The organism is Pseudomonas sp. PDM21 (assembly GCF_014852505.2).
Lineage (GTDB): Bacteria > Pseudomonadota > Gammaproteobacteria > Pseudomonadales > Pseudomonadaceae > Pseudomonas.
In genome coordinates this window covers 4091954-4149211 of record NZ_CM181223.1, presented here as the reverse complement: position 1 = coordinate 4149211, position 57258 = coordinate 4091954, and the positions used below count along the sequence as shown (strand labels likewise).

Here is a 57258-nt window from a genome sequence, read left to right as displayed (position 1 = left end):
CACCTCCAACCACCGCCCGTACACCTACCCGGACGGCCGCATCGACATTCCCTCCGGCGAGGGCCGCGAGGGTGCGGTGAAGTACACCGACTACGCCATCGGCCAGTTCCTCAAGGCGGCGAAGGGCAAGCCCTGGTTCGACAACACCCTGTTTGTGTTCGTCGCCGACCACACCGCAGGCAGCGCCGGCAAGGAAGACCTGCCGGTGGCGAACTACCAGATCCCGCTGTTCATCTATGCGCCCAAGCTGCTGCCGACCGGTGAGCGCGGCGAGCTGGCGAGCCAGCTGGACCTGGCGCCGAGCCTGCTGTCGATCCTCAACCTGAGCTACACCTCGACCTTCTACGGGCGCGACCTGATGGTGCCGAACGCGCTGCCGCCGCGTGTGGTGATCGGCAACTACCAGCACCTGGGCCTGTTCGACGGCCAGGACCTGGCGATCCTCAGCCCGCGCGGCGAACTGCGCCGGCACAACCAGGCGCTGGGCGCGAGCACGGAAGTGCCGGCGAAGACCGACGATCCGCTGGTGGATCGGGCGATCAGCTACTACCAGTCGGCGAGCTACGGCTTCACCCATCACCTGCTGGACTGGAAACCGGCGGCGGGGCAGTAAGCCCCCAGCTGGCAGGTATCGCGCCATGCGATACCTGCCAGCGCGAAATACGCCACTTGCCGGCGCGGCGCTTGGGTATAAGTCGCCCATGCGCTACCGACGTCTGGACCTCAACCTGCTGGTCGCCCTGGATGTGCTGCTCGAAGAGGGCAGCGTCAGCCGGGCGGCGCAGCGTCTCAACCTCGGCCAGTCGGCGACCAGCGCCGCGCTGGGCCGCCTGCGCGAACATTTCCAGGACCCGCTGCTGGTGCCTCTGGGCCGGGGCCTGGAGCTGACCGCGCTGGCACGTCAGCTGGCGCCGAAGGTGCGCGAGGTGCTGAGCCTGGCCGGGGAGGTGGTGGAGACATCCACTGCCTTCGACCCTGCACGCTGTGATCGGCGGTTCACCCTGGTGGCTTCGGACTATGTGGCGGCGACCCTGCTGCCGGCGGTCAGCCGTGAACTGGCGCGCCGGGCCCCGGCTGCCTCGCTGGTGCTGCGTGACCTGCCGCTGCCGCGCGACGGTGATGTGGTGGCCGAGGCGCTGGAGTACCGGCGCAGCGACCTGGTGATAGTCCCGCAGCGGCGGATCAACCCGCGTTACCCCCATGAGGCGCTGCTCAGCGATGAGCTGTGCTGCATCGTCTGCTCTCATTCGGCGCACGATGAGCTGCTGAGCCTCGGCGGTTATTGCGCAGCCGAGCACGTGGTGCGCGAGTTCACCGATGGCCAGAACCTGTCGCTGGATACCCAGCATCTGCGCGAGATCGGTATCGAGCGGCGGGTCGCAGTGGCGGTGCAGAGCTTTGCCCTGATGGCCGAATTCGTCGTCGGCACGCCGCGAATCGCCACGCTGTTCCGCCGCCAGGCCGAGTCGCTGGCGCGGCGTTATCCGCTGCGCGTGTTGCCGGCGCCCATGGAGTTCCCGGCGGCGGCGCAGGTGCTGCAATGGCACCCGCAGCAGGCGTTCGATCCTGCACTGGCCTGGCTCCGCCAGGTGCTGGCGGAGCAGGCCGCGCTGCTCGATCAGGATTGAGTATCGCCCGTCTCGCCGTGCAGCCCGAGTTCCGCAATGGCCAGTAGGGCGCAGCGCTCGTCGTTGTCCGAGGTATCGCCGCTGACGCCGATGGCGCCCAGCAGCCGGCCTTCGTCATCGCGCAGGAGAATGCCGCCGGCCACCGGGATCACCTCGCCGCCAGTGAGGCTGTTGATCGCATCGAAGAACGCCGGCATGGCCTGGGCGCGGCGTGCCAGTTCGCGGCCGCCGAAGCCCATGCCCAGGCAGCCGCGCGCCTTGCCGGTGGCGATCTGCGGACGGAGGAAGCTGGCCTGCTCGTCGCGCAGCACGGCCAGCGGGTGACCGGCCGCATCCAGCACGGCGGCGGCCAGCGGGCGCACGCCCTCGGCGCGGGCGTGACGCAGGGTGACAGCGGCCAGGCGCGTGGCCAGTTCGAAGTCGAGATGGGTCATGTTCACTGGCTCCATTTGCCCAACTGGGCGACCCGGTCGCGGGTGTAGAGATCGGTCCACTTCAGCGAGTTGAAGTCCGACACCTGCTTGGGGTTGTAGGGGGTGCGTTGCAGGCGTACCGGCTCGCCGGCCTTGTACACGGCCTGCAGTCGGTTGCGGTCCTGAAGGATGCGGATGTCCTCCAGTGGCGAGCCGTCGAGGATCAGCAGGTCGGCCTGCTTGCCCGGCTCCAGGGTGCCCAGGGTTTCGCCGCGGGGCATCAGGCGCGAGCCGACATTGGTGGCGGCATAGAGCGCTTCGGCGGGGGTGAAGTCCAGCCGGCGCACCAGCAGTTCCAGTTCGCGGGCGTGCCATTCGCCATAGGGCGTCACGGCGAAACCGCTGTCGCTGCCGCAGGCGAAGGGAATGCCGGCGGCCTTGGCGCGCTTGAGCACCGGGGTGCCCAGTTCCAGGGTACGCGCGCAGTAGCCGGCGTAGCCGGTGGCGATGGCCGGATCGTGGGGCTGGCAGAAGTCCACGGTGTTCTGCGGGAAGGTCATGGTCGGTGCGAGCACGCTGCCGGCTTCGAGCAGCGCCTCGATGCAGGCGTCGTCCATGTAGAAGGCATGGAAGACCAGGTCAACGCCGGCCCTGGCCGCGTACATTACCGCTTCGCGACCGTAGGCGTGGGTCGCCACGCGGCAGCCCAGGCGATGGGCTTCCTCGACCATCTCGCGGGTTTCGTCGGCGGTGAAGGCGGCGATGATCTCGCCATTGGGCCGGCGGTGTGTGCCGTCCATGGCGATCTTGATCAGGTCGACGCCGTCCTTGGCCTGCTTACGGATTTCCGCGATGGCCTCGGTGCGACTGGTGACCAGCGCGGCGGTGAAGTATTCCGGTGCGCCGACGCGGCTGGGGAACCAGTCGTTGAGGCTCTGCCGGTTGGTGATCACGCGGCTGCTGGCGGCGATGCGCGGGCCCTCGAAGAGCCCGGCGTTGACCGTGTTGCGCACGGCGATGCTGAGCTGGCCGCTGTCGCCGGGACAGACCATGGAAGTGACGCCGGCGGCGAGCACGTGCTGGGCGAAGAACAGCCCGCGCAGGGCGCGGAATTCGTCGCTGGTCCAGATATCGATGTCTTCCTCGCTCTGGGCGTTGCCGAAGGCCAGGTGGGTGTGCACGTCGACCAGCCCCGGCATGACGAAGTCGCCGTGGACCTCGCGGTCCCCCGGAGCCGGGCGCGGCGCCTCGGCCGTCGGCCCGACGTGGCGGATCACGCCGTTCTCGATGATCAGTGTCTGTCGCTGGCGCGTTTCCAGGCCGGTGCCATCGAACAGGGTGGAGCAGTGCAGGTGCAGGGCGCCCATGGTCGGACTCTCCTCGTCTTGTTGTTTGCCGGCAGGCTAGGGTGGGCGTGCCGGCCGGCACCATCAGATGCTGTCGATGGGCACCCATCGATGCGGTCGATACCTGGCGCAGGCTGCGTGGTTCTTGGGCTTCAGAGGAGGAAACGGTGCTGTCGGGCGGGTATCGGGAGTGGCGATGCCTGGCATGGCGATCGGCGATTTTTCCTCGGGCGCCGGCGGGGGCGAGGATGCGCCCGCCCATCAACCACCAAGGGAAAATCCCATGAAGGCTATTCGTGATCTGTTGCTGAACCTGGAAGCCGAACGCCAGCGCGCCCTGGTCGAGGAGGACCACACGCGGCTGGACGAACTGTTCGCCGATGAGTTGCTGTACGTGCACACCACCGGGTTGGTGCAGGACAAGGGGCAGTACCTGGACTACGCCCGCCATGCTGTGCGCTACCTGGCGGTGGAGCGTGGCGAGCTGGCGGTTCGTCTGTTCGGCGATGGCCTGGCGCTGATGAGCGGCCCGCAGTGCAACCTGCTGCAGAAGCGTGGCGGCGGCGAGCCGGTGCGTGCCGAGGGTTTTGCCACGCAGCTCTGGGTGAAGGGCGAGGAGGGCTGGCGTATCGCGTCGTTCCATGGCACCCGCGCGCCGGCCTGACCCGGCATTCCCTGTAGGAGCGGGCCATGCCCGCGATCGCGCCCATGGGGCGCTCCTGCAGGGCAGCGAGCAGCAAGAAAACGGCGCCGATGGGCGCCGTGGAGGGCGGGGCCGACACCCCGCGGGAGCAGCGCCGGGTGACCGGCGCAAGGGAGGTCAGGCGGTGTGGCCGCCGAGGGTTTCGGCGATCCAGTCGGCGATGTAGTGACCGGCGTTGATGCTGTTGTCGAAGCTCGAATGCTGCACACCGCCTTCGCGCTCGGTGAAGATCTTCAGCTCGCGTTTCGGGCTGTTCACCAGCTGTTCGTAGGTACGGTGCGCCCACTTCAGCGGAATCTGCGAGTCCTTCTCGCCGTGGGTGACCAGGAAGGGCACGCGGATGCGCTCGAGCACGCCATCCAGGTGCACGTTCTCGGCGATCGTCATGAATTCGTCCATATCCTTCGCGCCCCAGACCCACTGCACGTGCGCCCAGTAGTGCGGCACCGGGAAGTTGCCTTCCTTCTCCAGACGGCGCTTCTGCACGTCGCGCCAGTCGTGGTTGGCGCCCCAGACCACGCCGCAGGCGAAGCGCGGCTCGAAGGCCACCGCGCGCGGGCAGTAGTAGCCGCCCAGGGAGACGCCTTCCAGGCCGATGCGCTTGGGATCGACTTCGGGGTGGGTTTCCAGCCAGTCCACCACGCGGCTGGCCCAGTGTTCGCTGTCGTAGCGCGCAGTCAGGCCATGCAGGCGCAGCGCCTCGCCGGTGCCGGGCTGGTCGATGATCAGCGAGGACACACCGCGCTTGGCGAGCCACGCCGGCAGGCCGACGCGGTATTTCATTTCCTTGGTCGAATCCAGGCCGTTGACCTGCACCAGCAGCGGCGCCGGGCCGTCGACGCCCTCGGCGCGCACCAGCAGGCCGGAGAGGTGCTTACCCTCATAGGGGATTTCCACCCGCTCGCAGTTTTCCTTCGACAGGTCGATGCCGCGCGCGAAGGTCTCCAGGAACCGCTGGTACAGCGCCTCGCGGCCGGCAGCGCCGTGGGCTTGCAGGCGTTCGCAGGTGAGGTAGTAGGTGGCGGCGCGGTTGTATTTCTCCCCGGCGGAGAGGCGGCGGCCGGCGGCCTCGTCGTCCTCTGCCAGGGCGCAGAGCTTGTCGGCCATCTTCGCCCAGGTCTCGCGGAAGGCCTGGGTACCGGCGGCGTCGGGCTGTTTGGCGGCCTCCTGCAGCGGAGCACACATCTCCTCGATTTCGCCCAGGCGGGCGCCCATCTCGATGGCCAGGTCCACCGAGAGATTCCAGACGTAATTGGTGGGGAAGTAACGGAACATTCTTCTTGTCCTTCTGCGGTCGTTGAGTCCGGCGCCCGGAAACAGCGGCAGGCACGCAGGGCGCGGTTCGAAGGCAAGGTACGCAGGCGGGCAGGGGCGGGGCCAATCGTGAGTGGGGATGCGAGGTATCGTGAAACGCGATGCCCCGGCGCCGTTGCGGCGGCCGGGGTGATAACTGGCGTCAAGCGCTGGCGCGCAGGGCATCCGGTGGCTGGTCGACACTCTGGATGAAGTCGCGGATGCGCTCGCGCAACCAGCGGTGCATGGGGTCGCCCTCCATGCTGCGGTGCCAGAGCATGAACTCGCGCATCACCGGGATCTTCACCGGCGGCGGCAGGATGCGCAGCGGCAGGTAGCGCGCGTACAGCTCGGCCAGGCGACGGTGCATGGTCGCCACGCGCTGGGTGCCCACCAGCAGTTGCGGCAGGGTGTTGAAGTCGTTGGTGATCACTTCCAGGCGGCGATTGAAGCCGTACTGGCTCATGAACCAGTCTTCGATGCTCAAGTGCCGGTTGCGCCCGAAGCCCACCGAGATGTGGCCCATCTGCATGTACTGTTCCAGTGTCAGGACGTCGCCGACCTCGGGGTTGTCGCGCCAGACCACGCAGACGTGATCCTCCTCGAACAGCAACTGCGCCGGATGGCCGTCGATGACGTAGCGCTCGGGCGCGATCATCAGGTCGAGCTCGCCGCGCATCAGCATCTCGGCGGTGTTGTCGCCGGGGCTGAGCATCTCGAAGGTGATGTGCGGCGCCTCCTGGTGGATCTTCTGGATGACCTGGGCGAACAGCACGCTGATCAGGTAGTCCGAGGTCACCAGGCGGAAGTGGCGCTTGCTGCTGGCGGGGTCGAACACCGGCTTGGAGGTGATCGAGGAGCGGATGGTCAGCAGCACTTCGCGCACCGGCACGGCCAGCTCCAGGGCATAGGGCGTGGGCTGCATCTTGCGCCCGACCTGCACCAGCAGTTCGTCCTCGAAGAAGGTGCGCAGGCGCCCCAGCACGCCGCTGGTGGCCGACTGGGTCATGTGCAGGCGTTCGGCGGCACGGGTGATGTTCTGCTCTTCGAGCAGTACATCCAGCGCCACCAGGAGGTTCAGGTCCAGGTGGTGAAAACGCATGGCGATGGCTCACGGTTCTTGTAGTTATTTTCGCGATACCTTCGGGCCGCATTGCCGATACGTCAATAGCACTCTGCCTTCCCTGCGCGGCTAACGCCCTGCGTCATGGGCCGCGCTGCAGGTATCGCGATTGCCGATGCCTCGCATCCCCACACGCGATTGGTCAGGGCGCCGGGCAAGCCATCAACCTGCGCTCCAGTCGAGCGGCCGACGAGCCGCGGCGACCCACCACCGGCGACCCCCTGCCCGGCGCCGAACATAATTTCAATGGAGTGGTAGCCATGAACATTCTTGGACTCGACGCGCTGGTATTCGGCGTCGACGATATCCAGGCCTGTGCCGATTGCCTGCGTGACTACGGCCTCACGGCCGCCCAACTGGATGCCGACGGCGGCCGTTTCGAGGCGCTGGACGGCACCGCGATCATCATCCGCCGGGGTGACGATCCGAGCCTGCCGCCGGCGCTCGGGCCAACCCCGTCGCTGCGTGAAACCCTCTACGGCGTGGCGTCCACCGCAGACCTGGAAGCCATCGCCGACGAACTGGGGCGTGACCGCGAGGTGCGCCGCGACGAGAACGGCGCGCTGCACAGCGTCGACGACCTGGGCTTCGCCATCGCCTTCCAGGTTTCCTGGCGCCGCACCTTCGAAGCGCCGGCCGATCTGACCAACGCCCCCGGCAGCGCGCCGCAGCGCCCGCTCAACCAGCTGGGCATCACCCCGGACATGCCGGCGCAGCCGCGCACCCTGTCCCACGTCGTCTACTTCGTGCCCGACGCGGCCAAGGGCGAAGCCTTCTACCGCGACCGCCTGGGCTTCGTCACCACTGACAGCTTCGTCGGCGTCGGCCCCTTCATGCGCACCGCCGGCATGGACGACCACCACTGCCTGTTCATGATCCAGACCCCGCCGCACATGCAGGGCTGCGAACACTTCACCTTCCACATGGGCAGCGGTACCGAAGTGCTGCTGGCCGGCACGCGCTTCCAGCAGAAGGGCTGGACCAGCTTCTGGGGCCCCGGCCGCCACCTGCTGGGCTCCAACTGGTTCTGGTACTTCAACAGCCCGCTGGGTTGCCACATCGAGTACGACGCCGACATGGACAAGCACGACGACGCCTGGGCCGCACGCCAGGCGCCGATGTCGGCGGACAACTCGCAGCTGTTCCTCTTCACCTCGCGGGAGAAATGGGCGCCCGGCGGCCCGCCGCCCAAGCAGGGCTGAGCCGTGGATTGCGTGGCGCTGTGCCGGCTCGACGAGCTGGGCGAGGGGCAGTCGCGCGGCTTCGACCCGCAGGGCAGGGGCGCGGACAGCCTGTTCGCCCTCCGTCACCAAGGTCAGGTGCGCGTGTACCGCAACCTCTGCCCGCACCTGTCGGTGCCGCTGGAGTACCGCAAGGACCGCTTCCTCAGCGCCGATGGCCAGTGGGTCATCTGCTACGCCCACGGCGCGCGCTTCCGCCCGGTGGACGGCGCCTGCGTGCACGGCCCCTGTCGCGGGGAAGTGCTGCCGGCGCTGCAACACCGCGAGGCCGACGGCTGGCTGCTATTGCCGCTGGCGCAACTGGACGCCTGAGGTATCGCGCCGCGCGATAGGTCGCATCCACGGACGCGATTAGTCAAAGCCTGGCCCCGCCGGGAAGCTGTGCCCCGGGCACGCAGAACGGCCGCCGCGCAGAACGTGGCGGACAACAAGAACAAGACGTGAGAGATGCCATGAATACTGTGAGCAATGTGCTGATCGTGGGCGGCGGGATTGGCGGGCTGTGCGCCGCCATCGCCCTGCGCCGCAAGGGAGTCGCGGTCGATCTGGTCGAGCTGAAGACCGAGTGGACGGTCTACGGCGTCGGCATCATCCAGCAGAGCAACGTGGTGCGCGAGATGCACCGCCTTGGCCTGCTCGACGCCTACCTGGATGCGGCCTACGCCTTCGAGGACGTGGCCATCTACACCACGCAGGGCGAGCAGCTGGCGCGCATTCCCGGCCAGCGCCTGGCCGGCCCGCAGTACCCGGCCAACGTCGGCATCTCCCGTCGTGCGCTGCACAAGGTACTGAGCGAGACCGCCATCGAACTGGGCACCCAGGTGCGCCTGGGCACTTCGGTGGAAAGCCTCGAACAGGACGCCAGTGGCGTCGATGTGCTGTTCAGCGACGGCAGCCAGGGCCGCTACGCGCTGGTGGTGGGGGCCGACGGTCTGTTCTCCAGGGTGCGCGGCCTGCTCTTTGGCGATAAGTACCAGCCGCGCTTCACTGGCCAGTCGGTGTGGCGCCACAACTTCCCCCGCGCCGCCGGCATCGATCACCTGGCCAACTACCAGGGACCGTCGGGCAACGCCGGCCTGGTGCCGCTGGCCGACGACCTGATGTACCTCTTCACCACCTCCCACGAGCCGGGCAATCCCTGGATGGACCCGGCCAGCCTGGCTGACGGCCTGCGCCAGCGCCTGGCCGGCTTTGGCGGGCTGATCGGCGAGCTGCGCGAGCAGATCGGCGACAGCAGCGAGGTCGTCTACAAGCCGCTGGAAGCCGTGTTCGTCGATGAACCCTGGTACCGCGGCCGCGTGCTGCTGATCGGCGACGCCGCCCACGCCACCACGCCGCACCTGGGCCAGGGCGCCGGCATGGCCATCGAGGATGCCGTGGTGCTGGCCGAGGAGCTGACCGCTGGCGGCGAGCTGGAAGACCAGCTGCAGCGCTTCATGGGCCGCCGCTTCGAACGCTGCAGGTTCATCAGCGAGATGTCCCTGCTGGCCGGCGAGAAGGAGATCCAGCGCGACCCGTCCTTCGATCGCATCGGCCTGGTCAAGCAGATGCTGGAGGTCACCGCGCGCCCCATCTGATCTCTCCGCCCGGCGCGCCCTGCCTAGATGGCGCGCCATGGCCCGGGTCACCCACAACCGCCAACACCGACGCACAAGAACAAGAAAGAGGAAACCCCGATGTTGACTCGCACGCGTGCAACCGCGCGGCCGCTGCCGCCGCTCAAGCCCATCACCCTGGCGCTCCTTGCGCTGGCCGCCAGCCACGCCCAGGCCTTCGAATTCGACACCGGCAACCCCGACCTGCGGGCGCGCTGGGACAACACCCTGAAGTACAGCGCCGCCTGGCGCACCCAGGATGCCAGCAGCAAGCTCACCGAAGGCCAGACTGCGCTGAACCTGGACGATGGCGACCGCAACTTCGACAAGGGCCTGATCTCCAACCGCCTGGACCTGCTCTCCGAGCTGGATATCACCTATGGCAACGTCGGTGCGCGGGTCAGCGGCGCAGCCTGGTACGACGACGTCTACAACCGCGGCACCGACAACAACGATCCAAGCCGCGCCAACAGCTACTCGGTGGATTACGACGAGTTCACCGACGACACCCGCACCCTCCACGGGCGCAAGGGCGAGCTGCTGGATGCCTTTGTCTTCGGCAAGACCGAGATCGGCGAGATGCCGGTTTCCGGGCGCCTGGGCCGCTACGCCATGCAGTGGGGCGAGAGCCTGTTCTACGGCATGAACGGCATCGCCGGCGGCATGGCGCCGATCGACGTGGTCAAGGGCCTGTCGGTGCCCAATACCCAGTTCAAGGAACTGATCCGCCCGGTGCAGCAGGTCTCCGGCCAGCTGCAGCTGACCCCGGATGTGTCCCTGGGCGCCTACTACCAGTTCGAGTGGGAAGCCAACCGCCTGCCCGCCGCCGGCAGCTACTTCTCCAACGACGACTTCTTCGGCGACGGCGGCGAGCGCATGTTCATCGGCGCGCCGGTGATGCCCGGCGGCCAGCCGCTGGCCTTCTACCGTGGCAACGACAAGGAGGCCAAGGACTCGGGGCAGGGCGGCGTGCAGTTGCGCTGGCGCACCGAGACGGTGGACTGGGGCGTCTACGCCATCCGCTTCCATGACAAGAACCCGCAGCTCAACGTGCGCCCGGACTTCGCCAGCCTCAACCCGGTGACCGGCAAGGCCGGCGAGTTCTACTGGGTCTATCCCGAAGGTATCGAGGCGTTGGGGGCGAGCTTCTCTACCACCCTGGGTAACTTCAACGTGGCGGGCGAGCTGTCCACCCGCTGGAACCAGCCGCTGGCCTCCACCAGCCAGCATGCGCTGGCGGTGGGCGAGGCGATCGACAACGACGACGACCCGGTCTACGCCACCGGCCGTACCTTGCACGCCAACTTCTCCTGGCTGGCGAGCCTGGAGCCGAACTTCGTCGCTGCCGAGTCGAGCTTCCTCGGCGAGATCGCCTGGAACCGGGTGATGAGCGTGAGCCAGAACGCCGATGCGGTCGACCCCAACGCCGACCGCGACGCCACCAGCCTGCGCCTGGTGTTCGAACCGATGTACCGGCAGATCTACCCCGGCCTCGACCTCTCGGTGCCCATCGGCGCGAGCTACACCAACGGCGCCTCCGAGGCGCTGGGCACCGGCTTCGGCACCGACCATGGCGGCGACCTGAACATCGGCCTGAAGGGCAACTACCTCAACACCTGGAGCCTGGGCCTGACCTACACGCACTACTACGGCCCGGAGAACACCTTCCTCGACGCCGACAACCACTACACCTTCGAACAGTCGCTGAAAGACCGCGACTTCATCGCCTTCACCGTCAGCCGCACCTTCTGACCGAGGACTGCCCGATGAAACACAACAAGAAAGTCGTTTCCCTGCTCACCGCTTTGAGTGCCTCCCTGCTGTTTGCCCATGGCGCCTTTGGCGCAGTGTCCACCGAGGAGGCGGGCAAGCTGAAAACCACCCTGACCCCGCTGGGCGGCGAGCGCGCCGGCAACGCCGACGGCAGCATCCCGGCCTGGACCGGCGGCTACACCCAGGTCGACCCGGCCTACAAGGACGGCGGCAAGCGTGGCGATCCCTTCGCCAGCGAAAAGCCGCAGCTGACCATCACCGCGCAGAACATGGCGCAGTACGCCGACAAGCTGACCCCCGGCATCCAGGCGATGCTGAAGAAGTACCCGGACAGCTACCGCCTGGAGGTCTACCCGACCCACCGCAGCGCTGCCGCGCCGCAGTCGGTATACGACGCCACCTTCGCCAATGCCACCAGCGGCAAGCTGGTGGAGGGCCCCGCCGGGCCGATGCCCGAAGGCGCCGCCGGGGGCATTCCGTTCCCGATTCCGGGCAACGGCGTGGAGGCCATCTGGAACCACCTGCTGCGCTGGCGCGGGGCTTCCTGGCACTCGAACTTCAACCAGTACCTGACCACCGCCGACGGCAAGCACGTGCTGACCAACGACTCGCGCGGTGATTTCCAGATGCCCTGGTACCTGCCCGGCGGCAGCGGCGAGAAGGGCGTGTTCTGGTCCATCCGCATGATCAACGACGGCCCGCCGCTGCGCGCCGGCGAGGCCATTACCGGCCTTGAGAACCTCAACGCAGACAAGGCTGCCGTGTGGACCTACCTGCCCGGCCAGCGCCGCGTGCGCCGCCTGCCCAACGCCTGCTGCGATACACCGACGCCGGCCACCGCCGGGGTCATGAGCTTCGACGAGCTGTACGTGTTCAATGGCCGCGTCGACCGCTTCGACTGGAAGCTGGTGGGCAAGAAGGAGATGTACATCCCCTACAACGCCAACAAGGTGTTCACCGCCGCCAGCGCCGAATCGATGCTCGATGCGCACCACCTGAAGTCCGACGCCATCCGCTGGGAACTGCACCGTGTCTGGGTGGTGGAAGCGACGCTCAAGGACGGCCAGCGCCATGTGATGCCGAAGAGCACCTACTACCTGGACGAGGACACCTGGGCCGCCGTGCTCGGCGAGCGCTACGACGCCCGCAACCAGCTGGCCAAGGTGGTCTGGACCTCGCCGGTGGTGATGCCCGACCTGCCCGGCGTGGTGACCCTCACCAACGGCTTCTACGACCTGCTCTCCGGGGCCTGGTTCGCCGGCGACCTGTTCGCTGGCAAGAGCGAGCAGTACCGCATCGTGCCGCCCTACAAGGACTCGGTGTTCACCGCCGACGCCATGGCCGGTGAGGGCGTGCGTTAAGAGGGGTAGGTCGATCACCTGTAGGAGCGGGCCCAGCTCGCGATTGCGGGCACCGCCCGCTCCTGCAGGGAGCTACGTCGCGATCCCGGCTGTACCGATTACAAGAAAAAAGAAAGGTTGCGTGCGATGAAGAAGAGTCTCTCCGCCTGGCTGCTGGCAGCCTGTTGCGCGGTGCCCGCGGCGTTTGCCGGTGGCAGCGTGGATGTCCTGGCGCAGCCCGCCGTGCATGGTCCGCAGGCCCTGCGTGCGGTGCTGCAGGATGTGGCCCGCGCTGGCGAGCGTCTGGTGGCAGTGGGGGAGCGTGGCGTGGTGCTGCTCTCCGACGACAACGGCACTACCTGGCGCCAGGCCACGGCGGTGCCGGTGAGCGCCGGCCTGACTGCCGTACAGTTCATCGATGCGCAGAGTGGCTGGGCCATCGGCCACGCCGGCGTGGTGCTGCACAGCGAGGATGGCGGCGAGCACTGGACCCTGCAACTCGACGGCAAGCGTGGTGCTGTCCTGGAACAGCAGGCCGCCGAGGCTTCCGGAGACGCTGCGCGCGTCGCCGCTGCGCAAAGGTTGGTGGCCGACGGCGCCGACAAACCGCTGCTGGCGCTGAGCTTCGCTGATACCCATCACGGTTTGGTGGTCGGCGCTTACGGCGTGGCGCTGAGCACTGCCGATGGCGGTCGTAGCTGGCAGTCCGAGATGGGCCGGCTGCCGAACCAGCGCGGTCTTCACCTGTACGCCCTGGCACGCGCCGGCAGTGACCTGTACGTCGCTGGCGAGCAAGGCCTGTTGCTGCGTTCGCGCGATGACGGCGCCCACTTCGATGCCCTGCAAAGCCCCTACGACGGCAGCTACTTCGCCGCCGCCGTGCTGCCCGGTGGGCGCCTGCTGGTGGGCGGCCTGCGCGGCACCCTGTTGGCTTCCGACGATGCCGGCGAAAGCTTCCAGCCGCTGGCCAATCCGATTCCCGCATCGCTCAACGGCATCCGCGTCACTGGCGGCCAGCTGCTGCTCGCCAACCAGGCCGGGATGCTGCTGCGCAGCGGCCTGGATGCCTTCGCCGCGCAGCCGCTGCCGGTCTTCGACGGCCTGCCGCTGACCGCTGCCACCAGCGCTGCCGACGGTGCCATCGTCGCCGTCGGCATGGCCGGTGCGCGCCGCCTGGCGCCTTCTTCCCAACCCCTTCGCGCGGACTGAGCCATGCACGCCACGACTTCCCCTGCGCCGTCCAGCGGCCGCCTCGACGACTTCGACAGTGCTTCCGGCTCGCTGCTGGAGCGCGCGCTGTTCAACCACCGCGCCCTGGTCCTGCTGCTGTGCCTGGCGGCGACCCTGCTGCTGGGCTGGCAGGCCACCCGCCTGACGCTCAACGCCAGCTTCGAGAAGATGATTCCGCGCGAGCACCCGTTCATTCACAACTACCTGGAGCACCGCCAGGAGCTGGCCGGGTTGGGCAACGCCGTGCGCATCGCCGTGGCCAACCCGCGCGGCAGCCTCTACGACAAGGACTACCTGCACAGCCTGCAGCAGCTCAACGATGCGGTTTACCTGCTGCCCGGCGTCGACCGTGCGGCGATGAAGTCGCTGTGGACACCCTCGACCCGCTGGACCGGTGTGACCGAGGACGGCCTGGAAGGCGGCCCGGTGATTCCAGACGGCTACGATGGTGGCGTCGCCAAACTCGAAGAACTCAAGCGCAACGTCGAGCGCTCCAACGAGATCGGCCAGCTGGTGGCCTTCGACCAGCGCTCGAGCATCGTCTACGTGCCGCTGCTGGAGAAGACCCCGGACGGTCAGGCGCTGGACTACACGGCCTTCGCCCATGAGCTGGAAAGCCTGCGCGCGCGCTTCCAGGGGCAGGGCGTGGACATCCACATCACCGGCTTCGCCAAGGTGGTGGGCGACCTGATCGACGGCCTGAAGCAGATCCTGCTGTTCTTCGCCGCCGCCATCGCCATCACCGCCGCGGTGCTCTATTGGTACACCCGCTGCGTGCGCAGCACCGCGCTGGTGGTGATCTGCTCGCTGGTCGCGGTGGTCTGGCAACTCGGCCTGCTGCCGCTGCTGGGCTACGAGCTGGACCCATACTCGGTGCTGGTGCCGTTCCTGGTGTTCGCCATCGGCATGAGCCACGGCGCGCAGAAGATGAACGGCATCATGCAGGACATCGGCCGTGGCATGCATCGCCTGGTGGCGGCGCGCTTCACCTTCCGCCGGCTGTTCCTCGCCGGGCTCACCGCGCTGCTGTGCGACGCCGTGGGTTTCGCCGTGCTGATGATCATCCGTATCCAGGTGATCCAGGACCTGGCGGTGATCGCCAGCCTGGGCGTGGCGGTGCTGATCTTCACCAACCTGATCCTGCTGCCGGTGCTGCTCTCTTACGTGGGCGTCAGTGCCCGCGCAGCGCGGCGCAGCCTGCGCGCCGAGGAGGCCGAGGCGAGCGGGGCGGACAAGCACGCCATGTGGCGCTTCCTCGACCTGTTCACCCGTCGCCGCTGGGCCGCCGCGTGCATCGCCGTGGCCGCGCTGATGGCCGCTGGCGGCTATGCCGTGAGCCTGCACCTGAAGGTCGGCGACCTCGACGCCGGCGCTCCCGAGCTGCGCCCGGATTCGCGCTACAACCGTGACAACGCCTTCGTCACCCGGCACTACGGCGCCAGTAGCGACGTCTTCGCGGTGATGGTGCAGACCCCGGCCGGCGCCTGCTCGGCCTACGACACCCTCAAGCGTGTCGATGACCTCGACTGGCAACTGCGCGGCCTGCCGGGCGTGGATTCGACCAACTCGCTGGCGCTGCTCAACCGCCGGGTGCTGGTCGGCCTCTCCGAGGGTAGCCCGAAGTGGTACGAGCTGGTGAACAACCAGGCGACCCTGAACATGGTCACCGCCAACGCCCCGCGCGGGCTGTACAACGACGACTGCAGCCTGCTGACGCTCTACGCCTACCTCACCGACCACAAGGCCGACACCCTGGCGCGGGTGGTCGATAGCGTGCAGGCCTTTGCCCACGACAACGACAGCGAGCAGGCGAAGTTCCTCCTCGCTGCCGGCAGCGCCGGCATCGAAGCAGCCACCAACCAGGTGGTGAAACAGGCCAACCGCGACATGCTCTGGTGGGTCTACGGCGCGGTGATCCTCCTCTGCCTGGTGACCTTCCGCTCCTGGCGCGCGGTGCTTTGCGCAGTGCTGCCGCTGGTGCTCACCTCGATCCTCTGCGAGGCGCTGATGGTGGCGCTGGGCATCGGCGTGAAGGTCGCGACCCTGCCGGTGATCGCCCTGGGCGTGGGCATCGGCGTGGACTACGCGCTCTACGTCATGAGCATCGTGCTGGCACAGCTGCGCCAGGGCGCCAGCCTGTCCGAGGCGTATTACCGCGCGCTGCTGTTCACCGGCAAGGTGGTGATGCTCACCGGCGTGACCCTGGCCATCGGCGTCGGCACCTGGATCTTCTCGCCCATCAAGTTCCAGGCCGACATGGGCGTGCTGCTGGCCTTCATGTTCGTCTGGAACATGGTCGGCGCGCTGATCCTGCTGCCGGCGCTGGCGTATTTCCTCCTGCCGCAGCGCCAGGCACGGGTGGAGGCGCAACCCACCGTGGCGGCGCACCACCTGCAGGAAGTCCACCACGACCGCGACTGCTGCCAGCAGCACGCCGCCACGCCCCTGGCTTGCAGCCAGGCGCGCTGAGTCCACACAACGAAAACAAGAGGACGACCCCATGCCCTGCCTGAAGACCCTGTGGCGCGAGCTGCGCGCCGGCCTGATCCAGTACGGCGCCACCCATTGCCTGCTGGTGGAGGTGCCCCATGAGCGCTGATCGCCGCGCGGGTGGCGCGCAAGCGCTGTTGCTGCTGTTCGGCAGCTGCCTGCCGGTGCTTGGCGCGGTGCTCATCGCGCCGGTGCTGCCACGCATGCAGGCGCACTTTGCCGAGACTCCCGGCGCCGCCGTGCTGGTGCCGGTGGCGCTGACCCTGCCGGCGCTGGTAATCGCCTTCCTCGCGCCGCTGGCCGGGGTGCTGGCCGACCGCGTGGGACGGCGCTCCCTGCTGCTCGCCAGCATGCTGCTGTACAGCCTCTGCGGCGTGCTGCCGCTGTGGCTGGATTCGCTCGGCCTGATCGTCGCCAGCCGCGCCGGCATCGGCCTGGCGGAAGCCGGGATCATGACCTGCTGCACCACGCTGATGGGCGACTACTTCGACGGCCAGCGCCGTGAGCGCCTGTTCGCCCTGCAGATGGTTGCCACCTCGCTGTCCGCCGCGCTGTTCATGGGCCTGGGCGGCGCGCTGGGGGAGAGCAGCTGGCGCACCCCGTTCGTGCTCTATGCCGTGGGCGTGCTGTGCCTGCCGCTGATGGCCGCCTTGCTCTGGGAGCCGCAGGCACACCGCGTCGAGCATGCGCCAACCAGCGCCTCGCGATTCCCCTGGGCGGCGCTGGCGCCGCTGTACCTGCTCACCGGGCTGGCCGGCGTCAGCCTGTTCATCGTGCCGGTGCAGGCGGGCTACCTGCTGCAACTGCTGCACGTCGACGGCCCGCAGCAGATCGGCCTGACCATGGGCGCCAACCAGCTCGGCGTGCTGGCCGGTGCGCTGACCTTCCGTCTGCTCGCCGGGTTGCCGGCGCGTCGCCTGCTGGCGCTGGGCTTCGCTACGGCGGGCCTGGGAGGCTGGCTGATGGCGCTGTCGTCCAGCCATGCTCCCGTGGTCCTCGCCGTGCTGTTGAACGGGTTGGGCGTGGGCCTGCTGCTGCCGACGCTGATCACCCAGGTGATGCAGCAGGTCGGCTTCGACCAGCGCGGTCGCGCCACCGGTGGCTTCACCGCGTCGATCTTCGCCGGCGAATTCGTCAGCCCGTTGCTGGTGCTGGCGCTCACCGGCGGCATCGCCACCCAGCTGCCGCATGCGCTGCTGCTGGTGGCGCTGGCCCAGCTTGCACTGGCTCCGCTGTGCCTGGTGCTGCTGGGGCGGCAGATCAAGGCTCAGGCACTGGCCTGATCACGACAACAAGAACGAGGACATGACCGTGAGCTACTTGCGCAACACCTGGTACGCCGCTGCCTGGGACACCGAGGTCGAGGCCGGGCAACTGTTCCCGCGCACCCTGCTGGACGAGCCCGTGCTGCTCTATCGCGACAGCCAGGGCATCGCCCGGGCCATCGGCAACCGCTGCCCGCATCGCTTCGCACCGCTGCACATGGGTTGCCTGAAGGGCGACGAGGTGCAGTGCGCCTACCACGGCCTGCGCTTCGACAGCAGCGGGGCCTGCACCCACAACCCCCACGGCGACGGTGTCATCCCCCGGGCGGCCAAGGTCAGGGCCTATCCCCTGGTGGAGCGCCACAGCCTGCTGTGGATCTGGATGGGCGAGCCGGCGCTGGCCGATCCGCAGCGTATTCCCGACTTCAGCTGCATGGACGCCGGGCACTGGTTCGTCGGCAAGGGCTACCTGCATGCCAAGGCCAACTACGTGCTGGAAACCGACAACATCATGGACCTCAGCCACGTCGAGTTCCTGCACCCCGCGACCCTCGGCGGCGAAGGTGTGAAGAGCGCGATCACCAGCGTCGAGCAGGAGGGCGACAGCGTCTGGTCGAACCGCCAGACCGTGGCCGAGATCATGCCGGACTTCCTCTACCAGGCGATGAACATCCCCCACGGCACCCCGGTGGACCGCTGGATCGATGTGCGCTGGGACGCCCCCGCCAACATGCTGCTGTACGCCGGCGCGGTGCCCACCGGGCGGCCGCGCAGCGAAGGGGTGAACACCCCGATCCCGCACCTGTTCACGCCGGAAACCGGCAAGACCACCCACTACTGGTTTGCCATGTGCTTCCCCAAAGCCATGGGCCCGATGGGCGAGCAACTGGCCCGCGAACAGGTCGAGGCGATTCGCCGGCCATTCGCCACCGAAGACCTGCCGATGCTCGAAGCGCAACAGGAAATGATGGGCGACGCCGAGTTCTGGTCGCTCAAGCCGGTGCTGCTGGTCGGCGATGCCGGTGCGATCCGTGCCCGTCGCGTGCTCGACCGGCTGATCGCCGAAGAGCGCACGGCTGCCGAAGTAGCGAAGGAGGCCGGCCATGCTTGAGGTCCGCGTCAGCCGCCGCCAGCACGAGGCGCAGGACATCCTCGGCTTCGAGCTGCGCTCGCTGGACGGCGCCAGCCTGCCGCCGTTCAGCGCCGGTTCGCATATCGACGTGCACCTGCCCAACGGGCTGGTGCGCCAGTACTCGCTGTGCAACGACCCGCGCGAGCACGACCGCTACCAGATCGGGGTGCTTCTCGACCCGGCCTCACGCGGTGGTTCGCGCTGCCTGCACGAGGCGGTGGAAGAGGGCACGCGGCTGCGCATCAGCGAACCGCGCAACCTCTTTCCGCTGGCCCATGAAGCCGGCCGCAGCCTGCTGTTCGCCGGCGGCATCGGCATCACGCCGATCCTCTGCATGGCCGAACGACTCGCGCAGAGCGGCGCCGCTTTCGAGCTGCACTACTGCTGCCGCTCGGCCGACCGCGCGGCGTTCCTCGAGCGCCTGAGCCGGTCGAGCTTCGCCGACCAGGTGCAGCTGCATTTTGACGACGGCCCCGCCGGGCAGCGCCTGGATGCTGCGCGCCTGCTGGCAGCGCCGGCGGACGGCACACACCTCTACGTCTGCGGGCCCGGCGGTTTCATGGCCCATGTGCTGGACAGTGCGCGCCAGGCCGGCTGGGACGAGTCGCGCCTGCACCGGGAGTACTTCGCGGCGGCGCCCGAGCCCGAGGCCGCCAGCGGTAGCTTCGAGGTGCAACTGGCGAGCAGTGGGCAGTGCTTCCTGATTCCTCCTGAGCGCAGCGTCGCCGACGTACTGCTGGAGTGCGGCGTGGACATCCCGTTGTCCTGCGAGCAGGGCATCTGCGGCACCTGCGTGACCCGCGTGCTGGCCGGCGAGCCGGAGCACCGCGACCTGTTCATGACCGATGCCGAACACGCCCGCAACGACCAGTTCACACCCTGCTGCTCGCGCTCGAAGAGCCCGCGCCTGGTACTCGATCTCTGAGGAGCCACCGATGATTCCCAGCCCCATCGCCACTTTCGACCCCGCTGCGCCCACCGGCCAGCCCGATTTCCCGCAGGACCGCTGGTACGTCGCCGGCTTCGCCTGGGAGCTCGCCGACAAGCCCCTGGCGCGCACGCTGCTCGGGCAGCCGCTGGTGCTGTTCCGCACAGCCGACGGCAGTGTCGCCGCACTGGAGGACCGTTGCTGCCACCGAGCGTTACCGTTGTCACTCGGCACCCTCGAGCAGGACGGTCTGCGCTGCGGTTACCACGGCCTGCTGTTCGGCGCCGATGGCCGCTGCCTGGAGATTCCCGGCCAGGCCAAGGTGCCCGGCAAGGCGCTGGTGAAGGCCTTCGTCCTGCGCGAGCGTGACCAGATTCTCTGGCTCTGGCATGGCAGCGGCGCCCCCGACCGGGAACCACCGGCCTACCCGCACCACGACAGCGGCCAGTACCGTTTCGGCGGTGACGTCTACCACTACGCGGCGCCTTGGCAGCTCATCCACGACAATCTGCTCGACCTCAGCCACCTGGGCTACGTGCACCTGCGTACCATCGGCGGCAACGCGCGCATCCACATGAACGCGCAGATGCAGGTCAGCGGCGATGAGCAGTCGGTACGGGTGGTGCGCCACATGCTCGACTCCGAGCCGCCACCCACCTACCGCGACGCCTACCCGTTCACGGGGCGCATCGACCGCTGGCAGGAGATCGAATTCCAGCCGTCGCACCTGTGCATCTGGACCGGCGCGGTGGATGCCGGCAGCGAGCCCATCGATACGCCCGAGCGGGGTGGCTTCCACCTGCGCGGCTTCCATGGCGTTACCCCGGAGACGAAAGAGACCTGTCACTACTTCTGGACCCAGGCGACCAATCCCCAGGCCGACCCGGAAGAGAACCTGAGCCGGGTGCTGGAGCAGACGCGCCTGACCTTCGACGAGGACAAGCAGGTGATCGAGGCGCAGTACGCTAACCTGCTGCGCTTCGGCGAACGGCCTATGGTCGACATCCATGTCGATGCCGGCGCCAACCGCGCCCGGCGAATCATTGCCAGTCTGCTGGCGGGCCAGGCATGAGCTCGCTGTTTTCCCTGGCCGGCAAGACTGCTCTGGTCACCGGCGCCACTCGCGGCATCGGCCTGGCCGTCGCCCGTGAATACGGCCTTGCCGGCGCGCGTCTGGTGATCAGCAGTGAGAGTGCCGAGGACTGTGCGCGAGCGTTGCAGTCGCTGGCGGAGGAGGGCATCGACGTGATCGCCGTACCCGCCGACCTGCGTGACGCTCATGCCGTGCAGGCACTGGCGCAGCGGGCTCTGGAACATCTCGGCCAGCTCGATGCGCTGGTCTGTAATGCCGGCGTCGCGCCGCACCTGGGGCCGCTCGGCACGGCCAGCGATGCCGACTGGGAGCTGACCTTCACCGTCAACCTGCGCAGCGCGCTGTGGCTGACCAGCGCCTTGCTCCCGGCCATGGCCGACGGTGGCGGCGGCAGCGTGGTGCTGATGGCCAGCATCGCCGGCGTGCGCGGCAACAAGAGCCTGGGCCTTTACGGGTTGTCCAAGGCCGGGCTGGCGCAGCTGGCGCGCAACCTGGCGGTGGAGTGGGGCCCGGCGAACATCCGCGTCAACGCCATCAGCCCCGGCGTGATTCACACCGAATTCGCCCGTCCGCTCACCGACAACCCCGACGTCCTGCAGCGCCGCCTGGCGCTCACGCCGCTGCGCCGGGTCGGCCGGCCCGAGGAAGTGGCGGCCCTGGCACTGCTGCTGGCCGCCCCGGGTGGCGCCTTCATCAGCGGACAGAATCTCATCGTCGACGGTGGCACGACCATCGGTGACGGCAATTGAAAGGAGACAGCATGCAACAGCTTCCCACCTTCAAACGTGTGGTCACCGGCCACGATGCCCAGGGCCAGGCGGTGGTCGCCAGCTGCGGCCCGACGCCGAACAACTTCCCGCTCAAGGCGGTGCCCGGGACCCTGTTCTACGAGGTGTGGAACAGCCTCGGCAGTCCCGCGCCGCTGGACAACGGCGACGACCCCACCGCGCAGCCGCTGCAGCTCAGCCCCGGGCCGCTGGGCAGCGTCATCCGCGTGGTGGATATCCCGCCGGACAGCGTGCAGAACCAGGTCAGCGCCGAAGACGCCGCAGCGGTCTTCGCCGAAATCGGCGAATCCCATGCCGGCACCGGCAAGGCCGACTCGAAGCACAAGCTGATGCACCGCACCCAGACCCTGGACTACGGCATCGTCACCGAAGGTGAGGTCTGGCTGGTGCTGGATGACGGCGAGGTGCACCTCAAGCGCGGTGACATCGTGGTGCAGCGCGGCACTAATCACGCTTGGAGCAATCGCACCGAAGCGATGGCGCGGATGGTCTTCATTCTTCTCGATGGCCGTTACGCGGCTGACTTGAAGGAGCTGCTGCCATGAAGTTCGCCACCCTCGACGACGGCAGCCGCGATGGCCGCCTGCTGGTAGTCTCCCGCGACCTGACGCGGGCGGTGGATGCCAGCGGTATCGCCGCCACCCTGCAGGCCGCTCTGGACAACTGGGAGCTGCTGGAGTCCGACCTGCAGAGGCTGTACCAGCGGCTCAACGCCAACGCCGTCGCCGGCGCCTTCGACCTCGACCCGGCGCAACTCGCCGCGCCGCTGCCACGCGCCTGGCAATGGCTGGACGGCTCCTGCTTCCTCAGCCACGGCGAGCTGATGCAGAAGGCCTTCAACCTGGAACCTATCGAAGGCGTCGAGCGCATTCCGCTGATCTACCAGGGTGCTGGCGACGACTTCCTCGGTCCCCGCGCGGATATCCCGCTGCCCAGCGAAGCCCACGGCATCGACTTCGAAGGCGAGTTCGCCGTGCTGCTCGGCGCGGTGCCCATGGGCTGTCCGGCGGAGCAGGCGTTGCAGCATGTGCGCCTGGTGCTGCAGCTCAACGATGTCAGCCTGCGCGCGCTGGCGCCTCGCGAGATGAAGACCGGCTTCGGCTTCCTCCAGGCCAAGCCGGCATCCAGCTTCGCCCCGGTGGCAGTGACCCCGGACGAGCTGGGCCATTCTTGGCGCGACGGCCGCGTGCATCTGCCGTTGAAGGTGGAATGGAACGGCGAATGGTTCGGCCATCCCCATGGCGGCGCCATGCACTTCGGCTTCCATGAGCTGATCGCCCATGCCGCCCTGACGCGGCGCCTGAGCGCCGGCACGCTGATCGGTTCGGGCACCGTGTCCAACGCCGATCGCTCGGTAGGCTCGGCCTGCATCGCCGAGCGCCGCGCCATCGAAACCATCGCCCACGGGGCACCGCGTACCGCCTTCATGCACTTCGGCGACCGTGTGCGCATGGAAGCGTGCGGCAGCGAAGGCGAGGTGCTCTTCGGCGCCATCGACCAGCGCGTGGTGCAAGGGGGCTGGCCATGCGCGTGATGGTCAGCGGGGCCAATGGCTTCGTCGGCCGCCTGCTGGTGCGTCGCCTGCTGGAAGTGGGCGAGCTGCGCGGCAGGCGGATCGGAGCCTTGCTGTTGCTGGACCAGAAACTCGACGGCCTGCCTGACGATTCGCGCCTGCGCCGGCATTACGGCAGCGTCACCGATCCGGCCTTGCTGCGCCGTGTGCTGGCCGATGGTGTCGACGTGGTGTTCCACCTGGTGAGCGTGCCCGGCGGTGCCGCCGAAGCGCAGTACGAACTGGGTTACCAGGTCAATCTGCAGGCCAGCCTGGAGCTGCTGCACCAGCTGCGCAATCCCGCGCGGCCGCCGGTGCTGGTGTATGCCAGCAGCGTGGCGGTCTACGGCGGCGAGCTGCCGGCGCGGATGGACGAGGAACAGCCGGCGGCGCCGCAGCTGTCCTACGCGGCGCACAAGCGCATGGTGGAGATTGCCCTGCAGGACCTGTCCCGTCGCGGCGAAGTCGACGGGCGCGCGCTGCGCCTGCCCGGCATAGTCGCCCGGCCGCGCGAGCCCAACGGGCTGCGCTCGGCCTTCATGAGCGACCTGCTGCACGCCTGTGCGGCGGGGGACAGCTACACCTGCCCGGTGTCGCCGCAGGCCAGCGCCTGGTGGATGTCGGCCCGCTGCTGCGTGGACAACCTGCTGCACGCCGCCGAACTCAGGGAGCCCGGCAGCCAGCGGGTATGGCAGCTGCCGGTGCTGCAGCTGTCCATCGCCCAGGTGCTTGCCGGGCTTGCCGCCTGTTTTGGCGAGGCCAGCTGCGAGCGCATCGCCTTCGAACCCGATCCGCAACTGGAGGCGCTGTTCGGCGCCTATCCGCCACTGCGCACACCGCAGGCCCGCGAGCTGGGCTTCTGCCACGACGGCACGGTGGCCGGCCTGCTGCGCAACGCCCTCGACCTTCCGCCGCGTCGCAGCCGCGCCGCCGCCCGCAAAGGAATTTCCGCATGAGCCTGAACCAACGCCGCCTGCTGGACCTGTCCGTGACCCTGGACAACAACCCCTACACCGACCCGCCGCCCTTGCTGCCGAAGATCGACTACATGGACCACCAGCAGGGCTGGCCGGAAATGGCCGCGATGTTCCCCGGCCTGCGCAAGGAAGACCTGCCCGGCGACGAGTCCTGGGCGGCGGAGCGCCTGCAGATCACCACCCACAGCGGCACCCACATGGACGCGCCGTGGCACTACGCGTCCACCACCGACGGTGGCAAACCGGCTTTCGGCATCGACGAGCTGCCGCTGGAGTGGTGCCTGCAGCCGGGCGTGAAGCTGGACTTCCGTCACTTCCCGGACGGCCATGTGGTGACTGCCGCCGAGGTCGAGGCCGAACTGGCGCGCATCGGCCATGCTCTGCAGCCGCTGGACATCGTGCTGGTGAACACCCGCGCCGGCAGCCTGTTCGGCCAGCCGGGCTACCTCGAAGCCGGCGTCGGCATGGGCCGCGAGGCAACGCTTTACCTTCTGGAGCGCGGCGTGCGGGTGGTGGGCACTGATGCCTGGAGCTGGGACGCGCCATTCAAGTACACCCGCGAGCGCTTCGCCGCCTCGGGTGACGCGTCGATCATCTGGGAAGGCCACAAGGCCGGGCGCGACATCGGCTACGGGCAGATGGAGAAACTCGCCAACCTCGAGCAACTGCCTGACCACGGCTTCCTGGTCAGCTGCTTCCCCTACAAGATCCGCCACGCCTCCGCCGGTTTCGTGCGCGCCGTGGCGATCCTGGAGCCCCTGCCAGCCGTGGGCTGAACGACCCTTTGTCGCCTCGCTTAGAGCGGCGCCATGCAACGTCTTTACTGGCACAGAGAACCTGTCGTTCAGCGAGGCGCGCGCGATGAACAGCCAAGAGGTGGCCCCCGAGACCCGGGGCGTGACGGTGGAGCTGTTGTCCTCGGTCGACCTCGGCCCGGAGATCGAGGGCATGGCCGGCCGGCAATTGCGGATGCGCCGGGTGACCATCGCGCCCGGCGGCGTCTTCGGGCCGTTGCATGACCACGTGGACCGCCCCGGCACGGTGTTCATCCTGCAGGGCACCATCACCGACCATCGCGACGGAATCGCCACCGACTACGGACCGGGCGTCGGCTGGCCCGAGGACCACACCACCACGCACTGGCTGGAGAACCGCGGCAGCGTGACCGCCGTGGAGATTTCGGTCGACATCGTCTGGCTGGGTTAGTCCCGGCCGGACGCGTTGCTTCGATCACCACTTGCAAGCGCTCAGTCAATGGCATGAACGAGGGACGACGAGCCGTGCTCGCCGATCAGGAGGGAGGCGATGGACAAAGCCGAGAAGGGCACCTGGCAGCGGGTGCTGGAACCGATCGACCGTATCACCGAAGTGATTTTCGGCCTGCTGATGGCCATGACCTTCATCGGCTCGCTGAGCGTGGCGACCTCGGGGCGGGAGGAGGTGCGGACCATGCTGATCGCCGCGCTGGGCTGCAACCTCGCCTGGGGCCTGGCCGATGCCGTGATCTTCCTGATGCGCACCTGGACCGAACGCACTCGCAGCCGCACGCTGCTGGAGCGCCTGCAGGGCGGTACCGAGCCGCGGGCCGGGCAGAGCCTCATCGCCGCCGAACTGCCACCGCGCATCGCCACGGCGGCGGGTGCGGAAGGGTTGGAAGTGCTGCGCCTGCGGCTGCTGGGCAGCGCCGGCACGCCCATCGAGGCGCGGATCGGCTGGGCAGACATCAAGGGCGCTCTAGCAACCTTCCTGCTGGTGGTGCTGGCGACCTTCCCGCTGGTCATCCCCTTCCTGCTGATCGACCAGACCGGCCCGGCCATCCGCGCTTCCAATGCGGTGGCGCTGGTGATGCTGTTCATCTCCGGCTGGATGCTCGCCCGCTATTCCGGCGGTTCGCCCTGGGCGGGTGGGATTGCATTGGCGGTAGTGGGTACGGCGCTGCTGTTCGCCATCATTGCGCTGGGTGGTTGAGCCCGGTCCAGGTTGAACCCCGGTCGGGTGAAGCGCCCAGCAGCCGCTTGTACCTGCGTCCTGCGTGAGCGCTGGTGGCTCACTGCTCCGAGGGGGCGATCGGAAGGCCGAAGGCTTTCAGGTCGTTGCGCAATTGCCGTGCGCTGGCGAACTGGATGGCCTGCAGGCCCAGGGCCTGCGCCGCCTCCACATTCTTGCGGACGTCATCGATGAACAACGTGCGGGACGGCGCAAGACCATAGCGCCGGATCAGCAGCTGGAAGATCTCCGGTTCGGGTTTCATCCAACCTTCCTGGCCGGAGACCAGTACCGCTTCGAACTTGCCGAGGAACTCGAAACGTTCTTCGGCCACCGGAAAGGTCTCCGCCGACCAGTTGGTCAGCGCCAGTAAGCGTACGCCGCTCTGGTGGAGTTCATCGAGGACCTGCACGGTGTCTTCCAGGGCACCGCCGAGCATCTCGTCCCAACGCTCACGGTAGGCCCGGATATGCGGCTCGTGCGCAGGGTGCAGCGCGATGGCCTCGGCGATCGCTTCGGCCCAGGGCCGCCCGCGGTCCTGGCGTTCGTTCCAGGCCTGGTTGCAGACATGAGCGAGGAAAGTCTCCATCGCCTCTTCGTCGCCATCGAAGACCTTTCGGTAGAGGTAGCGCGGATTCCAATCGACCAGCACGCCGCCAAGATCGAAAACCACTGTGTCCACGCTGGTGCTGTCGTTCTGCACTGGCTGCATCTCCCGAGCTGCTGCTCATTCGCGAATGGTGGGTCTGCCCCTGACCTTATCGAACGCAGTGCTCGCGTCAACCATTGCCTGACCGCTCCCGCGGCGGTACAGCCTGACCGTCAGCTCCGCCGTTATCCTTGCGACGGCGCGAGCGTCCGCTTCAGGCCGGCCTGGCTCCCAGTTCGGCGACTACCTGGTCGACGAAACGGCGCAGCTTCGGCGGCATGCGGCGGTCGCTGGCGTAGAGCAGATGGACCTGCCGCGCCGGTGCCTGAAGGTCGGGGAACAGCTGCACCAGGCGGCCCTGCCGGAGGTCCTCGGCGAGCATCATCTCGGCGCCGAGGATGATGCCCAGGCCATCGCACGCGGCGGCGCGCTGCGCGCGGGCGTCGTTGACCTGAAGGCGGCTGCTCTGGGCCAGCAGCTGCAGGCTCTCACCCCCCAGCATCTGCCATCCCCCGGATACCGATGCAGGCCATGCGGTAAGTCCCAGGCAGTGGTGCCCTTCGAGATCGTCGGGCGTCTGCGGAGTGCCATGCTCGGCGAGGTAGGCGGGCGCCGCGCAGGCAATCAGCCGATAGGCCGCCAATGGCCGCGCGACCAGGCTGGAGTCGTCCAGCGGGCCGATGCGGATCACCGCTTCGAAGCTCTCGTCGATCAGGTCCACCAGACGATCATTGAGCGACAACTCGATCTTCACGTCCGGGTGCTGGCGCAGATAGCGGCCCAGCAGCGGCATCAGGCAGTAGGTGCCATAGGTGACCGGGGCGCTGATCCGCAATCGTCCCCGGGGGACCGCGAGATGATCCAGGGCCAGCGCATCCGCCGCTTCTGCTTCGGCCAGCACACGCTTGCAGCTTTCATAGTAGTGCTGGCCGATCTCGGTCAGGCTCTGCCGGCGGGTGGTGCGGTTGAGCAGTTTGACGCCCAGGCGCTCCTCCAGCGCGCTGACATGCTTGCCCGCCATCTGGGAGGACATGCCCAGCGCCGCCCCGGCGGCGGAGAACGAGCCGCTGTCGGCGGCCCTGACGAACACCGCCATGCTTTGCAGTCGATCCATGATTCGCTACCTGTGGTTTCGACACTTCCAAATGAAGGCCGATATTTCAGCTGTCTGATTTCAAATAGCATCCTGGCTTCCGGTCTGGCTGGCAAGCGCGGGCCGGTTCCCACTGCACTGCAAGCAAAGGAGTCAGGCGATGCGTATCGGAATCATCGGGGCGGGGTTCATTGGCCGCGCCATGGCGGCACTTGCCGGGAAGAACGGTTGCGAGGTCATGCTCAGCAATTCACGCGGGCCGCACACGCTGGCCAGCACCGCGGCTTCCCTGGGCTGCGAGGTTGGCACCGTGGAGCAGGCGGCGAGCTTCGGCGAGCTGGTGCTGCTGGCGATTCCCTTCGGCCGCTACCCTGAATTGCCGGTGGAAGCCTTCGTCGGCAAGGTCGTGCTGGATGCCGGCAATTACTACCCGCAGCGCGACGGCCAACTCGCCGCGCTGGATGCTCGACAAACCACCACCAGCGAGCTGCTGGCGCAGCACCTGGTTGGCGCCAGGGTGGTCAAGGCGTTCAACGCCATCCTCGAGCGTGATCTGGTCGCCGATGCCCGCCCGGCCGGTGCCGCCGATCGTCGGGCTCTACCCATGGCCGGCGACGACCTGCAGGCCAAGCAGGCGGTCAGCGAGCTGCATGAGCGCCTGGGCTACGACGTGGTCGATGCCGGCGCCCTGGTTGAAGGACGGCGGTTCGAGCGCGCCCGCCCGGCTTACTGCAGACGCCTGAACAGCGTTGGCCTGCGCGCCGCACTGGCCGACGACGGCCCGGACCAGGTTGAAGGCAGCTGGCGTGATTGAACAAGGCATGCGCCGCCGGCAGGCGGTTGCATCGCAAGAGGCGGGATCGATCGCCAACATGACAAGGGAGTGCCATCGCGTGACAACCATTGACCGGAATCTTTTGCGCCTGGGGCTGCTGATTCCATTCTGGCTTTTCGTGGGGGTGGCGCTGACCTCACTGGGCTACCCCGGCTTCAGCCACCTCGACCAGGCGATGAGTCAGCTGGGGGCGGCGGGCGCGCCCACGCAAGGCTACTCCGCATGGGTGAACAACTTCCCGCTGGGGGTGTTGTTCGTGTTTTTCGCCGTGGGGGTCGCGCGAAGGTTCGCCAGCTCCCGCCTGGCGTTGCTCGGCGCCGCGTTGATAGCGCTGCACGGGCTGGCCAGCTTCGCGACCGGCTACTTCTCCTGCGACCAGGGCTGTGCGCCGGCGCAGCCTTCGACGTCCCAGCAGATCCACAACCTGGCGGGACTGGTGATGTTCCTCTCGCTGACGCTGGCCAGCGCGTTGTGGGCGTTCCTGGGCAAGCGACTGCTGTCGTCACCGGAGTTCGGCGGGTTCTCGGGGCTCTGCGTGGTGCTGGCTGTCGCGACGGTGGTGATGATGGCGAGTGCCTTCGCCAACGGGCATGGGTTCGGGCTGTATCAGCGGCTCAATTACGCCGTTTCCGTGATCTGGGTCGCCGGCCTGGCGTGGGTTGCTCTTTGCGATGAGTCACGAGCGCTGGTGAGCGAGGCGTGAGGGGAGGGGCAATCCCCCTGACGTGCATCGTCGGGGGGATTGCCGCTGCGACATCCGCTCAGAAGTCAGCCTTCAGGGTGACGGTGTAGTTGCGCGGGTCACCGTACTGGTTGCTCGCGTTCAGCCAGCCGATGGAGGAGTAGTACTTCTTGTCGAACAGGTTGTTGCCGTTCAGGGCGACGCTGAGGTTCTTGTTGATCTGGTAGCCCAGGCGCGCGTTCCAGATGGCGTAGCCGGATTGCTTGATATCGCCGAGGCCACCGGTGCCGCCGAAGTTGGTGTTGTAGTTCTCGCTCTGGATGCTGGCGCCCGCGCCGGCGGTCCACTGGTTCAGTTCGCCCGGCAGCTTGTAATCGGCCCAGAAGCGCAGCAGGTGACGCGGCGTGTAGCTGTTGAAGGTGGAGCCGGAGGACGAGGTGCCGTCGCCCGGATCGTTGAGGAACTTGGTCGAGGTGTAGGTGTAGCCGGCGAACAGCTGCAGGTCCCGCAGCATTTCGCCGCTGATCTCTGCGTCGAAGCCCTCGGCGCGAACCTTGCCGCCGGCCACGTAGCAGTTGTCTTCGCCGTTCTGCCCGCACTCCGAGGCGTAGTCGTACTGCGCGCGATTCTCCTGGTCCACGCGGAAGATCGCGAAGCTGGTGTTCACCCGCCCATCCATCAGCTCGCCTTTCAGGCCCAGCTCGTAGTTGGAGCCTTCGATGGGCTTGAGCGGAGCGCTGTCCTGGGTCAGCTCGGTCTGCGGCTTGAAGATGTCGGTGTAGCTGGCGTAGACCGACCACTGGTTGTTCAGCTCGTAGATCAGGCCGCCGTAGGGAGTGAACTCGCCGGTTTCCTTCGAATGCGCCGGGGCGGGGGAGGAGGTGGTGAAGCGGGTGAGTTCGTAGTCGTACTGGTAGTTGCTGGTGCGCCCGCCCAGGACCAGGGTCAGCGGCTCGGCCAGCTTGTAGCGAACCACGCCGTAGAGGCCGTTCTGGCGGATGTGACCTTTGGAGGTGCCGGCGTAGGTGGTGCTGAGCATCTCTTCCTCGGTCGGCTCGCGCGGGGAGACCGGGTCGTAGATGTTGATCGGCCCCAGGTTGAGCAAACCGCCCTGCAGGTCGTCGGTCTTCAGGTCGCTGGCGTTGGCGCCGACCACCACCTGGTGCTCCAGGTCGAAGGCACGCCACTTGCCGGCGAGGTTGATGTCGGCGCCCTTGTTGATGTTCTCGAAGTCGTAGAGGTAGGCGCGCGACTGCATGCCGTCGCCGGTGGCCGGGTCGACCGCGCCACGACCGAAGCTGTAGAGGATGTCGTTGGTTTCGCGAATGTAGCTGCCCGAGGCATTCAGGCGCCAGTCATCGTTGAAGTCATGGGTGACATCGGCGAAGTAGGTGGTCTGCTTGTTGTTCCATTTGTTCCAGTCCGCACCGGTAAAGGTGGAACGCCCCGCATGCACCGCGCTGCCGTCCTTGTTGCGCGGCAGGCCGCCGAAGGACGGTGTCGAGTGCAGGTCTTCCACACTGGCCCCGGCGGCCACTCGGGTATCGTCGGTCAGGTCGTACTCGAGAATGCCGTAGAGCACGTTCTTGCGGCTGTCCGCGGTGTCGTAGAAGTAGTCCCGGTCCTCATGGCCTGCTACTACCCGACCACGCAGCCTGCCGTCGGCGGTGAGCGGGGCGCTGCCATCGATGGTCTGCCGGTAGGTGTCCCAGGAGCCTGCGCTGGCGGTCAGCGAGAGCGACGGCTCGGCCTTCGGGCGCTTGCGCACGAGGTTGATCGCCGCGCCGGGGTTGCCGCTGCCCTGTAGCAGGCCGTTGGCGCCACGCAGGACTTCCACGCGGTCGTAGAGCAGCGTGTCGGAGGTGAAGCTGCTGCCGATGGCGTAGTAGCGGCGGTCGAGGGGGACGCCGTCGTACTGGATGGTTTCCACTTCGAAGCCGCGCGAGTAGATGTACTTGCCGCCGGACGGGCTCTGGTAGGTGGTGATGCCGGTGGTTTTCTCCAGCACCTGGTCCAGGGTGTCGAGGCGCTGGTCGTCCATCGCCTTGCGGGTGATGACGGTGACCGACTGCGGAATGTCCTTCAGGCGCTGGGTGGATTTGCCGATGGTGGCTTCGTTGGAGGTGTAGGAACCGGAGTCTTCCGTTGTCGGCCCCAGGCCCTGGCCGGTGATGATCGTGTCGCTCATCGCCAGCGCGGTCGGAACTTCCTCCAGCACATAGCTGCCGCCCTGGTCCACTGCTCGCAGCCCGGTGCCGGAGAGGAGGGCGGCGAACCCGGCCTCCCGCGAATAGCTGCCGTGCAGGCCGGCCGACTGCAGATGCGCGGTCCTGCTGGCATCGAACGAGAGCGCGACCCCGGCTTCGCTGGCGAAGCGGCTGAGCACCTCGGTCAGCGACCCGGCGGCGATGTCGTACTGCCGGATGCTCTGCGCTGCGCTGGACGCTGCGGACTCTGAGGGCTCTGCGCCCTGAGCGACGGGTACGCCGACGACGGCGACACTGAAGAGGGCAGCCTGCACGTGAATGGCAAGCCGGTGGCGAACGAACGGATACAGCATGGTCTCTCCCCGGTGGTGGTGACCAAGTGGGTCACTGATGCCGGAGTAGCCGAACCAGGGACGAAGAAAGTGCACACTGATTGGAAAAATCTTTTCGCGCCTCCAGGCCGGCTCAGCCGCGCGGAACCACGGTTACCCAATACCCCGTGCGATACACCGTCGTAACAGGGAAGCTGCGCTCCAGGGCCCTGAGCGCGAGGTCGGTGTCATCCACCGGGAAGGCGCCGGAAATGCGCAGGCCACTGATGCGCGGATCGCACCTCAACCAGCCGTGGCGGTAGCGTCCCAGTTCCTCCAGCAACTCGCCCAGCGGGCGGTCGATGGCGATCAGGCTGCCCTGCGCCCAGGCGCCCACGGAGGCATCGTTGGCCTGCACAGGCTCGATGACGCCGGAGACGATCCGCGTGTGCTGGCCGGCTTCCAGGCGCAACGGCTTGTCCTGGCCGGGCACCGAGACTTCGACGGCTTTCTCCAGCACCGCCACCTCGGTTCCGTTGCCCCAGCTGCCCACGCTGAAACGAGTACCCAGCGCGCGCACGGTGGCGTCGGTGCTGCGTACGCGGAAGGGTCTGTCGAGTGCATCGGTTGCGGTGCTGATCAGCACCTCGCCGGCGCGCAGGACGATCAGGCGCTGGTTCGCGTCGAACAGCACATCCACAGCGCTGTCCGTGCCCAGTTGCATCCGGCTGCCGTCCGCCAGGGTGAAATGGCGACGTTCGCCGACCGCGGTCCGGTAGCCGGCGGTGTAGCGTTGGCGTACGTCACTGCGCCAACCCAGGGTGGCCAGGCCGCCCAGCGAGGCGAGCACGACGAAGCTGCGCAGCACCTGGCGCCGGGACTGCCCGGCCGAGGCCAGCGTGGCAGCCGCCAGGCGACCCGGCACGCGGGCCATCTGCAGGTTCACCGATTCGATGCGTTGCCAGGCGCGCTGGTTGATCGGGTCGGCCGCCAGCCAGCGTTGCCAGGCCCGCTGATCGCCGTCTCCCGGCGTCGCGTTGGCCAGGCGTGCGTACCAGCGGGCCGCTTCGCTGATGGCTTCCCGTTCATTGGGTTGCAGGGAGTCGTTCACAGGACTCCCGCCATGGCCAGGCAGCAGTGCTCCATGGCCTTGGCCATGTACTTGTTCACCGTGCGCAGAGAGATCCCCAGTCGCTCGGCGATCTGGTTGTAGGTCAGCCCTTCGAGCTGGGAAAGGATGAAGGCCTGCCGGACCTTCGGTCCCAGGCCATCGAGCATCCGGTCGATTTCCTGCAGCGCCTCGAGCAGCAGCGCCTGTTCCTCGAGGGACGGTTGCACCGCTTCGGGCAGCAACGCCAGCGCCTCCAGATAGGCGCGCTCCAGCGAACGGCGGCGGTACAGGTCGATGACCAGGCCCCGGGCGATGGTTTGCAGATAGTGCCGGGGCTCGCGGATCGCCTCGGCGCTCCGGGCCATCAGCACGCGAACGAAGGTATCCTGCGCCAGGTCGGCAGCATCGGCGGCATCGTTGAGGCGCTTGCGCAGCCAGCCACGCAGCCAGCCATGATGGTCGCGGTAAAGCATCCCTACCGCCTGCAGCGACGAATCCCCCTGCATTGCAATCCCCTAAGAACAATTTGCAAACGACAATCGTTATCAAATATACGGGATGTGGGATTGCTTGAAAACTCCAGCTTGGCGATGGTCCGTTGCTGCCCGATGCGGAGGGCAGCTTCCGGCCCGGAGCTCATGGAGTCAGGCCGGACACCACCAGCCAATGCGAGTGCTGGCGCGGTATGACCCAGATTTCGCTCAGGGCTGGTCGCCGAGCCTGACGAGAACGTTGGACGCCAGCACGGCCAGGCCTTCCGCCTTCGGTAAGGTCCTGACCAGCGCCTGCGCGACCGCCCGCGCATGGACGGGTCGATATTTCCCTGGCATCAGCGGCCCCAGGAGCTTCGCGATCGGGATTGCCAGCTGCTCGCCGAGGCGCGGCGGTTGTTGCAGGCCATCGCGGTAGTCCAGCAACAGCGAGGGTTGCGCGATCACCAGCGCCGTCAGTTCCATCGCCTTGAGGGCATCCTCCAATTCACCTTTGATGCGGTTGTAGAACACGGAGGACCGCGCGTCGGCCCCTGCCGCGCTGACCAGTCCCACGCGCCGGACTCCCGCAGCGAGCGCGGCCTTGGCCACGGCGAGATTGGCGTCCAGGTCGACAGTGCGGAATGCCGCCTGGCTGCCGGCGACCTTGATCGTGGTGCCGAGCGCCAGGTAGGCCTCGTCGGTAGGTGGCAGCGCAGGCAGGCGGCTGAAGTCGACGATGTGAACCTGAAGCCTGGGGTGGCTGAGGCTCAATGGCCGACGACTCAGGGCATGCACCTCGCAGACAGAGGCGTCCGCCAGCAGTGCCTGGAGTATCTGGCCTCCCACGAGGCCGGTGGCGCCGGCCAGCAGCACTTTGCGTTGATCGTCGGGGGTGGGCACGTTTGCGGCTCCTCAGTTCAGGCGCATGGCATGTCGGGCGCTGTCGGGCGTCTGCCCGGTCCAGTCCTGAAATGCGCGGTAGAAGGAATTGGGATCTTCGAAGCCGAGCAGGAAGGCAATCTCCCCGCCCGACAAGGTGGTTTTCGCCAGATAGTGACGAGCGAGGTCTTCGCGGGTGGCATTGACCAGGGCGCGAAAGCTTTCCCCTTCGCCCTCGAGGTGGCGCTGCAGCGTACGCTTGCTCATGCCAAGGCGTACGGCGGTTTTCCCGATGGTCGCGGCGTTGCCCGGCAGCAGTTCCAGCAGTACCGCACGCACGCGCTCTGCCGTGGTCGCTGTCGCGTCGAGCTCACTGAGCCGGCGGCGGAGGTCCGGCTCGAACACCCGCCACATGGTGTCGTTGACCGTGAGAAAGGGACGCAAGGCGTCTGCGGCGGCGAATGTGATGCTCGGATTCGCCGCCTGTTCGACGCAGGCGCCGAAGAAGCCCTCGTAGCGTCGGGCATGGGCGCCGAGCGGCAATTGCGGAAGTGCCACACGAAGCGCCTTGACCGGCTCGCGGGTCGCGAGCCGGGTGAGACGCAGGAAAAACGCGATCTCGGCTACCTGCAGCGAATACGGCACTTCGGCCTGCACGGGTAGCCAGTGAGGCGTCAGCGTCAGTTCGCCTTCCTTGCCAACTTCCACTTCCAACCGCATGGGTGCCACGAGTTGCTTGTACTTGGCGAGGCGCTGCACGGCCTGCATGAGATTGGCGCTGCACAGGGCGGCGAACAGGGGCGGGTCGAAGGACTCGGCGGATAGGGTATCGACGAGGCGCAAGGGAAACAGCGCATCGCCGGCTTCGATCTCCAGGGCGCACCAGAAGCGGAAATAGTCCTCCGGAGAAAGACCCGGCGCTCCACGGGAAAGCAAGTCGTCCGGGAGCCCGGCACGGCGCAATACATGAGCAGGCTGCAGGCCAAGATCCTTGAGCAGGGTCTGCCAGCCGATGTTCATGGGAAAGGACTTGTTCTGCACCGTCGGGACTCCATCGTCACTCAGCGGGGGGTACGCAGCCCCTTCGAAACGTACGCGGAGTATAGAAAGGTGGAAAACTTTATCTCATGCAAAGTGCGCCATCCGGACGTCGAACGGCGCCAGTATCGGACATGTGCGCCCCGAAGCGAACTGGCGTCGTTCCCCTGAACAATGGCGTGAATTGCTAGAGCCCGGTGACAGGCCGTTTCTTAGAGTGAGCAGCACAACGTCGCCATGTGAGGGGATGTACCCCGCCACGACGCTGCTCAGCCAACCGGCCGCCCTGGATGTGGCTTGCCCCCGATTGGGCGCCATCCGCGACTGCTGCCGCACGAACGACTTTTGAGCCCGCGTGCTCGAGGAAAAACGCCATGACCCGCCAGACCATTCTCATCACCGGCTGCAGCAGCGGCATAGGCCGCACAACCGCCAGGTACTTTCAGGAGCGCGGGTGGAATGTCGTGGCGACAGTTCGCTCGAACCCGGAGGGGGACCAGGAACTCAACGCCCTCGACAATGTGCTGGTCACCGAACTCGACGTTACCCGCAAGGCCAGCATCGACTCGGCCATCGCTGCCGGGATCGAGCATTTCGGCAGGATCGACGTCCTGCTCAACAATGCCGGGTACGGCTCCTACGGGCTGCTGGAGGCAACGCCCGAGCACAAGATGCGCAGGCAGTACGAGGTCAATGTCATCGGCACCATGCTGGCGATGCAGTCGATCCTCCCGCACTTCCGCCAGCGTGGCGAAGGCCTGATCATCAATATCTCGTCCATGGGTGGAAAGATTACCTTCCCGCTGGGCACGCTGTACCACGGCTCGAAGTTCGCCGTCGAAGGCATGACCGAGGCGCTCTCCCACGAACTGGCCGCGATCGGGGTGACCGTCAAGCTGGTCGAGCCCGGTGCGATCAACACCAACTTTGCAACTACCTCGCTCGACATGAACCTCGACCCCGGCCTCACCGAGTACAACGCGTTCGTCGAGGCTGTAACCGGGGCGTTCGGCACTCTCGCTGGCCGTGGTTCCGATCCGGTCATCGTGGCGAACACCGTGTGGGATGCGGCTACCGATGGAACCCGCCAGCTGCGCTACATCGCCGGTGAAGACGCCCGGCAGATCATTGCGGCGCGCCAGCAGATGAGCGATCCCGAGTACCTCGCACACCTGCGCAGTCAGCTGGGGCTCTGACAGACCGACGAGAAACGCGGGTGAGGCACCGAAGGAAACGTGGATGCGTGCCCACCTCATGGCGATTGGGGCTATACCTCCCGCCAAAGGTTTTCCGGTGGTCCTGGCAGGTTGGAAAAGCTGCATTGGCCGCTGGAGGAAAGGCACAGTGCAGCACGACGGGGCAGGGCGGGGGCTCGCATGTTTGCGGTGATTTCGGGGTGTTCGGGCGCTGGCAAGTCAACGCTGCTGGCCGAGCTTGCGCGTCGCGGGTACGCCGTCGTCGAAGAGCCTGGCCGGCGCATCATTGCGCAGGAACGGGCGGGTGACGGAAGCGCATTGCCGTGGGCGGATGCAGAGGCCTTCGGGCGGCGCGCACTGGCCATGTCCGTGACTGACCATGAAGCGGCGCAAGGGCTCACCTTTTTTGACCGGGGCATCGTCGATGCGGTCGTGGCGATCGCCGCGTGTGGCGGTGTTCTGCCGGTGGCTTCTCTCGCCACCAATCGCTACGACCGGCTCTTTCTCGCGCCGCCATGGCCTGAAATCTACGAGAACGACGCTGACCGCCGACACAGCCTCGAAACGGCCTTGCGCGACTATGAGCGCGTCCGGCGGGCCTATCTGGATGCCGGGTACCAAGCAATCATGCTGCCCTGCGATACGGTTTCCGCTCGCGCCGATTTTGTCCTGGCCAACTGTCAGGGTGGGAGCGGCAGGTCTCGCCAGTGATCGGTAGCCGGTGAGCGCACCGATCTGGCCCATGGCACTCAAGCCAGCTATCTCTCCCAATCGTCGAGAAACTGGTCGTCCGCTGCTCAGCGACGACCGGTGCATCGATGCATCCACCAGCCGCCGCGCACTACCTCGGCGGCGCCACGCAAAGGTCGTGTATCGGCGGCGATACACGATAGGAAGGAAATGCAGGAGAAATTATCAAATGGGATGTATTACCATTTGCGACAAATAATCACTACCTGCCAATTCCAGACACAAGGCCGCCCCCCATGAAACCCCGTTTCTCCGCTCTGTTGCTCACCGGAGCCTGCAGCGCAATGCCTGCGGCTTATGCCGCAGACGATGTACTGAACATGTCCGACAGCGTGATCCAGGCCCCCGATCAATCCGACGCACCCAGCGAGGGTTATCAGACCAAAGCGTCGCGCAGCACCACGCGGATGAAGCTGACCGACCAGGAGACGCCGCAGGGCGTCACCACCATCACCCGCCAGCAGATGGATGACTTCGGCCTCAACGACGTGCGCGATGCGCTGCGTTCGGCCCCCACGGTGACCGTGGAGCAGTTCGAGACCGATCGCACCATCTTCACCTCGCGCGGCTACCAGATCGACACCTTCGAGTACGACGGCATGGGCTTGCCGTTCGCGCAGACGCTGATGGGCGGCGGCCAGGACATGGCCGAGTACGAGCAGATCGATGTGCTCCACGGTGCCAATGGCCTCATGAGCGGCACCGGCAATCCTTCGGCCACGGTCAACTTCGTGCGCAAGCGCCCCACCGATACCTTCCAGGCGAAGATCGGCAGCAGCGTCGGTTCGTGGGACAACCGCCGGGTGGAGGTCGATGTCTCCGGGCCGCTGACTGACAGCGGCAATGTGCGCGGGCGCTTCATCTACGCCCACGACAAGGGCAACTCGTGGCTCGACCGCTACAGCCACGAGGTCAACGTCGCCGCCGGCTTGCTGGCTTTCGACCTGTCTGCTGCCGACACCCTGACGGTCGGTTTCTCCCAGCACAATTCCGACTCCAACGGCACCACCTGGGGCAACCTGCCGCTGGTGGACAGCAGCGGCAACCCGATCCACTACAGCAGCCGCAGCTCCAGCGTCGGCCAGGACTGGACCTACTGGAACCTGCACACCCAGCGCGCCTTTGCCGAGCTGAACCACGACTTCGGCAACGGCTGGAACGGCAAGCTCACGCTGACCGGTATCACCCAGTACCAGGATACCCAGCTGTTCTACCTCTACGGCATCACCGACGACGCCGGCACCGCCTACTCCAACCAGACTGCCAGCACCCAGCACCAGGTGATCGGTGAAGGCCAGCTCTCCGGTCCGTTCCAGCTGCTCGGCCGCGAGCATGAGCTGACCCTCGGCGTAAACTATGGCCGCACCCATCTCAAGGCCAGCGCCAACACCATTGGCGAGAACGGCTACTACAGCGCCAACCTGTCCGACGCCCTGGCCGGCAACCTGCCGCGCCCGGCCATGCCTTACACCAATGACACCACCAACGCGCAGAACTTCGAGGACACGCAGAAGAGTGTCTACGCCGGCGCGCGCTTCAGCCTGATGGATGACCTGCACTGGATCGTCGGCGCGCGCATGCTCAGCGCCGACGGTAGCGGTGACAGCTATGGCGCCGCGCACGACACCCGCGAGCATGGCAAGGTCACTCCCTATACCGGCCTGGTCTACGACCTGAACCCGGAGTGGGCGGTCTACGGCAGCTGGACGCGGATCTTCTCACCGCAGTACGTGATCGGCACCGACGGTGGCCTTCTCGATCCGCTGGAAGGCACCAGCAAGGAATTCGGTATCAAGGGCAACCTGCTGGACAGCCGCATGAGTGTCAGCGCTGCGCTGTTCAAGACCGACCAGCGCAACGTCCAGGAGTACGCCGGTTACGTCGATGGCCATTACGTCTACAACGGCGTGGACAACAAGAGCCACGGTGTCGAGCTGCAGGCCTCCGGTGAGGCGCTGCCCGGCCTGGACCTGCTGGCCGGCTACACCTATGTGCGCATCGATGACGACAATGGCGACCGCACCCGCAGGTACGTGCCCAAGCACACCGTGCGCGGCTCCGCGACCTACCGCCTGCCGGGCCTGCCGAAGGTCAAGGTCGGCTCGCGCGTCAGCTGGCAGAGCGGCGTCGAAAGCGACAGCTACAGCGCGGTGCGCCAGAGCGCCTACGCGCTGGTCGACCTGATGACCAGCTACGACATCGACTCGAACTGGAGCGCCTCGCTGAACCTGAACAACCTCACCGACCGCAAGTACCTGCTCTCGCTGGAAAGCGGCAGCACCTCCAACTACGGCGCACCGCGCAACCTCACCGCGTCGGTGACCTGGAAGTACTGACGGGCAGATCGTCGGGCTCGCTGCATGCGGGCCCGAAAATCTGGCGCGGCACCGAAACGGGCTGCTACATGCCGTTGTGGAAGTCGCGGTGCTCCAGCTGGATGCGATCCCTCAAGCCGCGCATGCCGTGGGCGTATTCGCTCAGTACGCGCAGGGCCCAGTCGGCCCGGCGGCGGATGCGCATGTCGTCTTCTCCGGCCGGCTCGACACCGTTGAACACCTGGTCGACCTGGCGGATGACCAGTTGCTCGGGCAGGTAGCAGATGCGCGAGTTCTTGTAGCTGGAGGCGCGCAGCTCGGAGAGCGGGTAGGAGCCGCCCAGGCCTGCCGACACGCCCACCAGCAGCGCCGGCTTGTGTGCCAGTTCGGCGTAGCCGGCATAGAGGAACAGGTTCTTCAGGGCAGGGCAGGCCATGCCGTGCCACTCGGGGGAGATCACCACCAGGGCGTCGGCGCGCTGCAGTTGCCCGGTCTGTTCCACCCAGGCCTGGTCTTCGATCGGCGCCGGCCACAGGGGCAGCGGAGTACGGCCGAGGTCGACGACGCTGGCGGTGGTGCAGATTTCCAGCGCCTGCAGGCGCCCGGCCAGGTAGCGGGCCACCTTGGCGGACTGGCTGGATGCCTGGCTGGAGCCGGCGATCAGGGTGACGTTCAGGTTCATCGGGCGATCTCCGCTACTTCTTTCGATTGCGACTGTGGTTGGGCATCACGCACCAGCGGCCAGAACACTTCCTGTTGCCAGCTCACCGGGTGCATGTCCTCGATGCCATAGGCCGGCGGCCGGCGACGGGTGATCTTCGCGGTGCCGAACAGCACGTCCCAGAAGAACAGCAGGTTGCCGAAGTTGCCCTTGTAATTCGTCACGCCATCCTCGGCGTTCAGGCCGTGGTGCGCCGAATGGGTGGCGGGTGTGGAGATGGTCCGCTCCAGCAGCCACATCAGCGGACGCATTACGCGGATGTTGTAGAGCTTGTCGTCCCAGGCGACGCTGCTGTGCGCGCCGAAGATCACCAGCATCTTCACGATCAGGTAGCCGTAGTAGAAGTTGGCCAGTCCGAGGTAGACCAGCGCGCTGGTCAGCCAGATGCCGGGCATCAGCAGGTAGTAGAAGCTGTTGTTGCGATAGACGATGCGGATGCTCATGTACGGCGCCGAATGGTGCGCGCGGTGCAGTGCATAGAGGAAGGGAACGCGGTGGGTCAGGCGGTGCCACCAATATTGCGTCATATCGTCGAGCACCAGGAACAGTCCGAGGGCGGCGTACCACGGCACGTCGGCCAGGCGACCCTGCAGTTGCGGGGCGAAGTGGCCCAGCAGGTGGTTGGTGGTGAACAGGATCAGCGGAAAGGTGACCAGCAGCAGGATGCCCGAGCCGAAGATTTCCACCAGGGCATCGCGGCGCCGGGAAGCGGGCTGGCGGAAGCAAGCGCAGGCCATTTCCAGCAGTATGAAGGAAATGAAGATCGCGACCACCACGGGGGTCGGATTATTGGCGAGCAGTTCAGAGTTCATGGCACTCTCTTCTTGTTGGCTTCTTGGTTGCCCCTCGGGGCGCGGCAAGCACAATAAGAAAACAAGGGCCCGGCCCGCGTCAGGCGTGAAATGGACAGAAATCCCCGAGAAGTGGCCAATCCTCAGCGTTACCACCGCGGCTCGCTGGGGCTGGTGCTGGAGCGTTATCTGCAGGGCATTCGCCGGCACCGCGAAGGTGACTACAGCATGGTCGCCCTGGAAGAGCTGCTGGCCGAGGCGCAGCAGCATGACCCCGCCATCGGCTTGCACCTGTTCGGCCAGTTCACGGCGCAGGACCGCCACATCCTGGCGATTTCCGCCGGCTACTGCGCCAGTGTCGGCGAGGCCCTGCAGCTCTGGGCTCGCTATGGCCGGCTGGCGTCGGACATGGACACCATCGATTACCTCGTGGACGACAAGGGTGCCGGCGTGGAGGTGATGATCGATGCACCCGGAGATCTCGCCCGGTTCACCGTCGAGCACTATTTCGTCATGAGCCTCACCGTGATGCGCGAAGCCACTGGCCGCCCGATCACACCTTTGCGCGTGGAGTTCAGCCACCCGCGCCCGGTCTATCACGCGCAGTACGCCGAGGCATTCGGCGTGCCGGTGGCATTTGCCGGTCGCGGCAATCGCCTGTACTACGCGAAAGAGGACCTCGCCAGACCGCTGGCGGGCCGTCACGCCGGCATGCTCGAGATCATCTGCCAGGAGCTGGACCGTCGTCTCGGGCGCCAGCGTCAGCTCAGCGGCTGGGCCGGGAAGCTGGCGCGGAACATGCGCCGGGCCCTCGCCGAGGGGCGGGTGCCGGGCCTGGAGGAGCAGGCTGTGGCCCTGCACCAGAGCGCCCGGACCTTGCGCCGACGCCTGGAAGAGCAGGGGCTGAGCTTCCGCCAGTTGCTGGACCTGGTTCGTGGCGAGCTGGAGCAGCACTTCGAGTTGCAGGGGCTGACTGCCGGCGAGATCGCCACACGCCTGGGCTACGGTGACCAGGACGCCTACCAGCACGCCCGCCGTCGGTGGCGCGAGGCCGAATAACCGGTACTGGGCCCACTGGCCCGGCGCGGGCACGGCCCCGGCTTGTACGAGGCAGCTGACGCGGCTTTTGTGGTGGTTTGCTCATTTCACGACAGGTGCCCGCGTGGCGCGGCGTAAAGCTGTTGCTAGAGTAACGGGCAGGCGGTGGCACGGCAGTGTGTCTGGAGAGCAGCTCCAGCACGCCATCGGCAAGGAATCCGAATCGATGGAACAAGGAACCAACCGTGTCCACGCGTGAACAGATTGCAAGTCTGGAAGCCGCCGTATCGGCGCAGGTACTGGGTCAGGAAGAAACCGTCCGGCACATCCTGCTGGGCCTTCTGGCCAATGGTCATGTCCTTCTGGAAAGCCTTCCGGGGCTGGCCAAGACACGCACCGTGAAGACCCTGTCCAAGCACCTCGACGCGCGGATGAGCCGTGTGCAGTTCACCCCCGACCTGCTGCCCTCGGACATCACCGGCGCGGAAATCCTTCAGCAGACCGAGCAGGGCAACCAGCTGAAGTTCCAGCCCGGGCCACTGTTCGGCAACGTAATCCTCGCCGACGAGATCAACCGCGCCCCGGCCAAGGTCCAGGCGGCACTGCTCGAAGCCATGGAAGAGCGGCAGATCACTGTGGCCGGGCAGACCCACCGCATGCCGGGGCTGTTCATGGTGCTCGCCACGCAGAACCCGATCGAGCAGGAAGGTACCTACCCGCTGCCCGAGGCGCAGATGGACCGCTTCCTGATGAAGCTGCTGATCGACTACCCACGGGTCGAGGACGAATCCCGCGTGCTGCAGCTGGTGCGCGCCGAGGAGCGCAGCCAGCAGTCCGGAGCGACGCCCGAGGCGATCACGCCGCTCGCGCAGGAAGCCGTGTTCGCGGCCCGCCAGGAAGTCAGCGACGTGCATGTTTCCGAGGCCATAGACCGCTACCTCATCGACCTGATTAATGCCACGCGCCGCCCCGCCGACTATGACGCCGACCTGGCCCGCTGGCTGAAAGTCGGCGCCAGCCCTCGCGGCGGCATAAGCCTGGACCGGGTTTCCCGTGCCCACGCCTGGATGGCGGGTAACGACTACGTGACGCCCGACGATGTCCGTGCCGTGGTGCACCCCGTGCTACGCCATCGCCTGTTGTTGTCCTATGACGCCGTTGCCGATGGCGTGGGGCCCGATCAGGTGATCGACCGTCTGCTGGACAAAGTGGCGATCCCGGCCTGAGGAGGGTTTCCATGGCCGAGTCGCAGCCGGTTGCCGAGGGTTTTGTCTATGCGTCGCTGCCACAGCTGATGCTGCTGGAGCACCGAGTGCGCGGCCTGAGCTTTGTGTCGCGACAACCGCTTTCCAGCGTGCTCTCCGGCAGCCATGCCGCGTGCCTGCGCGGGCGCGGCCTGAGCTTCGACGAGCTGCGCCAGTACAACCCTGGCGACGACCTGCGCCACCTGGACTGGCGCGCCTCGCTGCGCTACGGCAAGCCCTTCGTGCGTAGCTACACCGAGGAACGCGACCGGCCGACCCTGCTGCTGGTGGACCAGCGCATGAGCATGTACTTCGGCTCGAAACGCAGCTTCAAGTCGGTGCTCGCCGCCGAGCTTGCAGCGCTGGGTGGCTGGATGGCGCTGCAGGCCGGTGACCGGGTCGGCGGCCTGGTGTTCGGCGACTGCAACATCGAGTACATCCGCCCCCTGCGCAGCCGGGCGAGGGTGGAGGCCCTGTGCGCGGCCATCGTCCGCTACAACCACGCGCTGCACGCCACGCACAGTGGCGAGGACTCGCCGGGTCAGCTGGACCGGGTACTGCGCCAGTGCCTGGGCGTGGCCGGACACGACAGCCTGGTGGTGATCGTCAGCGACTTTGCCGGCGTCACCCCGCAGACACTGCAACTGCTGCAGCAACTGAGCGCGCACAACGATGTGCTGGCCCTGCAGGTCTTCGACCCCATTGCCCTGAAAGTGCCGGACAAGGGCCGGGTGACTGTTACTCAGGGGGAGTTGCAGGTCGAGCTGGAAGTGGGCCGGCGCCAGGTCCACCGGCCACTGGGGGAGTTCCTTTCCGGGAGACTGAAGGACGTGGCGACACTGCTGCGCCGCAGCCAGGTACCGCTGATGATGTTCAGCAGCGGGCGTGACAGCCTGGAGCAGCTGCGCGGTGAACTCGGGCGCCTGGCGCGATGAGCATTCCCAGCATCGATCAACTCCAGGAGCTGGCGCCGCCGGCTCCGCTGGTCAGCTACTGGCCGCAGACCTGGACCTGGGTCTGGCTCGCCAGCGTGTTGCTGCTGCTCCTGGCGACATGGGGCTTCTGGCGCTACCGGAAATGGCAGCGAGATCGCTACCGGCGCGAGGCGCTGGCCTTGCTCGAGGAACTCGGTGCGGCCATCAGAGAGCCTTCCCAGCGATTGGCCGCGCTGCGCCAGTTGCCGACTCTGGTCAAACGTGTCGCGCTGTCGATGCCCGATGGTGCGGCTTCGGCGCCCCTGGGCGGTGCTGACTGGCAGGCCTTTCTGCAGGCACGCAGCCCGGCAGCACTGCCGGCCGGTCTGCAGCGGCAACTGACGCTGCTGGCGTATGCACCTGACGCCAGGGTTGCGAATATGGACGAGCAGGAGGCGCAAGCCCTGCTGGCGGCCTGCCGGCAATGGGTCGAGGTGCACCATGTGGCAGCTTGAGTACCCCTGGCTGCTGCTCCTGTTGCCGCTGCCCTGGCTCGCCTGGCGCTATCTGCCAGCCTACCGCGAGTCGCGCAGCGCCCTGCGGGTGCCGTTCTTCGCCGCCATGAGCCACGCGGCGGGCCAGGAGCCGAGCCGTGGCGGCGCCGCTGGCGGGCGCTGGCAACTGCCGCTCAACCTGCTGGTGTGGGCGCTGGTGCTGCTCGCCTGTGCGCGCCCGGTGCTGGTGGAGAAGCCCATCCAGCGCGTGCAGCCGATCCGCGACCTGATGCTGGCCATCGACATCTCGCAATCCATGGAAACCAGCGACTACCGGGATGCCGCAGGCAATCGCGTGGATCGTCTGAGCATCGTCAAGGGCGTGGTGCGCGACTTCATCGGCCAGCGCAGGGATGACCGCATCGGCTTGATCGTCTTCGGCACCGGCGCCTTCGCGCAATCGCCGCCGACCCAGGACCACGCCAGCCTGCTGATGCTGCTGGACGAAGTGGGCATCGGCATGGCCGGGCCCAACACCGCCCTGGGCGATGCCATCGGGCTGACCCTGAAGCTGCTGGAAAAGGCGCCGGAGCAGCAGAAGGTGCTGATCCTGCTCACCGACGGCAACGACACCGGCAGTGCCATCACGCCGAGCCACGCCGCGGCCATGGCCCATGAGCGCGGTGTGGTGGTGCACACCATCGGCATCGGCGACCCCGAGGCCAGCGGCGAGTCGAAGGTGGACCTGCAGACCCTGCGCGATATCGCCCATACCACCGGCGGACGGTTCTTCCGCGCGGGCGACCGCGAGGCGTTGCAGGAAGTCTACGCGACGCTGGACCAGATCACCCCGCACCAGGTGAAAACCCTCAGCCACCAACCCAAGCGCGACCTGTTCTGGCTGCCGCTGGGCGCTGCCTTGCTGTTGCTGCTGGTGGCGCATGTGCTGGCGGCCATTGCCGGGCGGCTGGCCGTTCCGCGTGCGGCGCAGGTCGGCCAGGAAACGGAGGGCTGATGGATATCGATCTCAGCGCCTTCCATTTCCTCCGCCCGGTATGGCTGTTGCTTCTGCTGCCGGGCATCCTCCTGCCGCTGCTCTGGAGTCGCCGCCACGACCTGGCGCGTCGCCTCGACGGGATCATCGCGCCCCACCTGCTGCAGCACCTGGTGATCACGCCGGTCGACCAGCACCGCGTGCGACCGGTGCAGCTGCTGGGTGCGCTGCTGGTGGTTGGCGGCGTGGCCGCTTCCGGTCCGACCTGGGAGCAGGATCGCCCGGCCTTCATGGAGAACCGCGCGCCGCTGATCCTGGCGCTGGACCTGTCGCCCTCGATGGCCGCCAATGATGTCCCGCCTTCACGCATCGAGGCGGCCAAGCACAAGTTGCACGACCTCATCGCTCGCCGGCCGAGCAGCCCCACGGCGCTGATCGCCTATGCCGGCAGCGCGCACCTGGTGCTGCCCGCAACCCAGGACGCGGCGCTGCTCGACAGCTTCCTGCAGGCGCTTTCGCCCGGCCTGATCCAGAGCGAAGGCAAGGATGCGCTGGGTGCCATCGAGAAAGCCGTGCAGCTGCTGGCCGCCGAGCATTCGCCGGGCACACTGGTATTGCTCACCGATGGCGCCGACAAGGGGCAGTTCGATGCCATCGACAAGGCGCTGCGCGGCAGCGACCTGCAGGTGCTGGTGCTGGCGGTCGGCAGCCAGGACGGCGGCCTGCTCGCCGGTGGGCAGCGGGACTCCGAGGGGCGTCCCTTGCTCGCTACCTTCGATGCGGAAGGACTCAAGGGCCTCGCGGACGCCGCCGATGCGCCCCTGGGCAGCCTGACCCTCAACGACGATGACCTGGACTGGATCGAGTTGCACGCCCAGCAGCACTTCCAGGCCGCCCAGGGCGATGATCAGCAACTGCACTGGAAGGATGCTGGCTACTGGCTCTGCTGGCCCCTGCTGCTGCTCGTGCTGCTGAGCGTGCGCAAAGGCTGGACGGTGCACTGGCTGAGCGCGCTGTTGCTCGCCGCCAGCCTGAGCGGTGTGCCACAGCCGGCGCGTGCCGGAGTGCTTGCCGATGCCTTCTTCACCGCGGATCAGCAGGGACGCTGGGCGTTCGAGCACGGGCACTATCCGCAGGCGGCAGCGCACTTCCGCGATCCGTTCTGGAAGGGGGTGGCTGCCTACCACGCGGCGGACTACCCGCTGGCCCTGGCCAGCTTCGCCCGGCTGGATACGGCGCAGGCCTACTTCTATCTGGGCAACACCTACGTGCGCCTGTCGAAGTTTGACCAGGCCATCGGCGCCTATCGCCAGGCGCTGAAGCGCCAGGCCGACTTCCCGCAGGCCACGGCCAACCTGGCGCTGGCCCAGGCGCTGGAGAAGGATCGCGAGGACCAGCAGGAGGCTGGCCCGCCGGGCGAGAAGCCCGATCAGGAAGTCTTCGACAATACGGCCGACAAGGGCAAGAGCGTGGTGCTCAAGAAAGGCGCGGCCGAGTCGGACGAGCAATGGCTGAACAACCTGAGCACGTCGCCGGCGCAGTTCCTGCGTCGCAAGTTCATGCTGCAGGATGCGGCAAAAGGGGCGGGATCATGAAGCACGTGCTCGCCGCTCTGCTCTTGTGCCTGCCGCTGCTCGGGCTGGCCGCCGAGCCCGAGGTGAGGGTCCGCACCCAGTTGTTGCCGGGGGATTCGGCGATGGTCGGCGGCACGCTCAGCCTGCAGGTCGATCTGCTGGTGGACACCTGGTTCAGCCAGCCGCCGCAACTGCCGCCGCTGAAACTGGCCGACGCACTGGTCTCCGAACCGGCCAGCGAGGCCACGCACCTCACCGAGAAGATCGATGGCAAGACCTTCTTCGGCCTGCGCTTCCACTACCAGATCACCCCGCAAACGGCACGTGGCTTCGACATCCCGCCGCTGGACATTCAGGTCCAGCCGGGGCAGGGCAGTGGTGTGATCCAGGTGCACAGCGAAGCGCTGCACTTCACGGCACGCCAACCCGCCGGCGCAGGGAGCGAATCGGCGCAGCGCCTGGTGGCGAGCCGGGTGACCATCAGCCAGGAACTCACGAAGTCCCATGAGCCGCTACGGGTCGGCGACAGCGTGACGCGCACAGTGCATGTCCGCGCCGAGGGCGCCCAGGCCATGCTGATTCCCGCAGCGGATTTCGCCGAACCGCAAGGGCTGCGTCGCTACCTGCAATCGCCAACCGTGCAGCCCCTCAGCGACGGCCGTGGCGATGTGCTGGGGGGCGAGCGCATGGACGCGGCGACCTATGTGGTCAGCCGGCCGGGAGACTTCCAGCTGCCGGCCATCGAGTTGCACTGGTGGGCGGCGGACAGTGGCGAGGAGCAATCGGTCTCGCTTCCCGCATTGAAGTTGTCGGCCAGCGGTGCGGCTGTCTACCAGGCGCCATTCTCGATCAGTGACGATCTGCGGGAACTGGGCCGCCGGGCGCAGGTGCGCATCGCCAGTCACTGGCTGGCGCTGGCCGCTGGGCTGGCGCTGCTGGCGGCCCTTGGTTATGCCGTGCATGCCTGGGGTGGGACGCTGCGCGCCGCTGCCCGGGGCGCTATGGAACGTCGTCGCCAGGCATGGCGGGACTCGCCAGCCTACGCCTGGCGACAGGTCCGTCAGCAACTCGAGGGCGAGCCGCCGCAGGTGGGGGCGCTTTATCTCTGGCTTCGTCGGACGAACGGTTGTCGTGAAATGAGTGCTGCAATTCCCAATCGCACCATCAAAGCCGTCAATCCTTTGCTAGCGTTCCTAAGGGCCCGCTACGGGCGTCCGGGCGCGCAGCCCGGCGCGGGGCCGCAACCACTGATCCAGGCTTTGCCGGACATCCGCCGGGAGCTGGGCCAGGGCAAGCCGACGGACTTGCCGGCCCACGCTCTCAAACCCTTGAATCCGTGATCCAGGGATGTGACATGCATTCGAAACTCGCTCAACCGATGGCCCGCTGGCTGCTCCTGCTGCTCCTGGGCATGCCGTTCCTGGTCCGCGCGGCAGACGCATTGCCCTCATGGAACGACGGCCCCTCGCGGCAGGCCATTGTCGCCTTCGTCGAGGCGGTGACCCAGCAGGGCGGCAAGGACTTCGTGCCGCCGGCCGAGCGCATCGCCGTGTTCGACAACGATGGCACCCTGTGGAGCGAGCAGCCGATGTACTTCCAGGTGCTCTTCGCCCTGGACGAAGTGAAACGGCAGGCGCCGCAGCACCCTGAGTGGAAGGAGAAGCAGCCGTTCAAGGCGGTGCTCGAAGGCGACCACAAGGCCCTGGCCGACAGCGGCATGCAGGGCATCCTGGAGATAGTCGCCGCCACCCATGCGGGCGTCAGCACCGACGAGTTCATCGCCAACGCCCGCAGCTGGCTGGCCAGCGCCCGCCATCCGCGCAGCCACAAGCCCTACACCGAGATGGTGTTCCAGCCGATGCTGGAGTTGCTGGATTATCTGCGCGCCAACGGTTTCAGGACCTACATCGTTTCCGGCGGCGAAGTGGCGTTCATGCGCGCCTTCGCCGAGGAGGTCTACGGCATCCCGCCCGAACAGGTGATCGGCACCACCCTGGGCAGCCGCTTCGAGGACCGCGACGGTCAGCTGTCGATCCAGCGCCTGCCCAAGCTGGTGCACAACGACGACGGCCCCGGCAAGCCGGAGAGCATCGACAGCATCATTGGCCGTCGGCCGATCCTGGCCTTCGGCAACTCCGACGGCGACCTGCAGATGCTGCAGTGGACGACCGCGGGCAAAGGGCTGCGCTTTGCCGGCCTGGTGCATCACACCGATGAAACACGCGAGTGGGCCTACGACCGGCAGAGCAAGGTCGGGCGCCTGGACAAGGCGCTCGACATGGCAAAGAACAAGGACTGGGTAGTAGTGGACATGGCAAAGGAGTGGAAGCGGATCTATCCGTTCGACCAATAGCAAGCCAACAGGCAAACCGCAGGGACACGGGGATTTCCAGCCAGGTAGTCGGCATCTCCAGTGACGCAGTCGTGGCAAACGATGAGTAACTGGAAGGGAGAAACACCAATGAAGCGCACGGGAAGATGGATATCGCGGTTCGCCCTCGCGGCGACGGCGATAATGGGGTGCTCGATCGCCAGTGCGGCGGACAAGCCGAACATCCTGGTGATATTCGGCGACGATATCGGCCAGACCAACATCAGTGCCTACGCCTTCGGCGTGGTCGGCTACCAGACGCCGAACATCGACCGCATCGCCAAGGAAGGCATGATGTTCACCGACTACTACGCGGAGAACAGCTGCACTGCCGGCCGCTCCACTTTCATCACCGGCCAGGCGGCGCTGCGTACCGGCCTGTCCAAGGTCGGCATGCCCGGCGTGCCGGTCGGCCTGCAGGACCGCGATGTCACCATCGCCCAGGCGCTCAAGGCCCACGGCTACGCCACCGGCCAGTTCGGCAAGAACCACCTGGGCGACCGCGACGAATACCTGCCGACCAAGCACGGCTTCGACGAGTTCTTCGGCAACCTGTACCACCTCAACGCCGAGGAGGAGCCAGAGCGTCCGTACTGGCCCAAGGACGACGAGGCCTTCACCAAGGCCGCCTCGCCCCGTGGTGTGCTGAAGGCGACTGCCGACGGCAAGATCGAGGACACCGGCCCGCTGAACAAGAAGCGCATGGAGACCATCGACGACGACACCACCCAGGCTGCGATCAACTTCATGGACAAACAGGTGAAGGCGAACAAGCCGTTCTTCGTCTGGATGAACACCACACGCATGCACGCCTTCACCCACGTGCGCGAGGCCATGCAGGGGCAGAGCGGTATGCCGGGCAACGAGTACGCCGACGGCATGCTCGAGCACGACGGCGATGTCGGCAAGCTGCTCAAGGCGGTGGATGATCTGAAGATCGCTGACAACACCATCGTCGTCTACACCACCGACAACGGGCCGAACCAGTGGTCCTGGCCGGATGCGGCCACCACGCCATTCCGCAACGAGAAGAACTCCAACTGGGAGGGCGCCTACCGTGTTCCGGCGATGATCCGCTGGCCGAACCACATCAAGCCGGGCACCGTCTCCACCCAGATGTTCTCGGGGCTGGACTGGTTCCCGACCTTGCTCGCCGCAGTGGGCGATACCGACATCAAGGAACGTCTGCTCAAGGGCGCGGATGTCGGCGGCAAGAACTTCAAGGTGCACCTGGACGGCTTCAATCAGCTGGATTACCTGACTGGCAAGGCCGATAAGAGCGCCCGTAACGAGTTCTACTACTTCAGCGATGACGGCGACCTGGTGGGCATGCGCTTCGGCGACTGGAAACTGGTGTTCTGCGAGCAGCGCGCGCCGGGCGGCTTCAAGGTCTGGAGCGAGCCCTTCACCTGCCTGCGGGTGCCCAAGCTGTTCAACCTGCGGATGGACCCGTACGAGCGCGCAGACACGGTCTCCGACCAGTACTACGACTGGCTGGCGAAGAACGACTACCTGCTGTTCCAGGGCGAACGCAAGGCGGCCGCCTTCCTGCAGACCTTCGTCGAGTACCCGCCGAGCCAGAAACCGGCCAGCTTCAGCATCGAGTCGGTGCGCAAGGAAGTTGACGCGAAGATCGAAGCGAAGATGAAGCAGGGCGCCAAGTAGTGAGCGACAACCGGGGCGCCCGAATCGGGGCGCCCGACCCATCCCCCGCGATAGCCTGGCTATCGCGGGGGCTTTTCTGTCAGACAAGGTTGATTCGATGCCTTCAGCGGTCAGCTCGTCCCCGATGAACACCCGTCGCGCCACCCCGACGCAGCTCCAATCGAAAGCTGGGCTCGCGGCCTGGGTGCCGGCATTGCTGCTGTTCGCCTCGGGCGGAGCGGCGCTGGTGTTCCAGGTGTTGTGGGTCAAGCAGTTGTCCCTGGTGGTGGGGGTGGAGGTGTATGCCGTCACCACCGCAATCAGTGCCTTCTTCGCCGGGCTGGCCCTGGGCGGGTTGGCGTTCGGCCGCTTGGCGGATCGCCAGGAGCGGCCGCTGCGACTGTACGCCGGTCTGGAATTCCTGGTGGCGCTGCTGGGCGTCGCCGCCACCGTCGCGCTGGCCAATGCCGCCAGCGCCTTTGCATTTCTCGAAGAGGCGTTCGGTCCCCTGGCCTGGGCGCTTCCGTTCGTATTGGTCGGTGTGCCGGCCTTCTTCATGGGCGGTACTTTGCCGGTGCTGGTGCGCGCGCTGGAGCCCGTCGAAGGGCAGATGGGCCGCGCCGGCGGAGGCCTCTATGCGGCCAATACGGCGGGTGCCATTGCCGGCACGCTGCTGGCCGCGTTCGTGTTGCTGCCCTGGCTGGGCGTGTTGGGCAGCGCCTGCGCGGCGGCTGTATTCAATCTCTTCGCCGCCGCCGGGGCGTTGCTGATCCGCCAGCAGAGGGCCCGGGTCACGGCGCAGGACGCGCCGGCGAGCGCCCCACGCAGCCGCGCGGCACGCCTGGCCATAGCGCTTTACTGCGTTGCCGGTGGGGTTGCGCTGGGGTACGAGGTGGTCTGGACGCAATCCATCGTTCAGTTCATGAGCACCCGCACCTTCGCTTTCGCGGTGGTCCTGGCCACCTACCTCTGCGGCCTGGTACTGGGCAGCGCCCTGTATGCCCGGCGCGCCGACCGCATCCGCGATCCCTGGGGCCTGTTCGGCCTGCTCATCGCTGCAGCGGGGCTGCTGGCCATTGCGCAGATAGCCGGTCTCGGTACCTGGCTGATCGGCCTGCAGACCCGCGTCGAATGGCTGGTGATGCAAGCTGGCGGCAGCGAGCTGGCGGGCATGTGCGCGCGCTTCGCGGTGGCGGCGCTGTGCGTGGTGTTCCTGCCGACGACCCTGCTGGGTGCGGCGTTCCCCATCGCGCTGCGGCTCTCGGTGGATCGAAACCATGTTGGTCGCGATGTCGGCGTGGTGGTCGCGCTCAACACCTTGGGCGGCATCGTCGGGGTCATGCTGACGGGCTTCGTCCTCGTCCCTGGGCTGGGGCTGGTTCGAACGCTGGCAGTGCTCGGGACGCTGGCTGCCGTCATCGGCCTGCTGGCCGTCTGGTGTGGCGAGGGGGTGAGCAGGCAGCTGCGCCTTGGCGTCGCCGCCGCGGCGCTGCTGGCCGTGGCAATCGGCGCCCTGACGCCGCCGCAGCACCTGGCCGAGCTGATGCCGGGCGCGCGAAACGGGCGGATCGGGTTCTATGCCGAGGGTCGCGGCGGCACCGTGGCAGTCATCGAGCAGGGCAGGGGAGACAATCGCTTCCACCGCCTCTACATCCAGGGCGTCTCCAACACCGGCGATGCCATGCCATCGCTGCGCTACATGCGCTTGCAGGCACTGCTGCCCCTGCTGATCCATAACGGCGAGCCGCACTCGGCGCTGGTGATCGGCTTCGGCACCGGTATCACCGCCGGCGCCATGCTGCGCTACCGCGACCTGCAACATCCGGTGGTGGCCGAGCTGCTGCCGGAAGTGCTGGCCGCCGCGCCGAGCTTCAAGGGCAATTTCGACGCCCTCCACGACCCGCGCCTGGACATCCGCCTGCGTGATGGCCGCCGCGAGCTGCTGCGCAGCGCCGAGCGCTACGACATGATCACCCTGGAGCCGCCGCCGCCTTCGGCCGCAGGGGTGGTCAACCTGTATTCCCGCGACTTCTACCAACTGGCCGCCTCGCGCCTGGAGGAGGGCGGTGTGGTCGCCCAGTGGCTGCCGCTGCCGACGCAGAACGACGAGGAAAGCCGCTCGCTGGTGCGCAGCTTCATCGACGTATTCCCTTACGCCACGCTATGGACCACCGAGTTCCACGAGATGTTGCTGGTGGGCTCGCTGCAGCCGCTGCACCTGGACGTGACGAACATCCGCCAGCGCTTCGAGCAGCCGGAAGTCGCCGCCGCGCTGGGGGAGGTTGGGGTCGACTCGGTCGAAGCCCTGCTGGCCACCTGGGTCACCGACCGCGCCGGACTGGAACGTTACGCCAGCGATGCGCTGCCAGTGACCGACGATCACCCGCGCATCGAGTACGCGCCCTGGGTACGCCCGAAGGAGATCGCCCGCGTGCTGCCAACCCTGCTGGCCCTGCGCACGGCGCCCCCGCTGGAGAACGCCCTGCCTTCGGTCCAGGCCTCGGTCAACGACAACTGGTTGCGGCTGCGGCGCTTCTACGACCTGAGCCTGAGCGCCTACCGCGGCGACCGCCAGAGCTGGGCGCGGGACGCCCGGCAGGTGGCGCTGGATGATGGCGACAACCCCTATTACCGCTGGTTCCTCGGCGCCCCTTGAGGGGGCGTGGCTGGCCGACTGCGGTTCGTTGCTACTGGCAGTATTCGACCCATAGAGGAATCTGCCGGAGCGGCCAAGAACGGGGCCCATAGCGGGCCGTTCAGCGAGAGCTACACCGACTCCGGCATCACCCACGAATGTGGCAGATCGGGGAAATGACCCCACTGTGACCATGGAGCGCCGACCTGATCCGCCTGTCGCGAGGCCAGCCCCCATTCTGGAGGGTCTGGGAAACCATGCCAGGTGTTTTGGATCAGAATCAGCTCTTCGCCGTCGAAGGTCGCGTAAAAAGCGATGTCATTCGAGACGAACCAGTCGCGATCATGACCAAAGATGCCTGACGGAGGGAAATCGCTCCATGGAGCGCACGTCCAAGGGATTGGTTTCATCGCTCGCTCGTGAAAGCCTAGTTCCTGTGCGTCGACAGCCGTCCCTTCCATGTCCCAGGGGTTGGGTTCCCACTCAGGATTTATATCGTGTCGGCGGTAGATACTCATAAGAGCCATCACATAAGAGGCTGACGTGTTCGCGGGTCCGCGGTAACGATCCGCTAGCTGGCCAACGAAACTGCCATCCAAGCCGCAGAGAATCGTTCTGACCACGATTGTCGACGATTCGGGGCATTACGTCGAACGACCGCTTCTGGCCGATTGCTGCCTCCCGCAAAAGAGCTTTCCTGCCGGAATACATTGTGGTTTGTGCCTGCGTAGTGGACGCAGCGAGACGCCACCAAGAACCCGGTCTAGAACCGTTTTTAATTGCCGGCAGGAATGCGGGCTAATGCTATGCAGGTTGCGCGATTGGCGCATGACTGACGGGGTGTATCCGGAACCAGATGGAATACATCGCTGGCAGGAAGACCAGAGTCAGGACAGTTCCAGCGAAGGTACCGCCGATCAGCGTGTAAGCGAGTGCTCCCCAGAAAACAGAATGGGTGAGCGGAATGAAGGCCAGGACAGCGGCCAGTGCGGTGAGGATCACCGGTCTGGCGCGCTGTACGGTGGCTTCGACAACCGCCTGGAACGGGGCTAGCCCCTCCGCTTCGTTGTAGCGGATCTGCCCAATCAGGATGAGCGTGTTGCGCATGAGGATGCCGGACAGCGCGATCAGCCCGACCAGGGCGTTGATGCCGAAGGGTTGGTTGAAAAGAATCAGAGTGGGCACCACGCCAATCAGCCCCAGCGGGCTGGTCAGAAAGACCATGACCATCGCGGAAATCGAACGCACCTGCAGGATGATGATGATCAGCGTGGCAGCCAGCATGATCGGGAAGAGCGGCAGCATGGCTTTGCTCGCCTTGCCCGACTCTTCGATGGACCCGGCCTGTTCGATGCGATAACCGCTTGGCAGCTTCTCGATGATGGGCTGGAGCTGTTGGCTGATGGCGGTCGAGACATCCGGCGGCTGCAGGTCCTCGGCAATGTCGCCCCGTACGGTGATCGTCGGCGTGCGGTCGCGCCAGCGCATGATCGGCTCCTCCATGCGCACTTCGACATCGCCCACTTGCGATAGCGGGATGCGTTGCCCATCGGCGCCCGCCAACGTGAAGTCCATGATCCGGGTCGGGTCGAAGCGGATATCGCCGGCTGCGCGCGCCATGACTTGTACGGTACGGATGTCCTCGCGCACAGCGGTGATCGGCACCCCACTCAGCAGGAACTGCAACTGCTGTGCGACGGCGCTGGAGGTCAGGCCAACTGCCTGCAGACGGTCCTGTTGCAGAGTGAAGTGCAACGAGGGTACGCGGGTACCCCAATCGGTATTGACCGTCCGCATCATCGGACTGGCCTCCATGACTTGCTGCACGTCGGCCGCTATTTCGCGAAGCTTGTCAGGGTTCGGCCCGGTCACTCGGTACGCAACCGGGTAGGGAGAGTACGGGCCAAAGACCAGTTGCGAGACCCGAACCCGCGCCTCGTTGGCCAGCCCGTCGGCGATTGCCTGGCGCAGCCGAAGTTTCAGGGCTTCGCGCTCGTCCTGGTTGTCGGTGCGCACCACGATCTTGGCGAAGGATGGATCCGGCAGTTCCGGCCCCATGGCCATGAAGAAGCGGGGTGCGCCCTGGCCTATGTACGCCGTGACGATCCTGGCCTCCTTCTGCTGAGCCAGCCAGGCTTCCACCTTCTCGGTGGCCGCGCTGGTCTGGGCAATGGAGGTGCCATAGGGCATCTGCACCTCCACCAGCACTTCGGGGCGATCGGAGATAGGGAAGAACTGCTTCTTGACCACGCCCATCCCGACGATCGCCATTGCGAACAGCCCGACTACCGCACCGGCGACCTTCCACTTGTGAGCGATGACCTGACCGAGCAGCTGGCGAAAGAGGTTGTAGCGCGGGGTGTCGTAGATGGCGTCATGGCCGCCCTCGACCTTCTTGAAGTCGGGCAGCAACTTGACCCCGAAATAGGGCGTGAACACCACGGCAACCAGCCACGAAGCGATCAGCGCGATACCGACAATCCAGAACATGTTGCTGGTGTATTCGCCCGCCGTGGATCGGGCAAAGCCATTGGGCATGAAGCCTACAGCGGTGACCAATGTGCCGGACAACATTGGAGCTGCTGTGTGGCTCCAGGCATACGCGGACGCTTGGACGCGGCTGAAGCCTTCTTCCATCTTCACCACCATCATCTCGATGGCGATGATGGCATCGTCCACCAGCAATCCCAGGGCGAGAATCAGGGAGCCCAGGGTGATGCGGTCAAAGTTCTTGCCCGTTGCGGCCATGACGACGAAGACGATCGCCAACGTCAACGGCACGGCGACAGCCACCACGATACCCACGCGCCATCCCATGCTGATGAAACTCACCAACATGACCACCAGCAGCGCGACGAAAAACTTGATCATGAACTCGTCGACCGAGGCGCTGATATTGACGGCCTGATCCGTGACCTTGGTGAGGTTCATGCCCAGCGGCAGCTCGCCGTTGATGGCGCTCACCTCGTCGTTCAGGGCCTTTCCGAGGTCGAGGCCATTCCAGCCCTCGCGCATGACGATGCCCAGGAGCAGGGCCGGCTCGCCGCCATTGCGAATCAGGAAGGTCGCCGGGTCTTCGTAGCCGCGCCTGACGGTGGCGACATCCGACAGCTTCAGCGTGCGACCTTGCGCAATCACCGGCGTGTCGCGGATTTTCTGCAACTCATCGAAGGCGCCGTCCATTCGCAGGAAGACCTGCGGCCCCCTGGTTTCAACCGAACCTGCCGGCGTAAGTGCATTCTGCCCATGGAGCGCGGCGAACACTTCCTGCGGACCGATGCCCAGGGTCGCCAAGCGCTCATGAGACAGCTCGACGAAGATGCGCTCGGCCTGCTCACCGATGATGTTGACCTTCTTCACGCCGGGCACGTGCAGCAAGCGCTGGCGCAGCGATTCCGCATCG

Annotated in this window: 51 protein-coding genes (2 of these 51 only partly in view); 36 read left to right on the top strand and 15 right to left on the bottom strand. The window is 66.8% G+C overall.

The genetic code is table 11. The features are described 5' to 3' along the window. Nucleotides 1–613, top strand: partial view of an LTA synthase family protein gene (locus IB275_RS18890; protein ID WP_192294893.1) — the 3' end only. The gene continues 1316 nt to the left of window position 1, outside the view; only the last 613 of its 1929 coding nucleotides appear in the window; its start codon lies off the left edge, out of view; the stop codon is at nt 611–613. Nucleotides 614–701: 88 nt separating this feature from the next. Then, entirely contained in the window at nt 702–1628 is a 927-nt protein-coding gene (locus IB275_RS18885; protein ID WP_192294892.1) for a LysR family transcriptional regulator, read from the top strand. Here IB275_RS18885 and IB275_RS18880 read toward each other — a convergent pair. Continuing rightward, complete coding sequence (locus tag IB275_RS18880; protein ID WP_192294891.1) at nt 1619–2062, bottom strand: GlcG/HbpS family heme-binding protein; 444 nt, start codon at nt 2060–2062, stop codon at nt 1619–1621. The genes IB275_RS18885 and IB275_RS18880 overlap by 10 nt on opposite strands. Nucleotides 2063–2064: 2 nt before the next feature. Beyond that, nucleotides 2065–3408, bottom strand: coding sequence for a metal-dependent hydrolase family protein (locus IB275_RS18875; RefSeq protein ID WP_192294890.1), 1344 nt, complete (start codon nt 3406–3408; stop codon nt 2065–2067). Between the two features lie 262 nt (nt 3409–3670). Between IB275_RS18875 and IB275_RS18870 the strand changes: the two genes are divergently transcribed. Further along, nucleotides 3671–4051: a nuclear transport factor 2 family protein gene (locus tag IB275_RS18870; RefSeq protein ID WP_081518489.1), complete on the top strand. Its 381-nt coding sequence runs from the start codon at nt 3671–3673 to the stop codon at nt 4049–4051. Nucleotides 4052–4207: 156 nt separating this feature from the next. Here the strand turns inward: IB275_RS18870 and IB275_RS18865 are convergent, their stop codons facing one another. Both IB275_RS18865 and IB275_RS18860 read right to left on the bottom strand, forming a co-directional pair. Further along, the gene (locus IB275_RS18865; RefSeq protein ID WP_192294889.1) at nt 4208–5365 is read right to left on the bottom strand and encodes an alpha/beta hydrolase family protein; all 1158 of its coding nucleotides are present in this window, start codon (nt 5363–5365) and stop codon (nt 4208–4210) included. 181 nt (nt 5366–5546) lie between these two features. Beyond that, entirely contained in the window at nt 5547–6485 is a 939-nt protein-coding gene (locus IB275_RS18860; protein WP_192294888.1) for a LysR family transcriptional regulator, read from the bottom strand. Between the two features lie 281 nt (nt 6486–6766). On the opposite strand from IB275_RS18860, the gene IB275_RS18855 reads away from it, so the two are divergent. The 18 genes from IB275_RS18855 (at nt 6767) to IB275_RS18770 (ending at nt 25878) form a co-directional block, all read left to right on the top strand. Continuing rightward, the gene (locus IB275_RS18855; protein ID WP_081518486.1) at nt 6767–7708 is read left to right on the top strand and encodes a VOC family protein; all 942 of its coding nucleotides are present in this window, start codon (nt 6767–6769) and stop codon (nt 7706–7708) included. Nucleotides 7709–7711: 3 nt separating this feature from the next. Further along, nucleotides 7712–8059, top strand: coding sequence for a Rieske (2Fe-2S) protein (locus IB275_RS18850; RefSeq protein ID WP_138214667.1), 348 nt, complete (start codon nt 7712–7714; stop codon nt 8057–8059). 140 nt (nt 8060–8199) lie between these two features. Further along, nucleotides 8200–9324 carry an FAD-dependent oxidoreductase gene (locus tag IB275_RS18845; RefSeq protein WP_151187601.1) on the top strand — a complete coding sequence of 375 codons (1125 nt, stop codon included), beginning with the start codon at nt 8200–8202 and terminating at the stop codon, nt 9322–9324. 99 nt (nt 9325–9423) lie between these two features. Then, on the top strand, nt 9424–11094 hold the full coding sequence (locus IB275_RS18840; protein ID WP_192294887.1) for a DUF1302 domain-containing protein: 1671 nt from the start codon (nt 9424–9426) through the stop codon (nt 11092–11094). 14 nt (nt 11095–11108) lie between these two features. Continuing rightward, nucleotides 11109–12476, top strand: coding sequence for a DUF1329 domain-containing protein (locus tag IB275_RS18835; protein ID WP_192294886.1), 1368 nt, complete (start codon nt 11109–11111; stop codon nt 12474–12476). Between the two features lie 126 nt (nt 12477–12602). Then, complete coding sequence (locus tag IB275_RS18830) at nt 12603–13664, top strand: WD40/YVTN/BNR-like repeat-containing protein (protein ID WP_192294885.1); 1062 nt, start codon at nt 12603–12605, stop codon at nt 13662–13664. A 3-nt stretch (nt 13665–13667) separates the two neighbouring features. Next, nucleotides 13668–16154, top strand: coding sequence for an efflux RND transporter permease subunit (locus tag IB275_RS18825; protein ID WP_192294884.1), 2487 nt, complete (start codon nt 13668–13670; stop codon nt 16152–16154). Nucleotides 16155–16273: 119 nt separating this feature from the next. Beyond that, the gene (locus IB275_RS18820) at nt 16274–17458 is read left to right on the top strand and encodes an MFS transporter (protein WP_192294883.1); all 1185 of its coding nucleotides are present in this window, start codon (nt 16274–16276) and stop codon (nt 17456–17458) included. 28 nt (nt 17459–17486) lie between these two features. Continuing rightward, nucleotides 17487–18551, top strand: a complete 1065-nt coding sequence (locus IB275_RS18815; protein ID WP_192295079.1) for a Rieske 2Fe-2S domain-containing protein — start codon at nt 17487–17489, stop codon at nt 18549–18551. Further along, nucleotides 18544–19497, top strand: a complete 954-nt coding sequence (locus IB275_RS18810; RefSeq protein ID WP_192294882.1) for a PDR/VanB family oxidoreductase — start codon at nt 18544–18546, stop codon at nt 19495–19497. The genes IB275_RS18815 and IB275_RS18810 overlap by 8 nt, the downstream gene beginning before the upstream one ends. A gap of 10 nt (nt 19498–19507) precedes the next feature. Then, nucleotides 19508–20572 carry a Rieske 2Fe-2S domain-containing protein gene (locus IB275_RS18805; protein WP_192294881.1) on the top strand — a complete coding sequence of 355 codons (1065 nt, stop codon included), beginning with the start codon at nt 19508–19510 and terminating at the stop codon, nt 20570–20572. Continuing rightward, entirely contained in the window at nt 20569–21342 is a 774-nt protein-coding gene (locus tag IB275_RS18800; protein ID WP_192294880.1) for an SDR family NAD(P)-dependent oxidoreductase, read from the top strand. The genes IB275_RS18805 and IB275_RS18800 overlap by 4 nt, the downstream gene beginning before the upstream one ends. An 11-nt stretch (nt 21343–21353) precedes the next feature. Next, nucleotides 21354–21926 carry a cupin domain-containing protein gene (locus IB275_RS18795; RefSeq protein ID WP_192294879.1) on the top strand — a complete coding sequence of 191 codons (573 nt, stop codon included), beginning with the start codon at nt 21354–21356 and terminating at the stop codon, nt 21924–21926. Further along, a complete protein-coding gene (locus IB275_RS18790) occupies nt 21923–22915 on the top strand; it encodes a fumarylacetoacetate hydrolase family protein (RefSeq protein ID WP_192294878.1) in 993 nt (330 codons plus the stop codon). Before IB275_RS18795 ends, IB275_RS18790 begins: the two co-directional genes overlap by 4 nt. Beyond that, entirely contained in the window at nt 22906–23889 is a 984-nt protein-coding gene (locus IB275_RS18785; protein ID WP_192294877.1) for an NAD-dependent epimerase/dehydratase family protein, read from the top strand. Before IB275_RS18790 ends, IB275_RS18785 begins: the two co-directional genes overlap by 10 nt. Continuing rightward, entirely contained in the window at nt 23886–24686 is an 801-nt protein-coding gene (locus tag IB275_RS18780) for a cyclase family protein (RefSeq protein WP_081518472.1), read from the top strand. Before IB275_RS18785 ends, IB275_RS18780 begins: the two co-directional genes overlap by 4 nt. 85 nt (nt 24687–24771) lie before the next feature. Continuing rightward, nucleotides 24772–25116, top strand: a complete 345-nt coding sequence (locus tag IB275_RS18775; protein ID WP_192294876.1) for a cupin domain-containing protein — start codon at nt 24772–24774, stop codon at nt 25114–25116. A gap of 99 nt (nt 25117–25215) precedes the next feature. Beyond that, the gene (locus IB275_RS18770; RefSeq protein ID WP_192294875.1) at nt 25216–25878 is read left to right on the top strand and encodes a VIT1/CCC1 transporter family protein; all 663 of its coding nucleotides are present in this window, start codon (nt 25216–25218) and stop codon (nt 25876–25878) included. A 79-nt stretch (nt 25879–25957) separates the two neighbouring features. Here IB275_RS18770 and IB275_RS18765 read toward each other — a convergent pair whose 3' ends face one another. Then, nucleotides 25958–26608 carry an HAD family hydrolase gene (locus IB275_RS18765; protein WP_192294874.1) on the bottom strand — a complete coding sequence of 217 codons (651 nt, stop codon included), beginning with the start codon at nt 26606–26608 and terminating at the stop codon, nt 25958–25960. Between the two features lie 151 nt (nt 26609–26759). Continuing rightward, nucleotides 26760–27659 (bottom strand): LysR family transcriptional regulator, encoded by a 900-nt coding sequence (locus tag IB275_RS18760; RefSeq protein ID WP_192294873.1) that lies wholly within the window; start codon nt 27657–27659, stop codon nt 26760–26762. 139 nt (nt 27660–27798) lie between these two features. Between IB275_RS18760 and IB275_RS18755 the strand changes: the two genes are divergently transcribed. Then, complete coding sequence (locus tag IB275_RS18755; RefSeq protein WP_192294872.1) at nt 27799–28452, top strand: NADPH-dependent F420 reductase; 654 nt, start codon at nt 27799–27801, stop codon at nt 28450–28452. A 79-nt stretch (nt 28453–28531) separates the two neighbouring features. Beyond that, nucleotides 28532–29176 carry a DUF998 domain-containing protein gene (locus tag IB275_RS18750; RefSeq protein ID WP_192295078.1) on the top strand — a complete coding sequence of 215 codons (645 nt, stop codon included), beginning with the start codon at nt 28532–28534 and terminating at the stop codon, nt 29174–29176. A gap of 58 nt (nt 29177–29234) precedes the next feature. On the opposite strand, the gene IB275_RS18745 is transcribed toward IB275_RS18750, so the two are convergent. From IB275_RS18745 to IB275_RS18725, 5 genes are all read right to left on the bottom strand, one after another. Then, complete coding sequence (locus IB275_RS18745; protein ID WP_192294871.1) at nt 29235–31715, bottom strand: TonB-dependent siderophore receptor; 2481 nt, start codon at nt 31713–31715, stop codon at nt 29235–29237. A gap of 112 nt (nt 31716–31827) precedes the next feature. After that, complete coding sequence (locus IB275_RS18740; protein ID WP_285888364.1) at nt 31828–32784, bottom strand: FecR domain-containing protein; 957 nt, start codon at nt 32782–32784, stop codon at nt 31828–31830. Then, the gene (locus IB275_RS18735; protein ID WP_151187586.1) at nt 32781–33290 is read right to left on the bottom strand and encodes a sigma-70 family RNA polymerase sigma factor; all 510 of its coding nucleotides are present in this window, start codon (nt 33288–33290) and stop codon (nt 32781–32783) included. The genes IB275_RS18740 and IB275_RS18735 overlap by 4 nt, the downstream gene beginning before the upstream one ends. 195 nt (nt 33291–33485) lie before the next feature. Then, entirely contained in the window at nt 33486–34157 is a 672-nt protein-coding gene (locus tag IB275_RS18730; RefSeq protein ID WP_192294870.1) for an NAD(P)H-binding protein, read from the bottom strand. Nucleotides 34158–34169: 12 nt separating this feature from the next. Next, nucleotides 34170–35177, bottom strand: a complete 1008-nt coding sequence (locus IB275_RS18725) for an AraC family transcriptional regulator (protein WP_285888360.1) — start codon at nt 35175–35177, stop codon at nt 34170–34172. 371 nt (nt 35178–35548) lie between these two features. Between IB275_RS18725 and IB275_RS18720 the strand changes: the two genes are divergently transcribed. The 3 genes from IB275_RS18720 to IB275_RS18710 all read left to right on the top strand — a co-directional run bounded on the left by IB275_RS18720 (nt 35549) and on the right by IB275_RS18710 (nt 39456). Further along, complete coding sequence (locus tag IB275_RS18720) at nt 35549–36370, top strand: SDR family oxidoreductase (protein ID WP_192294869.1); 822 nt, start codon at nt 35549–35551, stop codon at nt 36368–36370. A 180-nt stretch (nt 36371–36550) separates the two neighbouring features. Next, nucleotides 36551–37081 carry an AAA family ATPase gene (locus IB275_RS18715; protein WP_192294868.1) on the top strand — a complete coding sequence of 177 codons (531 nt, stop codon included), beginning with the start codon at nt 36551–36553 and terminating at the stop codon, nt 37079–37081. Between the two features lie 323 nt (nt 37082–37404). Then, nucleotides 37405–39456 carry a TonB-dependent siderophore receptor gene (locus IB275_RS18710; RefSeq protein ID WP_225607785.1) on the top strand — a complete coding sequence of 684 codons (2052 nt, stop codon included), beginning with the start codon at nt 37405–37407 and terminating at the stop codon, nt 39454–39456. 64 nt (nt 39457–39520) lie between these two features. Here IB275_RS18710 and IB275_RS18705 read toward each other — a convergent pair whose 3' ends face one another. Together IB275_RS18705 and IB275_RS18700 are read right to left on the bottom strand one after the other, a co-directional pair. After that, entirely contained in the window at nt 39521–40117 is a 597-nt protein-coding gene (locus tag IB275_RS18705; RefSeq protein ID WP_192294866.1) for an NADPH-dependent FMN reductase, read from the bottom strand. Continuing rightward, nucleotides 40114–40968, bottom strand: coding sequence for a sterol desaturase family protein (locus tag IB275_RS18700; protein ID WP_192294865.1), 855 nt, complete (start codon nt 40966–40968; stop codon nt 40114–40116). The genes IB275_RS18705 and IB275_RS18700 overlap by 4 nt, the downstream gene beginning before the upstream one ends. A 90-nt stretch (nt 40969–41058) precedes the next feature. Between IB275_RS18700 and IB275_RS18695 the strand changes: the two genes are divergently transcribed. The 10 genes from IB275_RS18695 (at nt 41059) to IB275_RS18650 (ending at nt 53876) form a co-directional block, all read left to right on the top strand. Beyond that, nucleotides 41059–42006, top strand: a complete 948-nt coding sequence (locus IB275_RS18695; protein ID WP_192294864.1) for an AraC family transcriptional regulator ligand-binding domain-containing protein — start codon at nt 41059–41061, stop codon at nt 42004–42006. Between the two features lie 224 nt (nt 42007–42230). Further along, nucleotides 42231–43211, top strand: coding sequence for an AAA family ATPase (locus IB275_RS18690; protein ID WP_192294863.1), 981 nt, complete (start codon nt 42231–42233; stop codon nt 43209–43211). An 11-nt stretch (nt 43212–43222) separates the two neighbouring features. Then, nucleotides 43223–44164 (top strand): DUF58 domain-containing protein, encoded by a 942-nt coding sequence (locus tag IB275_RS18685; RefSeq protein WP_192294862.1) that lies wholly within the window; start codon nt 43223–43225, stop codon nt 44162–44164. Then, nucleotides 44161–44658, top strand: coding sequence for a DUF4381 domain-containing protein (locus IB275_RS18680; RefSeq protein WP_192294861.1), 498 nt, complete (start codon nt 44161–44163; stop codon nt 44656–44658). Before IB275_RS18685 ends, IB275_RS18680 begins: the two co-directional genes overlap by 4 nt. After that, nucleotides 44645–45652, top strand: a complete 1008-nt coding sequence (locus tag IB275_RS18675; protein WP_192294860.1) for a VWA domain-containing protein — start codon at nt 44645–44647, stop codon at nt 45650–45652. The genes IB275_RS18680 and IB275_RS18675 overlap by 14 nt, the downstream gene beginning before the upstream one ends. Further along, entirely contained in the window at nt 45652–47226 is a 1575-nt protein-coding gene (locus IB275_RS18670; RefSeq protein ID WP_192294859.1) for a VWA domain-containing protein, read from the top strand. Before IB275_RS18675 ends, IB275_RS18670 begins: the two co-directional genes overlap by 1 nt. Beyond that, the gene (locus IB275_RS18665) at nt 47223–48545 is read left to right on the top strand and encodes a BatD family protein (protein WP_192294858.1); all 1323 of its coding nucleotides are present in this window, start codon (nt 47223–47225) and stop codon (nt 48543–48545) included. The genes IB275_RS18670 and IB275_RS18665 overlap by 4 nt, the downstream gene beginning before the upstream one ends. A gap of 14 nt (nt 48546–48559) precedes the next feature. Further along, nucleotides 48560–49558, top strand: coding sequence for an HAD family hydrolase (locus IB275_RS18660; protein ID WP_192294857.1), 999 nt, complete (start codon nt 48560–48562; stop codon nt 49556–49558). Between the two features lie 108 nt (nt 49559–49666). Next, nucleotides 49667–51241 (top strand): arylsulfatase, encoded by a 1575-nt coding sequence (locus IB275_RS18655; protein WP_192294856.1) that lies wholly within the window; start codon nt 49667–49669, stop codon nt 51239–51241. 97 nt (nt 51242–51338) lie between these two features. Beyond that, entirely contained in the window at nt 51339–53876 is a 2538-nt protein-coding gene (locus tag IB275_RS18650) for a fused MFS/spermidine synthase (protein ID WP_192294855.1), read from the top strand. 110 nt (nt 53877–53986) lie between these two features. On the opposite strand, the gene IB275_RS18645 is transcribed toward IB275_RS18650, so the two are convergent. Together IB275_RS18645 and IB275_RS18640 are read right to left on the bottom strand one after the other, a co-directional pair. Continuing rightward, nucleotides 53987–54265: a hypothetical protein gene (locus IB275_RS18645; RefSeq protein ID WP_192294854.1), complete on the bottom strand. Its 279-nt coding sequence runs from the start codon at nt 54263–54265 to the stop codon at nt 53987–53989. Between the two features lie 394 nt (nt 54266–54659). Next, on the bottom strand, nt 54660–57258 hold the 3' portion of the coding sequence (locus IB275_RS18640) for an efflux RND transporter permease subunit (protein ID WP_192294853.1). It continues 485 nt past the right edge of the window; the window shows 2599 of its 3084 coding nt (coding positions 486–3084); its start codon lies beyond the right edge, outside the window; it ends in the stop codon at nt 54660–54662.

Excerpts from the sequence above, each read along its gene's own strand:
- IB275_RS18820 (WP_192294883.1), top strand. The coding sequence starts at position 16,274 with ATGAGCGCTGATCGCCGCGCGGGTGGCGCGCAAGCGCTGTTGCTGCTG.
- IB275_RS18655 (WP_192294856.1), top strand. The coding sequence starts at position 49,667 with ATGAAGCGCACGGGAAGATGGATATCGCGGTTCGCCCTCGCGGCGACG.
- IB275_RS18810 (WP_192294882.1), top strand. The coding sequence starts at position 18,544 with ATGCTTGAGGTCCGCGTCAGCCGCCGCCAGCACGAGGCGCAGGACATC.
- IB275_RS18710 (WP_225607785.1), top strand. The coding sequence starts at position 37,405 with ATGCCTGCGGCTTATGCCGCAGACGATGTACTGAACATGTCCGACAGC.
- IB275_RS18685 (WP_192294862.1), top strand. The coding sequence starts at position 43,223 with ATGGCCGAGTCGCAGCCGGTTGCCGAGGGTTTTGTCTATGCGTCGCTG.
- IB275_RS18765 (WP_192294874.1), bottom strand. The coding sequence starts at position 26,608 with ATGCAGCCAGTGCAGAACGACAGCACCAGCGTGGACACAGTGGTTTTC.
- IB275_RS18680 (WP_192294861.1), top strand. The coding sequence starts at position 44,161 with ATGAGCATTCCCAGCATCGATCAACTCCAGGAGCTGGCGCCGCCGGCT.
- IB275_RS18645 (WP_192294854.1), bottom strand. The coding sequence starts at position 54,265 with ATGAAACCAATCCCTTGGACGTGCGCTCCATGGAGCGATTTCCCTCCG.
- IB275_RS18670 (WP_192294859.1), top strand. The coding sequence starts at position 45,652 with ATGGATATCGATCTCAGCGCCTTCCATTTCCTCCGCCCGGTATGGCTG.
- IB275_RS18705 (WP_192294866.1), bottom strand. The coding sequence starts at position 40,117 with ATGAACCTGAACGTCACCCTGATCGCCGGCTCCAGCCAGGCATCCAGC.
- IB275_RS18885 (WP_192294892.1), top strand. The coding sequence starts at position 702 with ATGCGCTACCGACGTCTGGACCTCAACCTGCTGGTCGCCCTGGATGTG.
- IB275_RS18780 (WP_081518472.1), top strand. The coding sequence starts at position 23,886 with ATGAGCCTGAACCAACGCCGCCTGCTGGACCTGTCCGTGACCCTGGAC.
- IB275_RS18735 (WP_151187586.1), bottom strand. The coding sequence starts at position 33,290 with ATGCAGGGGGATTCGTCGCTGCAGGCGGTAGGGATGCTTTACCGCGAC.
- IB275_RS18800 (WP_192294880.1), top strand. The coding sequence starts at position 20,569 with ATGAGCTCGCTGTTTTCCCTGGCCGGCAAGACTGCTCTGGTCACCGGC.
- IB275_RS18880 (WP_192294891.1), bottom strand. The coding sequence starts at position 2,062 with ATGACCCATCTCGACTTCGAACTGGCCACGCGCCTGGCCGCTGTCACC.
- IB275_RS18660 (WP_192294857.1), top strand. The coding sequence starts at position 48,560 with ATGCATTCGAAACTCGCTCAACCGATGGCCCGCTGGCTGCTCCTGCTG.
- IB275_RS18790 (WP_192294878.1), top strand. The coding sequence starts at position 21,923 with ATGAAGTTCGCCACCCTCGACGACGGCAGCCGCGATGGCCGCCTGCTG.
- IB275_RS18715 (WP_192294868.1), top strand. The coding sequence starts at position 36,551 with ATGTTTGCGGTGATTTCGGGGTGTTCGGGCGCTGGCAAGTCAACGCTG.
- IB275_RS18855 (WP_081518486.1), top strand. The coding sequence starts at position 6,767 with ATGAACATTCTTGGACTCGACGCGCTGGTATTCGGCGTCGACGATATC.
- IB275_RS18875 (WP_192294890.1), bottom strand. The coding sequence starts at position 3,408 with ATGGGCGCCCTGCACCTGCACTGCTCCACCCTGTTCGATGGCACCGGC.
- IB275_RS18755 (WP_192294872.1), top strand. The coding sequence starts at position 27,799 with ATGCGTATCGGAATCATCGGGGCGGGGTTCATTGGCCGCGCCATGGCG.
- IB275_RS18840 (WP_192294887.1), top strand. The coding sequence starts at position 9,424 with ATGTTGACTCGCACGCGTGCAACCGCGCGGCCGCTGCCGCCGCTCAAG.
- IB275_RS18720 (WP_192294869.1), top strand. The coding sequence starts at position 35,549 with ATGACCCGCCAGACCATTCTCATCACCGGCTGCAGCAGCGGCATAGGC.
- IB275_RS18865 (WP_192294889.1), bottom strand. The coding sequence starts at position 5,365 with ATGTTCCGTTACTTCCCCACCAATTACGTCTGGAATCTCTCGGTGGAC.
- IB275_RS18805 (WP_192294881.1), top strand. The coding sequence starts at position 19,508 with ATGATTCCCAGCCCCATCGCCACTTTCGACCCCGCTGCGCCCACCGGC.
- IB275_RS18745 (WP_192294871.1), bottom strand. The coding sequence starts at position 31,715 with ATGCTGTATCCGTTCGTTCGCCACCGGCTTGCCATTCACGTGCAGGCT.
- IB275_RS18700 (WP_192294865.1), bottom strand. The coding sequence starts at position 40,968 with ATGAACTCTGAACTGCTCGCCAATAATCCGACCCCCGTGGTGGTCGCG.
- IB275_RS18860 (WP_192294888.1), bottom strand. The coding sequence starts at position 6,485 with ATGCGTTTTCACCACCTGGACCTGAACCTCCTGGTGGCGCTGGATGTA.
- IB275_RS18675 (WP_192294860.1), top strand. The coding sequence starts at position 44,645 with ATGTGGCAGCTTGAGTACCCCTGGCTGCTGCTCCTGTTGCCGCTGCCC.
- IB275_RS18870 (WP_081518489.1), top strand. The coding sequence starts at position 3,671 with ATGAAGGCTATTCGTGATCTGTTGCTGAACCTGGAAGCCGAACGCCAG.
- IB275_RS18775 (WP_192294876.1), top strand. The coding sequence starts at position 24,772 with ATGAACAGCCAAGAGGTGGCCCCCGAGACCCGGGGCGTGACGGTGGAG.
- IB275_RS18825 (WP_192294884.1), top strand. The coding sequence starts at position 13,668 with ATGCACGCCACGACTTCCCCTGCGCCGTCCAGCGGCCGCCTCGACGAC.
- IB275_RS18845 (WP_151187601.1), top strand. The coding sequence starts at position 8,200 with ATGAATACTGTGAGCAATGTGCTGATCGTGGGCGGCGGGATTGGCGGG.
- IB275_RS18795 (WP_192294879.1), top strand. The coding sequence starts at position 21,354 with ATGCAACAGCTTCCCACCTTCAAACGTGTGGTCACCGGCCACGATGCC.
- IB275_RS18760 (WP_192294873.1), bottom strand. The coding sequence starts at position 27,659 with ATGGATCGACTGCAAAGCATGGCGGTGTTCGTCAGGGCCGCCGACAGC.
- IB275_RS18835 (WP_192294886.1), top strand. The coding sequence starts at position 11,109 with ATGAAACACAACAAGAAAGTCGTTTCCCTGCTCACCGCTTTGAGTGCC.
- IB275_RS18785 (WP_192294877.1), top strand. The coding sequence starts at position 22,906 with ATGCGCGTGATGGTCAGCGGGGCCAATGGCTTCGTCGGCCGCCTGCTG.
- IB275_RS18650 (WP_192294855.1), top strand. The coding sequence starts at position 51,339 with ATGCCTTCAGCGGTCAGCTCGTCCCCGATGAACACCCGTCGCGCCACC.
- IB275_RS18695 (WP_192294864.1), top strand. The coding sequence starts at position 41,059 with ATGGACAGAAATCCCCGAGAAGTGGCCAATCCTCAGCGTTACCACCGC.
- IB275_RS18770 (WP_192294875.1), top strand. The coding sequence starts at position 25,216 with ATGGACAAAGCCGAGAAGGGCACCTGGCAGCGGGTGCTGGAACCGATC.
- IB275_RS18665 (WP_192294858.1), top strand. The coding sequence starts at position 47,223 with ATGAAGCACGTGCTCGCCGCTCTGCTCTTGTGCCTGCCGCTGCTCGGG.
- IB275_RS18830 (WP_192294885.1), top strand. The coding sequence starts at position 12,603 with ATGAAGAAGAGTCTCTCCGCCTGGCTGCTGGCAGCCTGTTGCGCGGTG.